Below are 56,986 nucleotides of genomic sequence, written 5' to 3' on the forward strand. Positions count from 1 at the left end.
GACAAACCGCCTTCGCTGGCAAGCCAGCTCCTACAAGGTGATCACCGCCAGACGCAATTCCCGGCAACACCCAACAAACCTGTAGGAGCTGGCTTGCCAGCGAAGAGGCCGGCACAGCCAACATCTTCCTCGCCTGACAAACCGCCTTCGCTGGCAAGCCAGCTCCTACACACGCCAGCTCCTTGATAATTTTTCGACCGTAGGGGGTTTTTATCGGTGCGGGGGATAGTTCGCCAGGATCCGCGTGACCGTTTCGTGTATCGCAGTGCTGCGGTCCGTCGGGTTGGGGGTGCGGCTGAGGATTTGCTCGTCACTGCCGCGCCACACCAGCTTGCCGTCCTTGCCGTCGAGCAGGTCGATCTGGATGGTCGCGACCTTGTAGGACACCAGGCGGGTTTCGTTGTACATCGGCGCGCCATAGTAGCCGTACCAGGGGTTACCCCAACCGCCGCCGTAGTTGGTCGTCACCTGTTGCTGGCGTTCCTCGACTACCAGGTAGGTCTGCACACTCAAGTCGCCCTTGGCGCCAGCGCCTGCCTGGCGCAGGCCACGTTGGTCGAGCTGGTCGACTACCGATTCGCGCACGCGCTGTTCGGTCAGGTCGCTCTTGATCCTGGGGTCATCGGGACGGTATTGCAGCGCGGGTTCTTTCCAGCTCCAGCTGTGATACGCGGCAAAATCGCGGCTGGCGTCGAAGTCATGATTGACCTGATTGGCAGCGCAGGCACTGAGCAGCAAGGCCACTGCCAGTAAAGCGAGACGGCGGAACATGATGATTCTCCGGTAGAAGACATGAACCTGCGAAATGCTTCTTGACCACAGGAAGCTAACTGGGAGGATACGCCGACATTGCCTTTTCTACAGCCTCCCGTATGGCGTCGACCCGCTCGCCCTGGCTCCCCCGGTTGCTGGTTTCCGCACTGGAACTCCAGACCGATTGACCGTCTTGCGCGTCGAACAGGTCGACATGAACCACCACGACCTGTTCCTCGTAAGTGCGCACAATTGGCATGCTGCCGTACATGCCGTAACCCGGCCCATAACCATATCGATTGTAGCCGCCGTAACCGCCGTAGTAGCCGTAATCGTCCTGGACCTGACGCAAGCGGGTTTCCAGGCGCAGGTCAGCGCTGACGAACAGGTCCGCCGGCCGATTGTCATGCAGGGGCCGCAGGCCGCGTTGGTCCAGGGCGTTGCTGACCGCTTCGGCGACCTGCGCCGAATCCGCCCAGGTAGTGCCCGGCGGCAGCTGCCCATTGAGCCAGGCCCAGCTGCGATACCGCCCGTAGTCTCGCGGTGGCGCCGGGTAGGCGCTGCGATCGAAGGTAGTGGCCGCTTGAGGCGGGGCAGGCGGCAAGGGCCTGGAACTTGCCACGTACGGATTGCTGCCCTGGCAGGCAGCCAGGCCCAGGCAGATCAACAGCAACCCTGAACGACTTTTCATTTCGAGCTCCGATCAGACCGGCCGACAGATCCAGTGCAAGTAACGTCCAAGCCCGGCAAAGCTTGGATGGCGACGGTGGGCCAACTCCATTTCGAGCAGATCCACCAGTTCGGCGCGGGCCTGGAACTCCACCGGCATGTAATCGTGAAAAACCCGCACGCCACTCTGGCTTTCGACCTGCCACAGGCCGTCAAGTTGCGCCGCCAACTCCCGTGGGTCCAGCGGCTGTTGCGGGGTCAGGCTCTGCTTTTCACCGGCCATGTCGTTCTTGCGCATCTTGCGGAAATGGCCCTTGAGCAAGTTGCGGTAAATCAGCGCGTCGCGGTTGTAGAAGGCCAGGGACAGCCAGCCGTCGGCCTTGGTCAGCTGATGCAGCACCGGCAGGATGGCGTGCGGTTCGGCCAGCCATTCCAGCACGGCATGACACAGCACCAGGTCGTAGGGTTCGGTGAGCTGACCGAGCAGTTCCTGCCAGGGCGCCTGGATGAAGGTGGCAGTCTGTCCCGCGTCGGCAAAGCGCTGGCGGGCGCCTTCGAGCATGGGTTCGGCGGGTTCGGCCAGGGTCACCTGGTGGCCACGCTCGGCCAGCCACAACGACATGTGGCCAAGGCCGGCGCCGATATCCAGCACCCGCAGCGGCCGATCCGGCAGGGCCTCCGCCAAGTCGGCCTGCAGCACCGCCAGGCGAATCGCGCCTTTGGCGCCGCCGTATATTTTTTCGGCGAAGCGCGTCGCCAGTTGATCGAAATGACGGTCGCTCATCAGCTGAACCTCCGCTCGCTGTCCGCCAGCTTGCTGCGCACGACGTCATTCATGTCCAGGCCCAATTCGCTGCACAGCAACAACAGATAGAGCACGATATCGCCGATTTCCTGCCCGGCATGGGCCAGCTTGTCGGCCGGCAGCTGCCGTGACTGGTCTTCGCTCAGCCACTGGAAAATCTCCACCAGCTCGGACATTTCGACACTGGCGGCCATGGCCAGGTTTTTCGGGCTGTGAAATTGCCGCCAGTCATTGCGATCACGGATGGCGTGCAGGCGTTCGGTCAGTTCAACAAGGTTCATCGGGCTCTCCTGAAGGCGTATAGCTTCAAGGGGATGACGGGGGAAGGCAAGTGCCTGGCAGCGGTGACAGTCTTTGCACCATAATCAGTCGATGGCGTGTTTCGGCGGCGCCTGTAAAAATTCGCTGGCAAGCCAGCTCCTACAGAAGACAGGACGTTCATTCCATGCAGGTAGAAGGTTTCTTTGAGTGGCTTGGCCAGATACTGGGCACAGCCATCCGTTTCATCGTTGACGCCCTCAGCGGTCTGTTCCAACTGGTGAGTCGCGCCAGCAGCCATTTTGTCGAAGGCTTGTCCGAGGCGCTGGGCATGGACACCTCGATCATCAGCATCGTCACCCTGATCCTCGGGTTGGTGCTGTTGTGGTCGGCGATCCGCGCGTTCATGAACGCCTCGATCATCATGGGGATCATCTGGTTGATGCTGGGGTTGTGGTTGCTTAGCTGGATCATGCACTGACCCCGGCAATGGATCGCTGCAGATTCTGCAGGGGTCGCTACAATGCCCGCTCCCCAAGGAGCCTGCATGTCCAACCTGATCGCCGACTGGCGCGACCGCCCAACCCATCGTAGGGTCTGGGCGCTGGCTGCGCCGATGATTCTCTCGAACATTTCCGTACCGCTGGTGGCACTGGTCGACAGCACCGTTATTGGCCACCTGCCCCATGCCCATCAGCTCGGAGCCGTGGCGGTCGGGGCCAGCCTCTATACCTTCCTCGCCTGGGCCATGGGTTTTCTGCGCATGGGCTCCACCGGTTTTGCCGCCCAGGCCGCAGGGCGCGGGGATGGCGCGGCGCTACGGCAGATTCTGTTGCAGGGTCTGTTGCTGGCCATGGGGCTGGCAGTGGTTTTGGGCGCGCTGGGCGTGCCATTGAGCGGGGTGGCGCTGCACTTCATGCAACCGTCGGCGGAACTGGACCAGATGACCCGCGAGTTTTTCCACACGCGGCTGTTCGGCCTGCCGGCGGCACTGGCCAGTTATGCGCTGGTCGGCTGGTTTCTCGGCACGCAGAACGCCCGCGCGCCGCTGGTGATTCTGCTGACGACCAACCTGGTCAACATTGCCCTGAACCTGTGGTTTGTCCTTGGCCTGGAATGGGGGGTGGTGGGTGCGGCCCGGGCTTCGGTGATCGCCGAGTGGACCGGTGCGCTGATCGGCCTGTTGCTGACCCGCCACGCCCTGCGCGCCTATCCCGGGCATATCGTCTGGGCCGCCTTGGCGCTTTGGCAGAGTTGGCGACCGCTGCTGGCGGTCAATCGCGACATTTTCATCCGCAGCCTGGCGCTGCAATCGGTGTTTTTCCTGATCACCGTGCAAGGCGCCCGGCTGGGTGATGCAACTGTCGCCGCCAATGCCCTGCTGCTCAACGGCCTGCTGCTGACCGCCCACGCGCTCGACGGCCTGGCCCATGCCGTGGAAGCCCTGTGCGGACACGCCATCGGCGCGCGCGACCGCGATGCCTTGCGCCGCTCCCTGGTGGTTGCCTGTGGCTGGTCGTTGTTGGCAAGCCTGGGCTTTGCCGGCTTGTTCATGTTTGCCGGACACCTGTTCATCGAAATGCAGACCGACATCACCAGCGTGCGCGACACCGCGTTCCTGTACCTGCCCTACCTTGCCGTGCTGCCGCTGATCGCGGTCTGGAGCTACCTGCTCGACGGGCTGTTCATCGGCGCCACCCGCGCCAGGGAAATGCGCAACGGCATGCTGTTGACGGTGGCCTTGCTGGTGCCGTTCGCCTGGGCGCTGCAGGGCTATGGCAACCACGGCTTGTGGATAACCTTTTTGCTGTTCATGTTGCTGCGCAGCCTGACGCTCGGCTTGATTGCCTGGCGCCTGCGCCAGAACGATGGCTGGTTCGCCCGCACTCACTGAAGCGGAGTCGTCAACCGTGCCAACTCAGGGTGAATCGTTCTGCCATCGCTTACGCAGGCTTTCGAGGCGCTCTTGCTGGGTAGCCCCCGATAATGGCTGCACCGGCAAGGCATCGGGGTACTGCAAGCGCAGCCACATCCAGCCATCGAGCACCGGACGTTCGCTGAAACCCAATGCCAGGCCCTCTTCCAGATAGCCCCACAACCGCATGAAATCAGTCCCCGTGGATTGACTCCAGCGCCAGGCATGCTGCTCCAGCAGGCAGGTCTGCAGTTTTTCCCGCTGCCATGGGCTCAGATCCTCCTCGACCGCCAGAGGGCGCACGGCCAGCCCCGGGTTGAGCAACTGCTGCCAGCCCTGACAGCCAAGCGCGCGATCCGCCCAGGTGCCGCCGAACCAGCGCAATTGGCTGATCGGCCCCAACCAGCGACTGAGTTCCTCGGCATCGCAGGCATCAAAAAAATAACTGGCGGTGTTCGGGTTGTAATAACTCAGCAAGGCCCGGTGATGCAGGTCGAACGAGACCGTGAGCATGCGCCTTAAATGCGCCAGCAATGTCGACGCCGGCGCTTCGCTGGATATCAGCAAGCCGCGCCAGCGCTGCCCGTCGACGCGGTACAGGTCGGCCAGGGCCGGGCAGGTCCGCAGATCGATGAGTAGCGGCCCCTGCTCCTGCAATGCCTGCCACTCCGTGTCTTCGAACAAGCGCAATCGCCTGGCATCGGCAAACGTCTCTTGCAGTGCCACACCGGCCTGCGGCGCGCCGGGCATGTCCAGCAATAGCCATTGCGGGCTCGCATCGGGCGCCTGGACCACCGTCATGCCGCACCGCTCTGGCCAAGGCGTGTCGCCGTGCGGCAGATGCACAGCGCCTGCGCGCAATGATTGAAACTGCCACCACCGGGCAGCAGGCACAGCAGCATCAGCGGCTCGCCCGAACCCAGCCACTGCTGCACGCCGTCGAGCGAACAATCTTCGACAACCGTGGTGGCGGCTACCGTATCCTGTTCCTCGACTGCCTCGACACTGGCGGGACCTTGCAGGAACCCGGTAATCAACGGTTGGTCCGGATCACCTTCCGTGAAGCTCACCACCACCTCCGTGCCTTGCGCCAACCGGGCGCCACTCGCAGCAGCCAATGGCAACCAGCAATGGCTGGGCGCCGCGCCCTCCCCTTGATAAAGCCAGTCGAACTGCACCGCCACTGGCCTGGATGGATCAGGGGGCGGCATGTCGACTTCCACGACCCATGCCCGTTGCAGGCTGTGCATCCCTGGTTTCACCGCACTGAGGGGCGATTCAAAGGGCAATACCCGATGCTGCGCCCGTACCTGGTTGCTGTAGGTCTGGCTCGCGCCCTGGGCGCCATGATGCTCGATATGGGTCACCAGCCACGGCCGGTTCCATTCGGCAACCGGATGCCCGGACAGCGGCATGTACTGGCCGCTGCGCAGCGTTGACAGGTCAGTGCCACACGCCACGCGCTGCACCGCGGCATCGGTGCAGCGCTTGAGCTCAAAACGACGCACTGCCGGTTCCCCACCCTCCACACTGAAAAGCGCCGCTTCAGCGAACTGAAAATCCCCCGAACCCTCGCCAAACACCACGCAATGCCTGTCAGCCCGGTGTTCGAAGTGATAGTGCAATCGCTCCTGGGCGCACAAGCGCTGAACAAACTGCAGGTCCGATTCCCGGTACTGCGTGCAGAAATCCCGCGGCGGGTAATCGCCAACCAGTTCAAAGCGCCGATCCTGATCGACGATGCCGTGCTCCCTGAGTACCTGATCAAGAATCTGCGGCACCGAGCAGTCGCTGAAAATACGCTGGCTGAAGCGCTGGGCAAGGCAGGCGAGTTTCGGCCCCAGCCGCACCTGACAGAGCCTGATCCCCGGGCCGTGATCGCGCTGGACCAGCTCATGCAACTGTCCATGGATGGCGTTTCCCGCCGGACCGAAAAGCAAGGAGGCCGGGCGGTACAGCAAGCCGGCGAGGTCGAGCGTCGGGTCTTCGATCAGCAGGTCCACGTCGAACACGAAAGGTTCGCTGATGGATTCTCTACCGGCAAAGGACAGAACTTCGAAGGCATTGGACAGACCTGCTACGTCCAGACGAAATGACGGCTCGTTGACTGGATCGACCATGGGCGTTTCTCTACAGGAGGGACAGCCGGGGATTCTCGCCGAGAGACATGGCCGAGTAGAGAGGCGAAATACAACTTAGGAAAAGGCCTACGCGAAAAGAGGACGAAATAGCTTGGATAGCCGAGACGCGGTCCTTTTCGCTGGAAAAAAGAGAAATGTCGCACCAGGCCATCTGAAATTTCCGACGCAAACGGTAAATTTTCAGACAGCCTGATGAGAGCAGTGCTTACCTCAGGAAGACAGGTAAGACGAACGGGTCAGGCCCAGGCGCAGCGCATCGAGGAACTGGGTGCGCTCGCTGGCACTGATGCGGGCACTGGCGCACTTGTCGCGGTAGTGGGTCATCAGTTCTTCCGGCGACAAGTGCACGTAACGCAGCATGTCTTCGATGGTGTCGTGGGTCTCGATACCGGCGTGATAGATGCTGCCGTCGGCATTCTGGTAGATGTTCACCGAGTCGGTGTCACCGAACAGGTTGTGCATGTCGCCGAGAATTTCCTGGTAGGCGCCGACCAGGAACACGCCCAGCAGGTAGTCCTCGCCCTCGTTCAACGAGTGCACCGGCAGGCTGGTCTCGATGCTCTGCTCGTCGACGTACTGGTTGATCTTGCCGTCGGAGTCGCAGGTCAGGTCCTGCAGCACCGCGCGACGCAGTGGCTCTTCGTCGAGGCGGTGCAGCGGGATGATCGGCAATACCTGGTCGATAGCCCAGGTGTCCGGCAAGCTCTGGAACACCGAGAAGTTGCAGATGTACTTGTCGGCCAGCTTGTCGTTGAGTTCGTCCAGCACCTGGCGGTGGGAACGCTGGCGCGCCTTCAACGAGTTGTGCAGGCGACGGCACACGGCGAAGTAGCATTGCTCTGCCAGGGCTTTTTCGGCCAGGGTCAGTTTGCCGTCGGCGTACTGGGCAGCCACGTCGCTCATGTAGTGCGTGGCGCGCCAGTAGGTTTCGGTGACCATCTCGATGTCGGTCGGACCCAGCAGGTCCACCAGCCACTGCACGGTTTCCGGCAGCGCTTCCTTGTTCTCGATCTGTGGCACGTCGTCGTTGTGCTTCTCGACGTCGGTCACCTGGATCACCAGCATGGCGTGGTGGGCGGTCAGGGAGCGGCCGCTTTCGGAGAAGATGTTCGGGTGCGGCAGGCTCTGCGCGTCGCAGAACTCCTTGAGCATCCCGACCACGACACCGGCGTAATCGTCCATGTCGTAGTTGATCGAGCTGGCGTTACGCGAGTGCGTACCGTCGTAGTCCACGCCCAGGCCACCGCCGACGTCGATGTGATCCACCGGCAGGCCGAGGTTGCGCAGTTCGCCGTAGTAACGGATCGCTTCCTTGAAACCGTGCTGGTAGTCGGCCAGGTTGGCGATCTGCGAACCCATGTGGAAGTGCAGCAGGCGAATGCCCTGGTCCAGGCCGGCGGCGCGGAAACGCTCGACCACCGACAGCAGTTGCGCCGCCGACAGGCCGAACTTGGATTTCTCGCCACCGGTGTCGGCCCACTTGCTCGACGCCAGGGACGACAGGCGCACCCGCAGGCCGACCTGTGGCTTGACCTTGAGCGAGGCGGCTTCTTCGATCACCAGGCCGACTTCGGATTCTTTCTCGATCACGATGAACACGTTGTGGCCAAGCTTCTGGCCCATCAGTGCCAGACGGATGAACTCGCGGTCCTTGTAGCCGTTGCAGACGATGGTGCCGCCCTTCGGCGCCAGCGCCAGCACCGCCAGCAGCTCAGGCTTGGATCCGGCTTCCAGGCCGATGGAGACGTTCTGGGTGGCGATGATGTTCTCGATCACCGCTTCCTGCTGGTTCACCTTGATCGGGTACAGCGCGGTGTACTTGCTCTGGTATTCCAGGCGCTCGATGTTGGCGTCGAACGCACCGGTCAGCTGACGCACGCGGTCTTGCAGGATGTCCGGGAAACGGACCAGCAATGGCAAGGACAGGCCGCTCTTGCGCAACTGGTCCACTTGCTCGAACAGATCGATGGGTGAACTGCTCGGACCGTTGGGACGAACTTCGACGCGACCGGCGTCATTGATCGCGAAATACCCGGCCCCCCAATGGCGAATCCCGTAAACACTGCGGCTGTCCGCAACTGTCCATTGGCTGCCATCGTCTTTGCGTGTGCGTCGTACGGACATTGAAGTCCCCTATAAAGAAGTCATAGTGCGTCGCCTGGATTCAGGCCGGCGCAGTCTAAAGAATGAAAATGACGGTTCGTCAACGAAGGGATAGACCTCGCCGACCGCAGTGAGTTTAGAAACCGGTCATGAACAGGCTCTGTGAAAACCATGGTGACGACGCCAGGCCTGCAGGTGGGCAGGTCTGGATCAAGCCGCGGGTGGTTTTCACAGAGGCTGCTAGCCGCCGGACTTCTTCGCCTTGAAACCGTGCTTGATCAGTTCAGCCAAGAGTAGCTCGACATGATCGCCCTGGATTTCAATGATCCCGTCTTTCAACGCTCCACCGGTACCACAGCGCTTTTTCAACGTCGTGGCCAGTTCCTTGAGCGCGTCTTCCGCCAACGGCACGCCGGTGATGGTGGTCACCGTCTTGCCGCCACGGCCCTTGCTTTCGCGACGCACGCGAGCGATGCCGTCGCCGGCCGGGATAACGGTCTGTTTGCAGATGCAGGCGTCCACCGGTTTACTGCAGTCCGGGCAATGACGACCTGCGTCGGTGGAAAATACCAGGCCACCAAGGGCGGCGAAGGATGCGGCTTTTTTGGCCACCGGCAATCCTCTTGGGAGGACAAAGACTGGTCGCGGCAACCTGGGCAGGTGCCATCGACCGCGAAGCCCCACTCAGGCAGGGGCAGCGCTACTGAAACGGTACAACATTGCTGAAACGCAATTGCTCACGAACGATGACGCCATCTGTAGGAGCGAGCTTGCTCGCGATGGACGTCAACGATAATGCGGGTAATCGGGTTATACGCGTCGTCCTTGCGTTCTTCGCGAGCAAGCTCGCTCCTACAACAACAACCAGCAATACCGGTTCAGTTTGAAAAGGTCGCGCAGTGTAACGGCAAAAACGCCGATTGCTAAGAGCCAATCGGCGCCAATTTATGCCTCTTTTGCGACGTCTTCGCCACGGGCACGAAGATAGCGCTTCAAGGCGGCTAAAGAGTCCGGGCAGTAAGGCTTTTGCTCGATATCGCGCAGCACTTGCTCAACGGGCATGAAGCACGCTTCCAGCACCTCTTCCGGTTGCAGGACCAGCGGGCCGTCCCACACTGCCGAAAACGCCGAACACCAGAGTCGATTGCCGGTGTCCTCGAAGAAAAAGTGGTCATGCACGGTCAACTCCACCCCGCTCACGCCCAGCTCTTCTTCAAGCTCCCGAGCGGCCGACTCCGCGTAGGTTTCGCTGGCGAGCACCATGCCGCCCGCCGCCACGTCCCAGTAACCCGGGTAGATCGCCTTGCTCAGGGTGCGCCGGTGCACGCAGAGCTCACCGGCGGAGTTGAACAACATGATGTAGGTGCCGCGCCCGATCAGCCCGCGCTCGCGCAGGTCGGAACGCACCAGTGCGCCGAGCAGGTTGTCCTGCTCGTCGACCCAGGCGATCTGCTCGGCATCCGAGGCCGCCCGATGGGCGGCCTCGAGCGCGTTATCGATGGAGCTATCGGCCATGGCTCAGCCCTGATTCAGCAATTGACGCAAATCGATCACGGCGGCGTTGGCCCGGGAAATGTAGTTGGCCATTACCAGCGAGTGGTTTGCCAGCACGCCGAAGCCGCTGCCATTGAGGATCATCGGGCTCCAGACCGCTTCCTGCGACGCTTCCAGCTCACGAATGATCTGGCGCACGCTGACCGTGGCGTTCTTCTTGGCCAGCACATCGGCGAAGTCGACTTCGATGGCGCGCAGCAGGTGGGACAAGGCCCAGGCCTGGCCGCGGGCTTCGTAGAACACGTTGTCGATCTGCAGCCATGGGGTTTCGACGATTTCTTCGTCGACCTGCGGCACCTGCCCCGGCGTAATGACCTCGGTTTTCAGCGCGGTGTTGAGCTTGACCCGACCAACGCTGGCCGACAGCCGTTGCGACAACGAACCCAGGCGGGTACCGACGTCACCCAGCCAGTTGTTCAGGTTGTCGGCGCGGGCAAAGAACAGCGCGCTCTTCTGGTTCGGATCGGACAGGCGGGTCTGGTAGCGGGTCAGGGAGTTGATCCCTTCCTGGAACTCGGACTCACTGGAAGGCAGCACCCAGCTTTTATTGTCGAAGTTGAAACGCGGCTCGGCCTTGGCCAGGTCGGCGTCCTCGGTGGACTGCGACTGCGAGCGGGCGAAGTCTTTACGCAGCGCACGGCTCAGGTCGCGCACCTGCACCAGCACGCCATATTCCCAGCTCGGCATGTTGTCCATCCACAGGCCCGGCGGCAGGCGGTCGTTGGAAATGTAGCCGCCTGGCTTGTTCAGCAGGGTACCGGCGACGCTCTTGAGGGTTTCCACCGTGGTGTAGCCGACCACCATCTGCTTGCCGTCCCGTTCGGCAGCAAGTTGCGCATTCTGCTGTACCGGAAACAGATCAGGTTCCGCGCTCCAGTACCAACCCAGAGCAATCGTCACCAGCAGGTAGATACCAATCAGTGTGGCCAGCGCCCGGCTGAAAAACAGGCCGCCCAGATAACTGCGGGTAGCCGACTTCGGTTCAGCGGCACGTTCAGGCGCGCTACCGGCGCGGTTTTTCCAGTCCAGCATGGCGATATCCTTTCAATTACTTGAGTTCATCGTTTCGACCACAACCATACAACAACGTGCCTTTGCCCGGCACCCGCGGATGGCTTTACAGCGAAATTTATCCAATGCCTTCTAAGGGAATCCCTTAGTCCATAAAAGACGAAAAACTGCCTGGCTTCCAGCAACAGATACGCGACCCGCGCAGCCCGGTGCCAACAACCTCAGGACTCAACTCGAAGCCGGCCAAACCCGTGGCTGACGGGACCTTTGCAAGTATCAGCAGCCAATTGGCGACCGACCAGTCAGAAACTAAATAGATGGATGCCCAAGATTATTAACGTACGACACTCATGTAACAGAAAAGAGATGCTAGCATAGAGCCACCAGTCGACCTCAGCTTGCCCCCTAACTAGTAGTCAGGATATGACCGAGCCAGAAGAGCCCAGCCGCGAGCGCCTCAAGCACCACTTTGCCCAGCGGGTAATTCATCAAGCACGTCAGGTTCTTGAGATATGGCAGCGCCTGCAGCGCGCTGAATGGTCGACCCAGGAACTGGCGGAACTGAGCGAGGCCAACCTGCGCCTGCTGCGTTTCGCCGAACGCTTCGAACAACCGGAACACTCACAGCTGGCGCGCCACATCGGCCAGTCCCTGGAGGCTGTCGACGCCAATCGCGGACGCCTCAGCAGCGGCCTGATCAGCGACCTCAACCGGTTGATGCAACGCCTGTCGCGCACCGGCCTGCGCCATGGCGACCAGCTCGACCAGACGTTCCTGCCGCCGTTACGCAAACCGATCTACGTGATGCTGCAGGATCATGACCGTGCCGAGCGACTGGCCAAGCAGCTGGAATTTTTCGGGCTCAGCGCCCAGTCCCTGGAGAGCGTGGCGGCCTTCCGCTCCTCGATGGTCGAGCGCCTGCCAGCGGCCATCGTCATGGACGTCGACTTCAGCGGCCCCGGCGTCGGCCTGAAACTGGCGGCCGAAGCCCAGGAAGGTCTCGACCAGCGTTTGCCGCTGCTGTTTTTCAGCCTGCATGAAACCGACACCCCGACCCGCCTCGCCGCCGTGCGCGCCGGCGGCCAGGAGTTCCTCACCGGCACCCTTGAAGCGTCGAGCCTGCTGGAAAAAATCGAAGTCCTGACCTGCGTCGCCCAGTACGAGCCCTATAAAGTGCTGATCATCGACGACTCGCGCGCCCAGGCCTTGCACACCGAACGCCTGCTCAACAGCGCGGGGATCATTACCCGGACCCTGATCGAGCCGATCCAGGCCATGGCCGAGCTGGCGGACTTTCAACCAGACCTGATCATCCTCGACATGTACATGCCGGCCTGCACCGGTACCGAACTGGCCAAGGTGATTCGCCATAACGACCGTTATGTCAGCGTGCCGATCATTTACCTGTCGGCCGAGGACGACCTCGACAAGCAGCTCGACGCCATGAGCGAGGGCGGCGACGACTTCCTCACCAAACCGATCAAGCCGCGGCACCTGATCACCACCGTGCGCAACCGGGCGGCACGGGCTCGCAACCTCAAGGCGCGAATGGTACGCGACAGCCTCACCGGCCTGTACAACCACACGCATATCCTGCAATTGCTTGAAGACTGCAGCTTTCGCGCGCGCCGCGAGGGCAAGCCGCTGAGCTTTGCGATGCTCGACATCGACCACTTCAAGCGCGTCAACGACAGCCACGGCCACCCCATGGGCGACCGGGTGATCAAGAGCCTGGCGCTGTTCCTCAAGCAACGCTTGCGCAAGACCGACTTCATCGGCCGCTACGGTGGTGAAGAGTTCGCTATTGTCATGCCCGACACCGACCTCGAAGCGGCCTGCAAAGTGCTCGACGAAATCCGTCAGCGTTTTGCCGAAATTCATTATCCCGCGCAACCCCAGGATCTCTGGTGCACGTTCAGCGCCGGGGTGGTGGATATGAGCGAAGACTCTGACAGCCTGCTGATGGCCAGCCAGGCGGACGAGGCGCTGTACCGTGCCAAAGGCGCGGGACGCAACCGGGTGCAGGCCACCCGGCCTTCAAGGCAAAGTGCCACTTTTTTATCGGAAGAGACCGATACGGTCACAACCCTGTAACAGAAACGCAATAACTTCAGGCACTTACCATTCCGCCTTTGGTAGTCCTTGATGCGCCTGAAACTGTTGACCAATCTCAACACCCTTCTTTTGGTGGCCGTGTGCGTGGCCCTTGGAGCGACACTCTGGTGGTCGCAAAAGGCCCTCGAACGCCCCTATCTGTTGATGGAGCGCTACCTGGGGTTGTCCCAACAGTTCCAGAGTGACGTGGCGCGCAACATTGTCGATTACCTCGCCAGCGGCGATGCGCTGCGCTTGAGCAGCGCCAGCCAGGCCATCGACACACTGCACAAGGAACTCGACGAGTTGCCACCGGCCCTGGCGGACACCTTGCGCCCGAGCCTGACCAACCTGGACGAATTCGGCAAAACCGATCTGCTGGCCGCCGGCAAGCTCGCGGGCGATCCGCAGGCCCTGCTCCTGCAGGCTGAACGAGAGCTGGGCGCCAGCCTTGATCAACTCAGCCAGTACGCCAGTGGCAACGCGAGCTACCTGACCCCACTGCTCATGGCTTCCCAGCACCTGGGCAAGCTGTCGCTGGCCCGGGACAAACTGGTCAGCAGCGGTCGCAGCGAACTGGCCGCCGATGTCGAGCGCGAAGTCGCCAACATCCGCAGCCAGGCCGAACAACTGGACGCCCTGCCGTTGTTGGGCGTGGCGGCCAGCGGTGAATCGAACACCGATGACTTCGCTGCGATGATGGGCCTGGAAAACACCGAGAAAGCCGCGGCCGAAGATGCCGGCGTCGGCTTCAAGCGTGAGCTGAACAACCTGCTCAGCCGTTACCCGGCGGAACTGGCGCGCACTCGCGAGCAAATCCACAAACGTGCCGAACTCAGCGCCGCGACACACTTGAAAATCGCCGCCGTGCAACAGGCCATCGCCGGGCTGGAACCGGTGGTGCGCGCCCAGCACGGGCAGATCCAGAGTGAAGTGCGGCTGATGCAGGGGGTGATGATCGGCCTGATTCTGCTGATCGCCCTGCTGATCGACACCCTGCAACGCAAACTGGCGCGAACCCTGACCAGACTCTCCCCGGCCCTGTCGACCTGGGCCGAAGGCGACTTCAGCCGCGACATTCAGCTGGGCAATACCAACCGCGAACTGCATGACATCGAAGCCTCGCTCAATCGCCTGCGCGCCTATCTGGTGGACCTGGTGGGGACCATTCGTCTCAACGCCGAACAGGTCGCTGGCAGCAGCCGAACCCTGGCCGAGCTGAGCAATGACCTGCACAGCGGCGCCGAACACCAGGCCGGTGACACAGCGATGATCCGCGACTCCTTGGGCGAACTGGAAGCGACCATCCAGCAAGTGGCCGGCGACGCCAGCCAGGCCGCCGATGCCAGTCGCCATGCCGGCCAGGCGGTCGAACACGGCCAGCGAGTCATTGGCCTGAGCCTCTCCGGCCTGCATGCGCTGGTGGGAGAGGTGCAAGGCAATGCGCAGATGATCGAGCACCTGGCCGAAGAGTCCGCGACCATCGGTGGCGTGCTGACGGTGATCCGCTCGATTGCCGACCAGACCAACCTGCTGGCCCTGAACGCCGCCATCGAGGCGGCCCGGGCCGGGGAAATGGGCCGCGGCTTTGCCGTCGTGGCCGAAGAGGTGCGCTCGCTGGCACAACGCACCGCCGGGGCCACGGCCGAGATCCAGACCCTGATCGCCGGCCTGCAGAGCGCAGCGCGTCAATCGGTCGAAGGCATGCGCGCCCAGGTCGAACACGCCGAGGCCACCGCCAACCAGGCCCAGGCGGCGGACGGTGCACTGGATAAGATCGTCGGGGCGATCCAGACCATCTCCGACACCGCGGTGCGCATCGCCGATGTCACCGCCCAGCAGAGCGGTGCTGTCAGCGAGATTCGCGATCACAGTGAGCGTATTCACCAGCTGGGTGGGGATAACCTGCTGCGTATCGGCCAGGGGCGCGAGCAAGGGGAGAATCTGTTGGTATTGGGTGGGCGATTGCATACAGCCGTCCAGGCTTTCCGCGTCTGACAGATCGTCTTCGCGAGCAAGCCCGCTCCCACAGGAGTACGCATTTCAATGTGGGAGCGGGCTTGCTCGCGAAGGCGTCAGAACCATCAATACAGAAGTCTGCGCCCTGCACACCCCGCGACTGTCCGCTATCATCCCCCCAATTCCGATACGCGAGATCGTCATGCGCCGTTTGCTTTGCCTGCTGCTTCTAGTGCTCGCCCTGCCGGCCACCGCCGCCGGGCTGCTGGAGAGTCGCCCCAGTTCGACCCTGGGCTCGATCAACAACAGCGCCGACTTCCTGCCGGTGCGCGAAGCCTTTCAGTTGAGCCTGGTGGACAGCACACCGCAATCGATCAAATTGCGCTTCGTCGCCACCGAGGGTTATTACCTTTACCGGCATCGCTTCCAGTTCCGCGCCGACCCGGCCGATGTCAGCCTCGGCCCGGCACAGTTGCCCAAGGGCGAACAGAAACACGATGAGTACTTCGGCGACGTCGAGGTCTACCACGGCGTGCTCGATGTGGAACTGCCGCGCACCGACCAACGCGCCTTCACGCTGGTAGTGACCTACCAGGGCTGCGCCGACAAAGGCCTGTGTTATCCCCCCGAAACCGAACGCCTGAGCATCGACGGCAGCGGCCCGAGCACCAACCAGGCCTGGAGCTGGCGCGAACTGGCGCTGTTTTTCCTGGCCGGCCTGGGCCTGACCTTCACCCCCTGCGTGCTGCCCATGCTGCCGATCCTTTCCGGCGTGGTGTTGCGTGGCCAGGTCGGCGGCTGGCGTGGTTTCAATCTGTCGTTGGCCTATGTGTTGCCGATGGCCGCCTGTTTTGCCTTGCTGGGCGCGCTCATGGGCCTGTTCGGCGCCCAGCTCAACCTGCAGGCGCGCCTGCAATCGGCCTGGGTGCTGGTGCCGTTCGCGATGTTTTTTGCGCTGTTCGCCCTGGCCATGTTCGGCGTCTTCGAACTGAAATTGCCCCACGCCATCAGCAGTCGGCTGGACCGCATTGCCGGCCGCACCGAAGGCGGTTCGCTGTGGGGCGCCGCAGTATTGGGCGTGGTCTCCAGCCTGCTGGTTTCGCCTTGCGTCTCGGCACCGCTGGCCGGTGCCCTGCTTTACATCAGCGCCAGTGGCGATGCGCTGGGGGGCGGCCTGAAGCTGTTCATGCTCGGCCTGGGCATGGGCGCCCCGCTGTTGCTGGTAGCCACCGGCGGCGCCGCCTGGCTGCCGAAAAGCGGGCCCTGGCTGATCTACGTGAAAAATGCGATAGGCGTGCTGTTGCTGGGGCTGGCGATCGGCTTGCTCAGCCGGGTCTTGCCGGGGCAGATCACCTTGCTGCTCATCGGCCTGCTGGCCGCTGGCGTCGGCTTGTTCCTGGGCGCACTGGAGTTCGTCTATAAACCGCCGCGAAAGCGCCTGGGGCAGTTGCTCGGGATGTTCCTGCTGTTTTATGCGCTGTCCTGTTGGTACGGTGCCTTCAGCGGTCAGACCGACCCGTTCAACCCGATCGCCCAGCCGTCCATGGTGGTTGGCAACGAGCCCACGCAACAGCCCAGCGCCTGGCAAACCATCACTACCCCGGCAGAACTCGACCGCGTGCTCGCACAAGCCCAGGCGTCCGGGACCCCGCTGCTGCTCGACTGGTACGCCGACTGGTGCATCAGCTGCAAAGTCATCGAACGCCAGGTGCTTGACGACGCGATCGTCGTCGAACGCCTCAAGGGCTATCGCCTGGTGCGCTTCGACATCACCGCCAGCAACACCGAACAACGCGCCCTGCTGGATCGCTACAAGCTGTTCGGCCCTCCGGCATTGATGTTTTTCGGCAAGGACGGTGTCGAACGCGCCGATGTGCGAGTGATCGGCGAAATCAATGCGGCGGACTTCGCCGAACGTGTCGCCAGGGCGAATGACCGGATTTAATCAAGCGGTCATATATTTCGCGCAAACATCGGTCATCGTGCTGGCTATTGCAGAGAACTGGACAGTCATAAAGGCTTTGCGGCATAGTCGCCGGGTTCTGACAAATGCACACGGATAACCAAGGAACAGTCGATGGCCACGCTACTCGTATTGCACGGACCCAACCTGAACCTGCTCGGCACCCGCGAACCGGGCACCTATGGCGCCACGACGCTGGCGCAGATCAACCAGGACCTGGAACGCCGCGCCCGCGAAGCCGGACACCATTTGCTGCACCTGCAAAGCAATGCCGAGTACGAATTGATCGACCGCATCCATGCCGCCCGCAGCGAAGGCGTGGACTTCATTCTGATCAACCCAGCAGCTTTTACGCATACAAGTGTCGCATTACGTGACGCGCTGCTGGCGGTGAGCATCCCATTCATCGAAGTGCATTTGTCTAACGTGCACAAACGCGAACCTTTCCGCCATCACTCCTACTTCTCCGACGTAGCGGTGGGAGTGATCTGCGGCCTTGGCGCCAGCGGTTACCGACTGGCCCTGGAGGCTGCACTAGAGCAGCTTGAAAAACAGGCTACAGCTTGAAATACAAGCGTTAAACGCCCCTGACCGACCCTTGGGAGTTGATGATTCATGGATATCCGTAAAGTTAAGAAACTGATCGAATTGCTGGAAGAGTCCGGCATCGACGAGCTCGAGATCAAGGAAGGCGAAGAGTCCGTACGCATCAGCCGTCATAGCAAGACCCCGGCTCAGCAGTACTACGCACCGGCTCCAATGCCTGCTCCAGCTGCCGCGCCTGTCGCTGCCGCCGCTCCGGCTGCCGCTGCCGCCCCTGCTGCCCCGGCCGCGCCAGTGCTGAACGGCACCGTTGCCCGTTCGCCAATGGTCGGTACGTTCTATCGCAAGTCTTCGCCAACCTCGCCGTCCTTCGTGGAAGTCGGCCAGACCGTGAAGAAAGGCGACACCCTGTGCATCGTTGAAGCCATGAAGATGATGAACCACATCGAAGCTGAAACCAGCGGTGTGATCGAATCCATCCTCGTCGAAGACGGCCAGCCGGTTGAGTACGACCAACCGCTGTTCACCATCGTTTGAACCGCGGAGAGCCTTTGATGACTGCGAAGTTGGAAAAAGTTCTGATCGCCAACCGCGGTGAGATCGCACTGCGGATTCTGCGCGCCTGCAAAGAGATGGGCATCAAGACCGTCGCCGTTTATTCCAAGGCTGACAAGGAACTGATGCACCTGGGCCTGGCAGACGAGTCCGTCTGCATCGGTCCGGCATCGGCCGCCCACTCCTACCTGCACATCCCGGCCATCATCGCCGCGGCGGAAGTGACTGGCGCTACCGCCATTCACCCAGGCTACGGTTTCCTCGCGGAAAACGCCGACTTCGCCGAACAGGTCGAGAACTCCGGCTTCGCCTTCATCGGCCCGAAAGCTGAAACCATCCGCCTGATGGGCGACAAGGTTTCGGCCAAGCACGCGATGATCGCCGCTGGCGTTCCAACCGTTCCGGGTTCCGACGGCCCGCTGCCGGAAGACGAGGAAACCGCTCTGCGCATCGGTCGCGAAGTGGGTTATCCGGTGATCATCAAGGCCGCTGGCGGCGGTGGTGGTCGCGGCATGCGCGTCGTGCACAAGGAAGAAGACCTGATTTCCTCGGCGAAACTGACCCGCTCCGAAGCGGGCGCAGCGTTCGGCAACCCGATGGTCTATCTGGAAAAATTCCTGACCAACCCGCGCCACGTGGAAGTCCAGGTCCTGTCCGATGGCCAGGGCCACGCCATCCACCTGGGCGACCGCGACTGCTCGTTGCAACGCCGTCACCAGAAAGTTCTCGAAGAAGCGCCGGCACCGGGCATCGACGAGAAGGCTCGCCAGGAAGTCTTCGCCCGCTGCGTCAAGGCGTGCATCGACATCGGTTACCGTGGCGCAGGTACTTTCGAGTTCCTGTACGAGAACGGTCGCTTCTACTTCATCGAGATGAACACTCGTGTCCAGGTAGAGCACCCGGTTTCGGAAATGGTCACCGGTATCGACATCGTCAAGGAGATGCTCAGCATCGCCGCCGGCAACAAGCTGTCGTTCACCCAGGATGACGTGGTCATCCGCGGTCACGCGCTGGAATGCCGGATCAACGCCGAAGACCCGAAAACCTTCATGCCGAGCCCAGGCACGGTCAAGCACTTCCACGCTCCAGGCGGCAACGGCGTTCGCGTCGATTCGCACCTGTACAGTGGTTATGCCGTTCCGCCGAACTACGACTCGTTGATCGGCAAGCTGATCACCTACGGCGCAACCCGTGACGAAGCCATGGCGCGCATGCGCAATGCGCTGGACGAGATCGTGGTCGACGGGATCAAGACCAACATCCCGCTGCACCGCGACCTGACCCGCGACGAAGGCTTCTGCAAAGGGGGCGTGAACATTCACTACCTCGAGCACAAGCTGGCTGGCGAGAAGCACTAAGCTTCGACCCGATCAACAAGGCCGCCTTCGGGCGGCTTTGTTGTTTCTGAACGTTTCATCAAGCAACACACATCCCCTGTGGGAGCGGGCTTGCTCGCGAATGCGGTAGCACATCCAACATGGATGCCGACTGACCCACCGCTTTCGCGAGCAAGCCCGCTCCCACAGGGTATGTGTTGATGCTTGGGACCAAGCCACTCCCACAAAAGCCCCGCGCTCGCGTAAACTTGCGCGCTTCTCGCAGCCCGCTAGGCTGCAATCAATATTTTTCAAAGGTGCCCGCCATGCCTTGGCTGCAAGTACGCCTCGCCATCAGCCCAGAACAAGCCGAAACCTACGAAGACGCTTTCCTTGAAGTGGGCGCCGTGTCGGTGACCTTCATGGACGCCGAAGACCAGCCGATCTTCGAGCCTGAACTCAACACCACGCCGCTGTGGTCCCACACCCACCTGCTGGCGCTGTTCGAAGGTGGTACCGAGCCTGGCCCGGTACTGGCCCACCTTGAGTTGCTAACTGGCGGCCCGCTGCCCGAGCATCACAGTGAAGTGATCGAAGACCAGGACTGGGAACGCAGCTGGATGGACGGTTTCCAGCCGATGCGTTTCGGTCAGCGCCTGTGGATCGTGCCGAGCTGGCACGCCGCCCCCGAGCCAGACGCGGTAAACCTGCTGCTGGATCCGGGCCTGGCCTTCGGCACCGGCACCCACCCGACCACCGCACTGTGCCTGGAATGGCTCGACGGCCAGGACCTCAAAGGCTGCAACGTGCTGGATTTCGGCTGCGGCTCGGGGATCCTGGCCATTGCCGCCCTGCTGCTGGGTGCCAAAGAGGCCGTGGGTACCGACATCGACGTCCAGGCACTGGAAGCCTCCCGCGACAACGCCGGGCGCAATAACATCGCCGATGAATTGTTCCCTCTGTATCTGCCGCAAGATTTGCCGCAGGTCCAGGCCGATGTGCTGGTGGCCAACATTCTCGCCGGCCCGCTGGTTTCCCTGGCGCCGCAGCTGTCGGGACTGGTCAAGCCGGGTGGTCGACTGGCGCTGTCGGGCATCCTCGCCGAGCAAGGCGACGAAGTGGCCGCCGCCTACGCCAAGGACTTCGATCTGGACCCGATCGCCAATCGCGATGGCTGGGTGCGCATCACTGGCCGTCGGCGCTAGAATGGGCGTCTGCATCTACCGGATTGCCGCATGACCGACAGCTTCGTCACCCAGTGTCCGCATTGCCAAACCAGCTTCCGCGTCAACCATGCCCAATTGAGCGTGGCGCGCGGGGTTGTTCGCTGTGGCTCATGCCTGCAGGTGTTCAACGCCGCCAAGCAACTGCTGGAGCAGGCCGGCAAGGAAGCCCCCGTGCCGACGCCGGCACCCCGGGAGACTGTCGAACCGCCACAGCCGCGCGCCATCAGTCAAAAACAATGGAGCGCCGCCGAGCTGGACCTGGACAGCCTCGACCTGGACGAGGAACTCGCCCGGCTTGAACAGCGGGAAATCCAGCCGACCACCGAGTTCGGCCGGCACCGCGAAGACACGCTCAGCGCTCGCCGCGACAGCGCCGAGCACGACGAAGCCCCCTGGCCCGACAGCCTGTTCAGCGAATCGGCTGCCGATCGCGCCCAAGCGGCCGACACACTTGATACCCTCGAGACGCTCGACGCACTGGATACCCCGGAGCCACCGAGCGAGCCGAGCAAAACCGAGCGCACCGAGCCGTCGCTGTCACTGGAACCAGTGGATCTGGACGATGAACCGCAGCCCCCGCAGCTGCGCCTGAACGATCCGCTCGACACCCCAGCGCATCACCCACGCCTGACAGCAACCGAAGCGATCGACGACGACCTGCCGTCGATCGAGCCGCCACGCAAGCGCCGCGAGCGCAGCGAACCCGGGGTTCGTGCAGAAGTGCTGCAGGACCTGACCGACGACCCATTGCAACTGGACTGGCAAAAACGTCGCTCACCCTGGGGTCGCCGGCTGCTCTGGCTGTTGTTGGTACTGCTGGGCGCCGGCGCACTCTTCGGCCAGTATGTCGCCTATCATTTCGACGAACTGGCGCGCCAGGACCAGTACCGCCCCTGGTTCCAGCAAATGTGCCCGCAAATCGGCTGCACGGTGCCCTCCAAGGTCGACATCGCGAAAATCAAGAGCAGTAACCTGGTGGTCCGAAGCCACCCGGAGTTCAGTGGCGCCCTGGTGGTCGATGCGATCATCTACAACCGTGCCACCTTCTCGCAGCCCTTCCCGTTGCTGGAGCTGCGTTTTGCCGACCTCAATGGCCACCTGATCGCCAGCCGCCGCTTCAAACCCGGCGAGTACCTCAATGGCGACCTCGAAGGCCGGGTGGAAATGCCTCCGCAAACGCCCATTCACATCGCTCTGGACATCCTCGACCCAGGCGCCAAGGCGGTGAATTACAGCCTGAGCTTCCATTCGCCCGAGTGAATCGATTCACTGGCCGGCGATTGACGACGGCTTTCTGACTTTGCCCGCGTGGACCAAACCGCTGGCGATAACAGAATAACTGTTCAGATTTTGTTCAATTCAGCCTTTATCCAGTCATCGAGAGCGGGTATCATGCCAACCCTTTTTCGAACTCTCATGATCCGGCCCCACAACAGGGAAGTCCTATGTCGGCGGTACGCATCGGTCCATACACATTACACAACGGCTTGATTCTCGCCCCGATGGCGGGCGTCACCGACCAACCCTTTCGTCAGCTGTGCAAGCGATTGGGCGCGGGGCTAGTAGTCTCGGAAATGGTCACCAGCGACATGAGTCTGTGGAACACCCGCAAGTCTCGCATGCGCATGATCCACGAAGGTGATCCCGAGCCACGCTCGGTACAGATCGCCGGTGGTGACGCACAGATGCTGGCGGATGCGGCCCGGGCCAACGTCGAGCTGGGCGCGCAGATCATTGATATCAACATGGGCTGCCCGGCCAAGAAGGTCTGCAACAAGGCCGCCGGGTCCGCACTGTTGAAGGATGAAGCATTGGTCACCGAGATCCTGCAGGCCGTCGTGGCTGCAGTCGATGTGCCGGTTACCCTGAAGATCCGTACCGGCTGGGACCGGGACAACAAGAACGGCCTGACGGTGGCGAAGATCGCCGAGCAGGCCGGTATTACGGCGCTGGCGGTGCATGGCCGCACCCGTGCCGACCTGTACACCGGCGAGGCCGAGTACGACACCATTGCCGCGATCAAGCAGGCGGTGTCGATGCCGGTCTTCGCCAACGGCGATATCGATTCGCCAGAGAAGGCCCGGTACGTGCTCGACGCGACCGGTGCCGACGGCCTGCTGGTGGGCCGGGCCGCCCAGGGGCGGCCATGGATTTTTCGCGAGATCGACCATTTCCTGCGCACCGGCGAGAAGCTCCCGGCGCTGGACCTGATCGAGGTGGAACGCATTCTGCTAGAGCATCTGGCTGCGCTGCACGCCTTCTATGGAGACGTGATGGGCGTACGCATTGCTCGAAAGCATGTGGGCTGGTATCTCGCAACCTTGCCGGGCGCCAGGGAGTTTCGCGCCCACTTCAATCGTTTGGAAGATACGGAAGCACAATGCGCCAACGTCCAGGGCTTCTTTGCCGGACGGTTCAAGAGCCTGACAGGGGACGCAAAAGGGGTGGCCGCATGACGATGATGACCGAGACTTTAGTGAGTGGAACTGCACCCGTGAGCGACAACGTGAATTTGAAACAGCACCTCAATACGCCAAGCGAAGAAGGCCAGACCCTTCGCGGGAGTGTCGAGAAGGCGCTGCACAATTATTTCGCCCACCTTGAGGGCGCTGCCGTCACGGACGTGTACAACCTGGTGCTCTCCGAAGTCGAGGCTCCCCTGCTCGAGTGCGTGATGAACTACGTCAAGGGCAACCAGACCAAGGCCAGCGAGATGCTCGGACTGAACCGGGGCACGCTGCGCAAGAAACTCAAGCAGTACGATTTGCTGTAAGCATTCAATCAAACCAGAAAGGCGCCCGCGTAAGACCGGTCGCCTTTTTTGCTGACTTCCTTTGCTTTTGATGGAAATTGAGATGACCGACCAGACTACCCGCCTGCCGATCCGCCGCGCCTTGATCAGCGTTTCCGACAAGACCGGGATCCTCGAATTCGCCAAGGAGCTTGAAGCCCTGGGTGTCGAGATCCTCTCCACCGGCGGGACGTTCAAGCTGCTGCAGGACAACGGCGTTGCTGCAGTGGAAGTCGCGGATTACACCGGCTTCGCCGAAATGATGGACGGTCGGGTGAAAACCCTGCACCCGAAAATCCACGGCGGGATCCTCGGTCGTCGCGGTATCGACGACGCCATCATGAACGAACACGGCATCAAGCCGATCGACCTGGTAGCGGTCAACCTGTACCCGTTTGAAGCCACCATCAACAAGCCTGGCTGCGACCTGCCGACCGCCATCGAGAACATCGACATCGGCGGCCCGACCATGGTTCGTTCGGCAGCCAAGAACCACAAGGACGTGGCCATCGTGGTCAACGCCAGCGACTACGCCAGCGTCCTGGAAAACCTCAAAGCCGGCGGCCTGACCTACGCCCAGCGTTTCGACCTGATGCTCAAGGCCTTCGAACACACTGCCGCCTATGACGGCATGATCGCCAACTACATGGGCACCGTGAACCAGGCCGCTGACACCCTCAGCACGGAAGGTCGCAGCGAGTTCCCGCGCACCTTCAACAGCCAGTTCATCAAGGCCCAGGAAATGCGCTACGGCGAGAACCCGCACCAGAGCGCGGCGTTCTACGTGGAAGCCAAGCCTGCCGAAGTTGGCATTGCCACCGCGACCCAGCTGCAAGGCAAGGAACTGTCGTACAACAACGTGGCCGACACCGATGCCGCGCTGGAATGCGTGAAGAGCTTCGTCAAGCCGGCCTGCGTGATCGTCAAGCACGCCAACCCGTGCGGCGTTGCCGTCAGCCCGGATGCCGAAGGCGGCATCCGCAAGGCCTACGACCTGGCCTATGCCACTGACACCGAATCCGCGTTCGGCGGCATCATTGCCTTCAACCGCGAACTGGACGCCGAGACCGCCAAGGCCATCGTCGAGCGTCAGTTCGTCGAAGTGATCATCGCCCCGAGCGTCAGCGAAGAAGCCCGCGCCATCGTCGCTGCCAAGGCCAACGTACGCCTGTTGGCCTGTGGCGAGTGGTCGGCCGATCGCGCCGCTGCCTGGGACTACAAGCGCGTCAATGGTGGCCTGCTGGTACAGAGCCGCGATATCGGCATGATTGGCGCCGATGACCTCAAGGTCGTCACCAAGCGCGCACCGACCGAGCAGGAAATCAACGACCTGATCTTCGCCTGGAAAGTCGCCAAGTACGTGAAGTCCAACGCCATCGTCTACGCCAAGAACCGTCAGACCATCGGTGTCGGCGCAGGCCAGATGAGCCGCGTGAACTCCGCGCGTATTGCTGCGATCAAGGCTGAACATGCTGGTTTGCAGGTAGCCGGTTCGGTGATGGCTTCCGATGCATTCTTCCCGTTCCGCGACGGCCTGGACAATGCGGCCAAGGTTGGCATCACCGCGGTGATCCAGCCAGGTGGCTCGATGCGTGATGCTGAAGTGATTGCGGCAGCAGACGAAGCCGGCATCGCCATGGTCTTTACTGGCATGCGCCACTTCCGTCACTAAACACGACGATCAAATGTGGGAGCGGGCTTGCTCGCGAATGCAATCTGTCAGCGACATTGATGTTGGCTGACACACCGCTTTCGCGAGCAAGCCCGCTCCCACAAAAGAGCATCCCAGCGGTGCTATCAAGAATTAGCGTCATCCGAGGTTTTTGAAATGAATGTCTTGATCATTGGCAGCGGTGGCCGTGAACACGCCCTGGCCTGGAAAGTAGCCCAGGATCCACGGGTGCAGAAAGTGTTCGTGGCACCGGGCAACGCCGGCACCGCCATCGAAGCCAAGTGCGAGAACGTCGCCATCGACGTACTGGCCCTTGAGCAACTGGCGGATTTTGCCGAGAAAAACGTTTCCCTGACCATCGTCGGCCCGGAAGTGCCGCTGGTCGCCGGTGTAGTCGATCTGTTCCGCTCCCGTGGCCTGGACTGCTTCGGTCCGACCGCCGGTGCTGCCCAGCTTGAAGGCTCGAAAGCCTTCACCAAGGACTTCCTGGCTCGCCACAAGATCCCGACCGCCGACTACCAGAACTTCACCGAGATCGAGCCGGCCCTGGCTTACCTGCGTGAAAAAGGCGCGCCGATCGTGATCAAGGCCGACGGCCTGGCCGCCGGTAAAGGCGTGATCGTTGCCATGACCCTGGCCGAAGCCGAAGACGCGGTGCGTGACATGCTCGCGGGCAATGCGTTCGGCGATGCCGGTTCGCGCGTAGTGATCGAAGAGTTCCTCGACGGCGAAGAAGCCAGCTTCATCGTCATGGTCGACGGCAAGAACGTCTTGCCGATGGCCACCAGTCAGGACCACAAGCGCGTCGGCGACGGCGACACCGGCCCGAACACTGGCGGCATGGGCGCCTACTCCCCTGCCCCGGTGGTGACCAGCGAAGTGCACCAGCGCGTCATGGACCTGGTGATCTGGCCGACCGTGCGCGGCATGGCCGAGGAAGGCAATGTCTACACCGGTTTCCTGTATGCCGGCCTGATGATCGACAAGGCGGGCAACCCGAAAGTCATCGAGTTCAACTGCCGTTTCGGTGACCCGGAGACCCAACCGGTCATGCTGCGTTTGCAGTCGAGCCTGGTTTTGCTGGTCGAGGCCGCCCTGGCGCAGGCACTGGACAAGGTCGAAGCGCAATGGGATCCACGTCCGAGCGTCGGCATCGTCCTGGCGGCAGGCGGCTATCCTGGTGACTACGCCAAGGGTGTGGCCATCAATGGCCTGGATGCAGCCGCGGCACTGGAAGGCAAAGTCTTCCACGCCGGTACCGCGCTCAAGGACGGTCAAGTCGTGACCGCCGGTGGCCGCGTGCTTTGCGCCACGGCCATGGGCGCCAGCGTCGATGCCGCCCAGCAGCAGGCTTACAAACTGGCGGCCAAGATCGATTGGGAAGGCTGTTTCTATCGCAAGGACATTGGCTACCGCGCCATTGCCCGCGAGCGTGGCGAACAGGAATAAGCAACATAACGACAGGCAGGGGCTTGCAGCCCTTGCCTGGCTATTGCGGCGCCGCGCATAGTTATATTCTGGCATTAACCTACGAAAGGATTTCGCCGTGCGCTGGCTCAGGATTGCCATAACTCTAACCGTCACAATGCTGACCTTGCTCTGCATGCTCCCGGCCCAGGCCGCGCAAGGCAGTGGCTGGGCGGTATTGCTCGACGAACAGGGTGACCTGCAGCTGAGCGACATACGCTCCGCCCGCTACACCAATCAATTCAGCCCCATCGAACTCGACCACCTCACGGCGGCCGAGCCCGAGGGTGCGCTATGGCTGCGTTTCAAGCTTGCGCCGGGCAAGCATGAACAATTGCTGCGGGTGTTCGCACCCGATCTGCTGCACTTCAACCTGTATGTGTTTGACGGCGACAAGCTGATCGAGCAATCCCATACAGGCAACGAGCAACCGCTGGCAGACCGCCCATTGCCCAGCAGCGACTTCATGCTGCCGTTGCCGCAAAGCGAAAAGACCCTGGACGTTTACCTGCGACTGGTTTCCGAACACCAGTTGAGGCCCTACATCACCTTGCAATCGGCGGTCATCACCGCGGCCAATCAGAACCAGACGCTGGTCTACGGGCTGCTGTTGGGTTGCATTGCCATGCTGATCCTGCACAACCTCATCCGCTATGCCTATACCCGCTCGACCAGCAGTGTCTGGCTGGCGGTGTGCGAAGCCTTGTTGATGCTCAGCCTGGTGCTGTTGTTGAACCTGGCGGGCCCCTGGATCCCGGACTGGCAGGCCGTGCAAACCCCCGGTGCCTACCTCGCCTTGCTGCTGACGGCCCCCAGCGGCCTGATATTTGCCTATCGTTTCTTCAAGCCCCTCGGCCCGCATCCGCTGAACAAGCTGCTGGTGGGCGACATCCTGTTCATCATGATCTGCAGCCTGCTGCTGTTGTTCGTCAACACGCTGCCGCTGAACATCATCACCTACGCACTGGTCGCACTGGCCGGCCTGAGCATGTTGTTCGTCAGCGCCTATCACTGGCAAAAAGGCTATCGCCCTGCGCGGCTGTTCGTGGCGGCCATGGTGGTATTCAACCTTGGCACCCTGATCATCCTGCCCGCCTTGCTGGGGCTGACCCTGATCGAACCCCATGACCTGATCACCACCCTGCTGGTGTTCATCTGCATCAGTGGCCTGTTGATGAGCATTGCCCTGAGCGAACGCCAGCGCAGTATTACCGAAGCTCGTTTCAGTATCAGTCGCGACCTGGCGGCCAGCAACGCCGAGGTCAATGCCAAGGCCGAGTTCCTGGCAAAGATCAGCCATGAGATCCGCACGCCGATGAATGGCGTGCTGGGCATGACCGAGTTACTGCTGGGCACGCCGCTGTCGGTCAAGCAGCGCGATTATGTGCAGACCATCCACAGTGCCGGCAACGAACTGCTGACATTGATCAACGAAATTCTCGACATTTCCAAACTCGAGTCCGGACAGATCGAACTGGATGATGTGCAGTTCGATCTCAACGCCCTGATCGAAGACTGCCTGAGCATCTTCCGCGCCAAGGCCGAGCAGCAGAACGTCGAGCTGATCAGCTTCATTCAGCCACAAGTACCGCGCGTGATCAGTGGCGACCCGACGCGCTTGCGCCAGACGTTGCTGAGCCTTTTGGAAAACGCCCTGAAGAAAACCGACGAAGGCGAGATCCTGATCGTCGTCGCCCTCGACGAACGCAGCAGCCATCCACGCCTGCGCATCGCCGTACAAGACAGCGGCGAACCGATGGACGCCGAAGAGCGCGACGCGCTGATGCACGCCGAACTGCACAGCAAGCATTTCCTCTCGACCAACCACCTGGGCGGTAATCTGGGGCTGGTGATCGCCCGTCAACTGATTCGCCTGATGCAAGGCGAATTCGGCATCAAGAGTGGTAACAACCAGGGCAGTACCTTGTGGCTGACCTTGCCGCTGGACCCTGACCGCCTGGAGCATCCGACCTCGGACCTCGATGGCCCGCTGCAGGGTGCACGGGTACTGGTGGTGGATGACAACGACACCTGCCGCAAGGTGCTGGTGCAGCAGTGCACCGCCTGGGGCTTGAACGTGAGCGCCGTACCCTCGGGCAAGGAAGCGTTGGCGTTGTTGCGCACCAAGGCGCACCTGCGTGACTACTTCGATGTGGTCCTGCTGGACCAGAACATGCCCGGCATGACCGGCATGCAACTGGCTGCCAAGATCAAGGAAGATCCGAGCCTGAACCACGACATCCTGCTCATCATGCTGACCGGCATCAGCAATGCGCCGAGCAAGATCATCGCGCGCAACTCGGGGATCAAACGCATCCTGGCCAAACCCGTGGCCGGCTATACCCTCAAGACCACCCTGGCCGACGAACTGAACCAGCGCAACAAAGGGCTCGCGGTCCCGCAACACTCGCCATCCGGCCCGCCGTTGCCGATCAAGGTGCCCAGCGATTTCCGCATTCTGGTGGCCGAAGACAACAGCATTTCGACCAAGGTCATCCGCGGCATGCTGGGCAAGCTCAACCTGCAACCGGACACCGCCAGCAATGGCGAAGAAGCCTTGGTGGCGATGAAGGCGCAGCGTTACGACCTGGTGCTGATGGACTGCGAAATGCCGATCCTCGACGGCTTTTCAGCGACCCAGCAGCTGCGTGCCTGGGAAGTCGGCAATCAGCGGACCCGCACCCCGGTGGTCGCGTTGACCGCACACATCCTCGCCGAGCATAAGGAGCGGGCACGCCAGGCCGGAATGGACGGACACATGGCCAAGCCGGTCGAGCTCTCGCAGTTGCGCGAATTGATCGAACACTGGGTTGCCCAGCGCGATCAGAACCGCACGACGACGCCAACGTCCTGAGCCGACAGACTCCACGGCGCCTGTTAGACTCTCCCTCGACTTCCCTCGCCAGTGAGCCTGCCCCATGCTCCACGTGTTGTTCAGCGTTTACCTGAAGATGCTGGTGCTCTACAGCCCGTTCTTCGTGTTGTCCTGCTTCATCAGCCTGACCCGCGGTTATTCGCGCAAGGAACAACGTCGACTGGCCTGGAAAGTGGCCATTGCCACCTTGGTCTCCAGCGTCTTGCTGTACCTGTTCGGGCGGGTAATTTTCAGCGTGTTCGGCATCACCGTGGACGCCTTCCGCATCGGTGCCGGCAGTGTGCTGTTCATCTCGGCGTTGGGCATGGCCCAGGGCAAATCGGCGGTGCAGACCGACAACGTGCAACAGGACGTGACCATCGTCCCCCTGACCATCCAGCTGACCGTCGGCCCCGGCACCATTGGCGCCTTGCTGGTGATGGGCGTGAGTCAGCCGCACTGGGACGACAAACTCACGGCCATCGTCAGTATTGCCCTGGCCAGCTTTACCGTGGGGGTGGTGCTGTATCTGTCCAACCGTATCGAACGCATTCTCGGCGACCAGGGCTTGCAGATAGTCAGCCGATTGATGGGGCTGTTTGTGTGTGCGTTGGCGGCGCAGATTATATTCACGGGCGTGAAGGGTTACCTGGTGCCCTGAATGCTCCAGCCCCCCCAGAAGTCAGTAACCTCTGGGCCTGCTGATTATTGTGTGCGTTTACGGCGTTGAAACCTTTTTACCAACTGCGTGCTCTGGTGCAGACCGAGCACTGCTTCAATTTCTTGTTTGACGTGAGAATAACGAAGCGGGTTGAAAGTGACAAAAGAGGCGGCGCGAAAAGTATTCAGGTCCGATGTCTTCCAGTCTAAAAAAACCACCTTGCCATCGTCTTTGTCGGCATTGCTGTCGATGGACGACAACATGATCAGGACCAGACCATTCTTCAGTTGCTCGCAGGGCAATATCGCCAGTTTGACACCTTTGGTCTTCGTGACTTCATAGTTGAAAACCTTGATGGTTTCGGGCTCCTTCTTCAGCGCATCCAGGGTGGAATCCGCGACCGCGCCCAATACCGTCGCACCAGGAATGGCCGCTTTTGCCGCATCGATACCCGACTTGATAATGTCTGTGACGATGTTGGCCATCGTCAGCTGCACAGCACTGCGACTGTGCTCGACATAACCGCTGTCGGGAACGTAGCAGCCCAGATCTTCCATGCAATTTAGAAATGCACGATGCCACTCCTTAGGCTTTTTATCACCCGGGACTTCCAGGGTCGCCTCCATCTTCGAAAATTTGATGATGTTTTCGATAATCTCCATGTTCTCGAGTGACACATTGTCGCCGTAACCGACAAGTGTATTCCCAAGGACAACAGCATCGAGCTCCTTGGTAGGACTCGAAACTTCCACGGTGGCCAGCTTTTGCATTCGGGCAACATTCGGCATCAGGGACTGGCGCCGCGCAATACGCCAGCCGACCAAGTCATTACTTTCTTCTACACTCAGAGAACCTTCATTATTTAACATATCAAACAATCCTTATTAGTTTCGTTTAGCGCCCTCCTGGGCAAAACGAATCTAACCCACCGCACCGCCGCCTACAAACTGCACTAATGACCATATGTGTATAACTTGAAGCCAGACAAAAAATCGCCCGAGCCAACGACTCGGGCGATCCAATGTAATTCAATTTGAAAACAGAAATGCCTATTTGATGTCGATCAACTTGTCACCATAACTTCGTGGCGTGTACACCCATGACAACCCATGCAAGCGTGGAAACACCCGGGTCGTGGATGAACCGATCAACACCATGGTTCGCATGTCGACCTGATCCGGCGTCAATTGACCGAGGGTCGTTACCCGCAAAGTCTGTCCCGGACGGGCGATATCGCGCCCCAGCACCACCGGTGTATCGGCTGCACGGTGCCGGGCGACGACCTCCAGTGCGCGCCCCAACTGCCACGGCCGTGACCGTGAGATCGGGTTATAGAACGCCATCGCCAGATCAGCCTGCGCCGCCAGGTCCAGGCGTTTCTCGATGATCTCCCATGGCTTGAGGTTGTCCGACAGCGACAGCACACAGAAGTCATGCCCCAGCGGTGCTCCCGCCTGGGCGGCTGTCGCCAGTGAAGCCGAGACACCCGGCAGGATCTCCAGGTCGACCTGATGCCAGGCCGGGTCGCCGGATTCATGCAGTGCTTCGAGCACCGCCGCCGCCATGGCAAATACGCCGGGATCCCCGGAAGACACAACCACCACGCTGCGGCCTTGCACAGCGAGCTCAAAGGCATGCCGGGCGCGCTGCATTTCTTCACGGTTGTCGGTGCAGTGCAACACCTGGTCTGGCCGATAAGGGCCCGCCATGCGCACATAGGTTTCATAACCGAGCACGTCGTTGGCACGCGCCAGTTCAGCCTTGACCGCCGGCACCATCAACTCGACAGCACCCGGACCGATGCCGATGACGGCAAGGCGCCCGCGGGGACGACCGATCAGCGTGACGTCCAGCGGCTGTTCGGCGACCGCCAGGGTAATTCCGTTATCGGTGTGCAGAACCACGGGGAGCCCGATCACCTCCTCGACGCTGCCCGCTGCCGTAAACCGCAGCGCGACACCCAATTCCAGCGCGACATCATGCAGCGTCGGATTACCCATCATCTGATCGCTGGCCAACAGGCACGCCAGGGATTGCTGCGCAATTTTCGCCCGGCGCAAAGCCTGGCGAATGGCCTCGGGCAGGTCTGCAACGTCGTCGCTCACCAGCGCTACGACGCTTTTTGGATAGATGAGCAACTCATTGGCCGCAGGTTCGCGCTCGGCGGTGCTGACATGAATCGACAGATTCGCCTGCTGATCCTGGGGCAACTGTGCTTGCGCGAGCCAAGGTGCCTCACCTTCGATCCGTACAGGTTCGCCGCCGAGCAGGTCGGACACAAAACGTTTGCCGAGCTCCAGGTCAGCCAATGCATAGCCGCTTGGCGGGTTGAGCAAACAGGTGCCGAAGCGCAGCTCGCCACTGGTGGTGATCGCCGCCGCCACGCCCAGCCCTTGGGCAATTTCCCGGGCCAGCAGATTGACGCCGCCCAGGCCGCCCAACAGCGGCACCACCGCGCTGCCATCTTCGGCAACCGCCAGGACCGGCGGCTCCGCGCCCTTTTCCAGTAGCAGCGGCGCCAGGGTGCGAATCACGATGCCGGCCGCGCACAGTGCGATGATCGGCGTGTCCTGTTGATAGAGCTCACGCAGGGTTGCGCCGAACTCCTGGTAGAGGCGGTCAGCACCGTCGACCCGTTCGGCCAGGCCGTGGATCAAGGCGCCCGGGTACAACTGCTGGATCTTGCGTGCGGTAGCGAGGCTGCCATTGCCGAGAATGACAATCGCCGGGACGTGACGAGTCATCAGCCTTGCCACCTTTCACCGGGAACGATGATCAGCGAAAAATACGGCGAAGACAGCGGATCGACCTGATCCAGCGGCACGATCTTCTGGTTGGCCATGGTCGCGCGCTCGACGTACAGCGCTCGCCCGGCCAGGCCCAGTTCTTCCAGCACCTGGCGGACCTTGGGGAAATTGCGCCCCAGCTTCATGACCACCGCGGCATCGGCATCGGCCAGGCGGCGCTTGAGCTCTTCGTGCGGCAGCACGCCGGACAACACCGACAGACTCTGGTTGCGGTACACCAGTGGCGCACCGAGCACCGAGGCGCCGCCCAGCATCGAGCAGACACCCGGCACGACTTCGGCCTCATAGCGCTCGGCCAGACGGTCGTGCAGGTACATGTAGGAGCCGTAGAAGAACGGATCGCCTTCGCAGATCACGGCCACGTCACGACCGGCATCGAGATGCGCGGCCAGTTGTTCGCCAGCGGTATCGTAGAAATCGCTGATCACCTGCTCGTAGGACAGCGGCGCTGGCAAGGCCTCGGTGGTGACCGGGTAGACCAGTGGCAGCAGTGTCTGCGCATCCTGCAGATGCGCTTCGATGATGCCGAAGGCATTGCCTTTTTTGCCTTTGGCAACGAAATACGCCACCACCGGCGATTCGCGCAGCAGGCGCAGGGCCTTGACGGTAATCAGTTCCGGATCACCGGGGCCGACGCCAAGGCCGATCAAACGTCCTGGTTGCTGCATCATTCAATCTCCGTGGCGAGGGCATTGACGGCGGCGGCAGCCATGGCGCTACCACCCAGGCGGCCTTGCATGATCACAAAGGGCACGCCACGACTGTTCGCCGCGAGCATCGCCTTGGACTCGGCGGCGCCAACAAATCCCACCGGGAATCCGAGGATCAGGGCAGGCTTGGGGGCACCGGCGTCGAGCATTTCCAGCAGGTAGAACAAGGCGGTCGGCGCATTGCCAATCACTACCACGCTGCCTTCCAGGTAGGGACGCCACAGCTCCAGCGCCACGGCCGAGCGCGTATTGCCCAGCTCACGGGCCAGGTCCGGCACGCTGTCATCGCGCAGGGTGCAGATCACTTCGTTGTTCGCCGGCAAGCGCGCGCGGGTCACGCCCTCGGAGACCATCCGCGCATCGCACAGAATCGGCGCCCCCGCGGCCAACGCATCGCGCCCGGCCTTGCCCGCGCCTGCGGAAAACTGCAGGCCATCGATCGCCTCGACCATACCGCAGGCGTGGATCACCCGGACCGCGAGTTTTTCCAGATCAGCCGGGATTCGCTCCAGGTTGGCCTCGGCGCGAATGATCGCGAAAGAATTGCGATAGATCTCCTGACCGTCGCGGATGTAATCAAGCATCAAGGGGACTCCGTGGGCGGGCATCAAGCCATGCGCCAGCCGCTTCAATTGTGAGATTGCGTGCTTGCAGCGCGCCGAAACCCGGCAACGCTGCATCGCGAAAATAAAGATCGTAGTGACCGTTACCGGTCGCCAGCAGTGTGACGGGCGCCGTATGGGCGCATGCACAGGAGCGCGGGCAACCCGACAAGTGCACCTGCTGCCGCTCCGGCTGATCGTGCAGCCGTGCCGCCAGTTGCCGCGCATCGCCCTTGGTATCCGCCAACCCTTTGCCACAACCGGCCGAGCCGGTGCAGGCCACCACAGAGCACAGGGGCTGACGGGGGTCGACCAGGAAACCCAGCGCCTGCAACTGTTGGATGACGAGCGCGGCATCCTGGTGACGGATATTGGGCAGCAACAGGCTTTGCCACGGCGTCAGGCGCAGGCTGGCGTCACCCAGAGTTGCGCAGAGCTCGGCCGCCCCCTTGAGCATCGTCGGGTCGAGCCGCCCCAGCGGTGGCATGGCTCCGACGTACATCAGGCCTTCCTGACGTTGTGGAAAACTACCGATGGGTTGACCGGAACGGCGAGCCGGGGCTTGCCATTGTCCGATGTCGAGCAAGGGTACGCGCCCGGCCAGCGTTTGCAGCAACGAAGGGCGCGAATGTTCGGCCAGCAGATGGCGCATTCGGGTCTGGTCCGGCCGCGCGAGTTCCAGAAACAACTCCAGCACGGCCACCACCAGGCGATGTCCATCGCCCAGCAATACCGCGCCGACGGGTGTGTCTACAGGACACCCGGCAAGACCGAAGACCAGCAGTGCCTCGCCGTTGCGCTCAATCGCGCTCAACCACAGGTCATGTGGATGCTCGAGCATCGCCAGGTTTTCACCGCCATCGAGCAGCACAGCGAACTTGGCCGATAACTCATGGAAGCGCGGATGGGTTTGCAAGCTGTTTAGAATTTGCCGGGCCAGCGGCCGAGTGTCGATCAGCATGTCCTGATCGATGCCGGCACTGGGGCTCAGCATCAGATTGCGCACGTCGTCGCCAAGGGCGGTGGTGGGGCCAAGTCCCGCGGCCAACAGGCTATCGATCAACGCCGGCGTCTGCTGACCAATCCCGCGAATTTGCAGGTTCGCCCGGTTGGTCGCTTCGATGACGCCACCGGCATACAGCCGGGCAGCGTCAGCGACAGCCACGGCCTGGTCCGCGCGCAGGGAGCCACCGTCGAGTTTGATCCGGCAAATTCCGCCATCCAGCGCCTGAACGACACGCAACAACCCGGGACAGGCCGAAGGGCGCAAAGGACTGGAGGCTTGAGGTGAATTCACGGGATGACCGGTAACGGGACGAAGAGCGGCATTATGCCTGCTTTATCCAGCCGGATGAAAAGACCGAGTGGATTGACGACGAAACGCAAGTACTTACAGAAAGAATCAAATTAACACGCCGAGAAATTTTCAACTGCCCGGGGGCTCTTGTACTTTGCAGTGACCAACAAGGATGTTTGTCAGGAGTTGCATATGGATAATAAAACCCCAGCGGGCCTGTTAACCGGCCCCAATTTGATTTCGTGCATTGGAGAACTCTCGCTGCAAGACTTTGACGACATGACCCATTGCACACAGATCGCCACTCGATCCGCCGATATGCTCTGCAGTCGTTTTACCGACTCGACACAATGGCTCGATGAATATGTCAACACGCTGAATTTCCTCGGCTGGTGGGTCTTCGAGGACAGCATTTCCACCCGCATTCGTCACGACGTCTCCAATAGTGTCGCGGACTTCCTGGTACAAAGCGCCCAGGCCATGCCGGACAGGCGCCAGGGCAACGCCATGATCGACACGCTCGACGCATTGAAACCGGATAAACCGGCACTCTACTCCCTGGATACGGAAAGCCTGATGGGAAAGCGATTTCAGGTCATGCCTGCACGTTACGACGCCAAGGGTTTCCTGGAAATTGCCGTGTTCAATCTGGAATTGGTGAGTTATGCAAAAAAAAGCGCTTTTCTGTTCTTCGATTGGGAGGGGCAGGCTTCAAAAATCATTCAACAACGGGCTTACCTGAAACTGGACAGAAACAAACTCGACGCTAAAAGAGCACTCATCGACAAGAAACGTCGCGAAATCCTCATGAGCAAGTTCGACTTGCGAAGGAATAGAGGATGACGCCCCGCGCAGCGATTTCACCGACTGACCGCAGGCCACGGCAATCAACACCGCGCTATGATGCGCACCCGTGCAGGTCGACACAGGCCTGAGCGCGGTGATGACAGCTTCGCTTTGCAAATGAGGAACAGCATGACCCCCTGGCTGACAGTGGTAGGTATCGGTGAAGACGGCTTCAAGGGCCTGGGTAAAAACGCCCGACATGCTCTATTGGGCGCTTCGCGGATCATTGGCGGTCAACGGCAGCTGGATCTGTTGCCGGCTTGCATCCGGGGTGAACGGCAGCCATGGCCCAGCCCGTTTTCCCTCGACCCGGTACTGACCAGACGCGGCGAGCCTGTCTGCGTCCTCGCCAGTGGCGATCCGATGTTCTTTGGCGTCGGCGCCAGCCTCGCCCGACAACTGCCTGTCGATGAGATGCTGATCCTGCCGGCCCCCTCGTCCTGCTCGCTGGCCGCCGCGCGGATGGGCTGGGCCCTGCAGGACGTGGTCACGCTTTCTGTCGTCGCCCGCCCTGTCGCCGCGCTTAACGCGCACTGGGCTAGCGGTGTTCGCCTGCTGGTACTGAGCAACGATGGCCGCAGCCCGGGTGAAATCTGCCGGTTGTTGTGTGAACGCGGTTTCGGCGCGAGTCGTATCACCGTCCTCGAGCATCTGGGCGGCGAAGCCGAACGCCGCATTGACGGCGTCGCCAACGACTGGCTCGACCCGGTGATCGCCGACTTGAACCTGATCGCCATCGACTGCGTTGCCGATCCCGCCACTGCGCGCCTGTCCCGCCTGGCCGGCTTGCCCGACTCGGCATTCAAGCATGACGGTCAACTGACCAAACGCGACGTGCGTGCCATCACCCTCGCCCGCCTGGCACCGGTCCCCGGTGAATTGTTGTGGGATGTCGGCGCCGGCAGCGGTTCGATCGGCATCGAATGGATGCGCGCCCATCCGGGTTGCCGTGCGCTGGCGATCGAAGCCGACGCAGGGCGCCAGCAATTGATCGAGCACAACCGTGACACCCTCGGCGTTCCTGGGCTGCAACTGATTCGCGGCAGTGCGCCGCAAGCACTCGCGGGCCTCGAACGCCCGGATGCGATTTTCATCGGTGGCGGGGTCACCCGTGAAGGCGTGCTCGACACTTGCTGGGCAGCGCTCAAACCCGGCGGCCGGCTGATCGCCAACGCGGTCACGCTGCAAAGTGAAATGACCCTGATGGCGTGGCGCGAACAACACGGTGGCGAACTGACGCGTATCCATATCGCCCAGGCTCAACCACTGGGAGACTTCGATACCTGGCGCCAGGCGTTGCCGATTACCTTGCTGGATGTGACGAAGCCTTTCGATGCGTGACGAAACCGCCGAACAACCTGCCCCGCTGCGCAGCGGACTGACCACCGGCAGCTGCGCCACCGCGACCAGCCTGGCGGCGGCTCGCCTGTTGCTCGGTGGTGGAAGCTCGGACGCCGTGCAAATCGTCCTGCCCAAAGGCAAGCAGGTGCAGATGCGCCTGGAGTTCTGCCGCTTGATCGATGACGGCGCAGAGGCCGGGACGATCAAGGATGCCGGGGACGATCCAGACGTGACCCACGGTGCGATGCTTTTTAGCCAGGTGCGTCTACTGGACGAGCCAGGTGTTCGCTTCAGTGCCGGGCGAGGTGTTGGCACGGTCACCCGGCCAGGACTGGTGTTGGGCGTCGGTGAGCCGGCGATCAATCCGGTCCCGCGCAAGATGATCAGCGATCACCTGACCCTGCTCGCCAACGAACTTGGCTACAGCGGCGGTTTCGAGGTGACGGTGAACGTCGAGGACGGCGAGGCCCTGGCGTTGAAAACCATGAACCCGCGCCTGGGCATTCTCGGCGGCCTGTCGATCCTCGGCACCAGCGGCATCGTCCGGCCGTTTTCCTGCGCGGCCTACATCGCCTCGATCCACCAGGGCATCGATGTCGCCAAGACCAACGGCTATCTGCACATCGCCGCCTGTACCGGCAACGCCAGCGAAGACACCATGCGCCGGGTCTACCACCTGCCGGAAATCGCCCTGATCGAAATGGGCGATTTCGTCGGTGCAGTGCTCAAGCATCTGCGCAAGGTGCCCGTGGATAAACTGAGCATTTGCGGCGGCTTCGGCAAGATCAGCAAACTGGCGGCGGGGCATATGGACCTGCACAGTCGGCATTCGAGCATCGATCTGCCACAACTGGCCAAATGGGCCGCCGCAATCGGCGCCGATGCCGCCTTGCAGCAAGGCATCCGCGAAGCCAACACCAGTCAACAGGCCCTGGCCATGGCCAGCTGCGCAGGTATCGCCCTCGGCGATGCCGTGTGCCAACACGCCCTGGACTTTGCCCGCAGCGTGGTGCCGGCGCAGGTTCAGGTCGAAGTGTTTGCCATCGATCGCCAAGGCGGGATCGTCGGCCATGCGGGAGCTTTTCAATGAAACGCATTCTGTTGCTCGGCGGCGTGACCGAGGCCCTGGCGATTGCCCGAACCCTGGGGCCGCAACACATCTATAGCCTGGCCGGTATCGGTCGGGTGCCGACGGATTTGCACTGCCAGGTGCGCGTGGGTGGCTATGGCGGCGCCGAAGGCCTGGCTCAGTTCGTCCGCGATGAACGGATTGATCTGTTGCTCGATGCTACTCATCCCTACGCCGCCCAAATCAGTCAAAACGCCGCGACGGCCGCGCGTTTGAGCGGTATCGCCTGCTGGGCGTTGCGCCGTCCGGCCTGGCAACCACAGGCGGGCGATGACTGGCGTGAGGTCAGCGATTGGGCCGGACTGATCGAAGCGCTGAAGCCCTTCCGGCGACCGCTGTTCACATTGGGCCGCGAGCCGTTGCAACATCTGGACGAGATTCCACCGGAGCAATTCTGGACCCTGCGCGCGCTGGACGTTTATCCCGGCAATGAACGCTGCGAAGTGATCGGCGCACGCGGACCGTTCCTGATCGACGATGAACGCGAGCTGTTCGAGCGTCGCAACATCGACGTGCTGATCAGCAAAAACAGCGGCAGTAGCGCTACTGAACCGAAACTGGATGTGGCCCGCGAGCGTGGCTTGCCGGTACTGATATTGAAGCGGCCGGAGTTGCCGGTGGTAGAGCGGGAGTTTGGGTCGTTGCCAGATATGCTGGTTGCCCTGTCGACGTCAGACAATTCCTGAGCGCTACTGAACCCTGCGATTTTGCCGGCAAAACTCTCGGACAGATCTGACTTTCCACATCAGGGCTCTAACCCTATAGTCCTTTTCCTCCTGATCCCATCAAGCGCACCCACCATTTACAGGGATGAATGGCTTCGCCTCGAGAAAAGAGTTGCTTGCCACAATGTATCCCAAGGAATACGATCCACTATGTTCGAGTTTGAACGATCCCGAATATTTGCCGATTGGCTCAACTCACTGAGGGACACCATCGGCAAAGCTCGGATAATCGCCAGACTTCGAGCCTCCGAGCATGGAAATTTTGGTGATTGTGAATCCGTAGGCGCTGGCGTTCATGAAATGCGTGTTCATTACGGCCCTGGCTACAGGCTGTACTTCACTCGCAAAGATGAAGTGATTTACTTACTGTTGATCGGGGGCGACAAATCGACTCAAAAACGAGATATCAAACGTGCTATTCAAATGGCACAAAACATCGGTAGTGAGGAGTAAATCATGGCCGAACGATTCACCCGTTTTGACGCCGCCGAGTTTCTCAAAACACCGGAAGAAATGGCGGCTTATCTGGACGCCTGCTTTGAAGAGGATGCTGGCGACGGTGTGTTGATACGTGCAGCGCTGAACGATATAGCCCGAGCGAAGGGTATGACACAAATTGCCCGTGATGCCGGCCTTGGACGCGAGAGCCTTTACAAAGCGCTGAGCAGCAGTGGCAATCCCGAATTCGCGACTATCATGAAGGTTATGAAAGCCTTGGGCCTGCGTTTGCATGCCATCGCTGTCTGATTGGGCTGCGACACCACACCGCACGCAGTCTTTTTACTTATCGGCCCTGATCAGGCTAAATAGCCGCGCCTGATCGCCCACCCACCGGATTTGTCCCATGTCCCGACAACGGCTTGCAATTGCCTGGATCGCCTGCTTTGCAGTGCTGTTCAACATGCTCGCCATGCCGATGACCGGAGCGATGGCGCAGGCGGCGAAGTCGCCAGCCGAACAATTGTTGTGGGGCAGTTTCTGCTCGTCCAGCGGCACCAGGATGGTGGCGATTTCCCTGGGCGACATCGAGCAGAAAACTACGCAAAGCGACGACCATTCCAACATGCAGCATTGCTGGTGCTGCTCTGGCTCCGCGCCACTGGTGGCGTTGCCCGGGCATGAGCCGCAGCTGTATTTCGCGCACTTCGAGTCAAATCGGAGCCTGCCGCCCCCATCGCTCAACACCCCGACACCCCGCCAGCAATGGCCCAGCCTCAACCCCCGCGCCTCCCCTCTGGTGTGATGACTTCTCGCAATTGACCTGCGTTTTGAATCACCTGGAGAACTGCCATGTTGAACAGACTCATCGTTCTGGCCGCGTTGCTGCTGCCTGCCTGCTTTGCCAATGCCCACGAATACAAGGTCGGCGCACTGGAAATCGCTCACCCGTGGTCGCAGGAGCTGCCGCCCAATGCACCCACCGTCGCCGCGTATTTCGTGATCCACAACGCGGGCAATACAGCCGACCGCCTGCTCAGTGTCGACTCACCGATCTCGGGCGAAGCGCAACTGCATGAGCACTTGATGCAAAACGACCTGATGAAAATGCAGCAGGTGCCCAGCGTGGAGATCCCCGCCGGCGGCGACGTCACCTTTGCACCGATGGCCTACCACGTCATGTTGCTGGGGTTGAAAGACCGCAGCCTGCTCAGCGATGGCAAGCGCTTCCCTCTGACCCTGCATTTCGAGAAGTCCGGTGACGTGACTGTCGAAGTGGCGGTGCAGAAGCAGGCGCCCGAGGCCACGCAAAAGCACGCACACGTTCAGTAACCCACTGAGCTCAGGCCGCCCATGCGCCCGCCAGGCACCAGGACATCCGCCCACCGTCGTCAGCCATTGAGCCTGACGCGCGGCAGCTGGATCAGCCTGTTCGCCATGTTGATGATCTTTATCGGTCCGCTGATTTCTCAGTCGATGCCGATGGATCAGCACGCCTCGACCTCCATGAACATGTCGATGGACATGAGCATGGACATGTCGGCGATGGAGCACGCCGATCACGGCGCACCAGCGGCTGCCGAGCATTGCCCGCCTGCGTCCGGGCACCATGCACTCTGGGAAAAATGCGGCTATTGCAGCCTGCTGTTCAACTGCCCGGCGCTCACCGGTGGCGGCTCGTTCACCGCGTTCGACACCCCGCCCGCCAACACTTTCACCACCCCGTCCCCGCGCCTGGGCCATGCCCGGCAAACCTTCTTCCCCGGCGCCCGCACCCGCGCCCCGCCCGTCGTCGCGTAAACAATCACCTCTGATTTCACACGGTTTAGCGAACAGCTTCAGGTTGTCGGCCGTGTCGTTTACGACTGTTCGATGGAAATTGTCATGTCCAGGTTTTCTGCTGTCCCATGCCTGAGCGTTGCCCAGGCCTCCCGTGCCCTGAACGAATCCAGCATTCGATTCAGGCACGCCACCGCCCTCCTGTGCGGTGCCTTGCTGGCGCCCTCCGCGCTGGCCGATGAACACGCAGGTCATAGTGAAGAACTGAGCCCGACGGTCATTACCGCCATTGCCCCGAGCTCGCCTCTGACCATCGTCACCAACCCCAAGGACCCGCGCCAGCCTGTGCCGGCCAGCGACGGTTCCGATTACCTGAAAACCATTCCGGGCTTCGCCCAGGTGCGCAATGGCGGCACCAACGGCGACCCGGTGTTGCGCGGCATGTTTGGCTCGCGCCTGAACATCCTCACCAACGGCGGCATGATGCTCGGCGCCTGTCCTGGGCGGATGGATGCACCGACTTCATATATCTCCCCGGAAACCTACGACAAGCTGACCGTCATCAAAGGCCCGCAAACCGTGCTCTGGGGACCGGGGGCTTCGGCCGGTACCATCCTCTTCGATCGCGAACCGGAAAGTTTCGGCGAACTCGGCACGCGGGTGAACGCCAGTGTGCTGGCCGGCTCCAACGGTCGATTCGACAAACTGGTGGACGCCGCTGCCGGCGGCCCATTGGGCTACGTGCGGGTGATCGGCAACACCGCCCAGGCCGACGACTACAAGGACGGCAACAACGACACCGTGGCATCGCGTTATGACAAATGGAACGGCGACGTCGCGCTCGGCTGGACCCCGGACGCCGATACCCTGCTGGAGCTGACCGCTGGCAAGGGTGACGGCGAGGCGCGTTACGCTGGACGCGGCATGGACGGTTCGCAGTTCAAGCGCGAGAGCCTCGGGCTGCGCTTCGAAAAGTCCAACATCAGCGACGTGCTGGAAAAGCTCGAGGCGCAGGTCTATTACAACTACGCCGACCATGTGATGGACAACTACACCCTGCGCACGCCGTCTGGCACCGGGATGATGGCCGGCCCCATGGCGTCCAACGTCGACCGTCGTACCCTCGGCGCGCGAATCAAGGCCACCTGGCGCTGGGCCGATGTACAGTTGATCAGCGGCATCGATGCGCAGACCAACGAACACCGCCAACGCAGGGCCATGGGTATCGACACCTACAAGGACCAGCCGTACACCAAGGACGCCGACTTCCACAACTACGGGGTGTTCAGCGAACTGACCTGGTACGCCGCCGATCGCGACCGACTCATCACCGGCGCACGACTGGACCGCGCTTCGGCCAAGGATTATCGGCAAACCCTCGGTTCGGGGATGATGACCCGCCCGAATCCAACCGCTGACGACACACGTGCCGACACGCTGCCCAGCGGTTTCATTCGCTACGAACACGACCTCGCCGACAGCCCGACTACTTTGTACGCGGGCCTCGGTCACACCCAACGCTTCCCGGATTACTGGGAGCTGTTTTCGCCCAACTCAGGCCCCGCCGGATCGGTGAATGCCTTCGATTCGATCAAGCCGGAGAAAACCACCCAGCTCGACTTCGGCCTGCAGTACAAGACCGAAGACCTCGATGCCTGGGCCTCGGCTTACATCGGCCAGGTGAGCGATTACATCCTGTTCAACTACACGCCCGGGATGATGGGGATGACTTCGCAAGCCGAGAACATCGACGCGCGAATCATGGGTGGCGAACTGGGAGCTGCTTACAAACTTACCGAACACTGGAAAGCCGACGCGACCCTGGCCTACGCCTGGGGCAAGAACAGCAGCGATGGCAGTGCATTGCCGCAAATGCCGCCGCTGGATGCCCGTTTCGGCCTGACCTACAGCGAAGACAACTGGAGCGCCGGCGCACTGTGGAGAGTGGTTGCCGCGCAAAACCGCATCGACCAGAACAAAGGCAACGTGGTCGGCAAGGACTTCGACAAGACCCCGGGTTTTGGCGTGTTCTCGCTCAACGGTGCCTATCGGATCAACCAGCACTGGAAGGTCAGCAGCGGCATCGACAACCTGTTCGGCAAGGCCTACGCCGAACACTTGAACCTGGCCGGCAACGCCGGGTTCGGCTACCCGGCCAATGACCCGCAAGCCATCAAGGAACCGGGGCGCACGCTCTGGACGAAGGTGGATATGAGCTTTTAAGAGCCCCGCAGGCAAGCCCGCTCCCCTGTAGGAGCGAGCTTGCTCGCGATCGGTTGCGCAGCAACCGCAAACAAACAACTAAAAGATCCAAGCCAAGCGGAGCACACGTGATGAAACAGCCCAAAGTGAATTTCTACAACCTGGCCTGGCGCTGGCATTTCTATGCCGGATTGTTCGTTGCGCCATTCATGGTGATGCTGGCCCTGACCGGCACCATCTACCTGTTCAAACCGCAGCTCGATTCATTGATGTACAGCAGCCTGCTCAACGTCCCGGCCGGTCATCACACCGTTCCAGCCGACGACCTGCTCAAGCGGGTGAAAGACGCGTATCCACAAGGCACGATCAAACAGTACCTGCCGCCGATCAACGCCGAGCGCAGTGCCCAGTTTGTCGTGCTCAACGAAGGTACCGAGCTGAACGTGTTCGTCGACCCTTACCACGGCGACATCCTCGGCGAACAAGACGCCAAGAAGAACCTGCAGGCAGTCGCGCGGGCGATTCATGGCGAGCTGATGATCGGCACCGTCGGTGACCGACTGGTGGAACTGGCCGCGGGTTGGGGGGTGGTGCTGGTGGTGTCCGGGGTGTTCCTGTGGTGGCCACGTGGTCAGGCCGCGGGCATTCTCTGGCCACGCCTGAGCAGTCGAGGCCGGGTGCTGTGGCGTGACCTGCACGCCGTCACCGGTTTCTGGGGCGCCTCATTGCTGCTGGTAATGCTGCTAAGCGGCATGACCTGGACCGGCTTCTGGGGCCAACAGTACGCCGCCGTCTGGAACGTCTTTCCGGCGGCGATGTGGGATAACGTGCCCAAGTCCGACGTCGAAGCGCGCAGTCTAAACAGCGCCACCCGCCAGACCGTGCCGTGGGCCATGGAAAATACACCGATGCCCATGTCCGGCGACCACGCCGAACACATGGCCCACGGTGCAGCGCCATCCGGTCCGGCCGCGCCGACCATCAGCCTGCAGGACGTGCAGAACATCGCCGTGCAACGCAAAGTCGAGCCCGGCTACAGCATCACATTCCCGACCACGGCCACCGGCGTGTTCACCATCGCCGTGTTCGCCGATGACCCGCGCAACGACGCCACCCTGCATGTCGATCAATACACCGGCGACGTCCTCGCCGATGTTCGCTACGAGCACTACGGCGCCGTCGCCCGCGCCACGGAAATCGGCGTGATGCTGCACGAAGGCAAGATGTTCGGCACGCTCAACCAGATCATTGTCCTGCTGATCTGCCTGATGATCTTGCTCAGTGCGGTCAGCGGCGTGGTGATCTGGTGGAAGCGTCGTCCGCAAGGCAAGTTCGGTGTGCCGCCGCTGCGTCACGACCTGCCGAAATGGAAAACCGCGATGGTGATCATGTTCGCCTTGGCGGTGGCATTCCCATTGGTGGGAGCTTCACTGGTGGTGGTGTGGGTGCTGGACAAGCTCCTGTTGGGACGCCTCAACCGGCAAGCTGAACCCGATTCGGCAGCCTGAGCGATACCTGGGCAAGCAACGTACCGTGCTTGCCCGACCTCCCTCCTCATCACGCCCCAATCTGGCGCACCTCAACGCACCAGCACGTCCGCCGCGTGCCTTGATGGTGCGCAAAATATCCGCACAACCGCTCTAACACGACATTTCCCTGCCTTTTTCCGACCGGGCACAGCCTTTGCTAAAGCCTCTTCAGTAGTCCGCATCTGCCAACCAGAAAAATTCATAAGTTCATGGAGATCGCACAATGAAGCGTCGCAGCTTGATCAAGGCTTTCACACTCACGGCAAGCATTGCCGCGATGGGCATGACCTGGACAGTCCAGGCCGCCGAGACCATCAAGGTCGGTATCCTGCATTCGTTGTCCGGCACCATGGCGATCTCCGAGACGTCGCTCAAGGACATGGCGCTGATGACCATCGACGAGATCAACGCCAAGGGCGGTGTGAACGGCAAGATGCTCGAAGCGGTGGTGGTGGACCCGGCGTCGAACTGGCCGTTGTTCGCCGAGAAAGGCCGGCAGCTGCTGACCCAGGACAAGGTCGCCGTGGTGTTCGGATGCTGGACCTCGGTGTCGCGTAAATCGGTGTTGCCGGTGTTCGAAGAACTCAATGGCCTGCTGTTCTACCCGGTGCAGTACGAAGGCGAAGAGATGTCGCCGAACGTGTTCTATACCGGTGCCGCGCCAAACCAGCAGGCGATCCCGGCGGTTGAATACCTGATGAGCGAAGAAGGTGGCGGCGCCAAGCGCTACTTCCTGCTGGGCACCGACTACGTCTACCCGCGCACCACCAACAAGATCCTGCGTTCGTTCCTGCACTCCAAAGGCGTGGCCGACAAGGACATCGAAGAGGTCTACACACCGTTCGGCCACAGCGATTACCAGACCATCGTCGCCAACATCAAGAAGTTCTCGGCCGGCGGCAAGACCGCGGTCATCTCGACCGTCAACGGCGACTCCAACGTGCCGTTCTACAAGGAACTGGCGAACCAGGGCCTGAAAGCCACCGACGTGCCGGTCGTGGCGTTCTCGGTGGGCGAAGAAGAACTGCGCGGCATCGACACCAAACCGCTGGTGGGCAACCTGGCGGCCTGGAACTACTTCGAGTCGGTGGAGAACCCGGCGAACAAGAAATTCGTCGCCGACTGGAAAGCCTACGCGAAGAAACACAACCTGCCGGGTGCCGACAAAGCCGTGACCAACGACCCGATGGAAGCCACTTACGTCGGCATCCACATGTGGGCGCAGGCGGCTGAAAAAGCCAAGTCCACCGACGTCGACAAGGTCCGCGAAGCCCTGGGCGGCCAGACCTTCGCCGCACCATCCGGCTACACCCTGACCATGGACAAGACCAACCACCACTTGCACAAGCCGGTGATGATCGGCGAGATCCAGGCCGACGGTCAGTTCAACGTGGTGTGGCAGACCGAAGGGCCGATCCGCGCCCAGCCGTGGAGCCCGTTCATTCCGGGCAACGACAAGAAGCCGGAGTATGCGGTGAAGAGCAACTGATCGCTGGATGCTGGCTTCCGTACCTGAGGCCAGCACAAATCCCTGTGGGAGCGGGCTTGCTCGCGAAGACGGTGGCACATCCAACATCAATGTGACTGACACACCGTTTTCGCGAGCAAGCCCGCTCCCACATTTAGTCCGCGCAAGGCCATACATATGCCCACCGCCCTTTACCGCTTCATCCTTGCCATTGCACTTTTGCTGCCGATGGCCTCCCACGCCGGTGACGCCGAAGTCTTCGTCGCCGCCAATCCCGTGCAGCAAGCCAAACTATTGGAAAACTGGGCCGCGCAGCCCGATCCGGCCCGAATCGAGCTGATCAACGCCCTGCAACAAGGCGAATTGACCGTCGACGGCCAACCGAAAACCTTGCGCCTGAACAACCGCCTGCGAGGTCTGATCGATACCGCATTGGCCAGCCACCAATTGCTCGCCGCCGACGCCAAAATCCGTCTGGCCGCCGCGCAGCAATTGCAGAAAAGCGCCAAACCCGCGCAGCTGAAATTCCTTGACCAGCAATTGGCGGGCGAGAAGGACGAGAGCGTTCACGCCGCCCTCAGCCTGGCCCTGGCCAATCTGCAACTGGTAGACGCCGATCCGGCCGTGCGACTCGCCGCCATCCGTTTGCTCGGCGAAACCGGCGATCCGCTGGCCCGTACCCGCCTCGAAAATCTACTGGAGCCGGGCGTTGAAGCCGACGCGAATGTGCGCACCGCCGCCGAAACCAGCCTCGCCCAAGTCAAACGCAAATTGCTCGTTGGCGAACTCCTTGGCCAGGCCTTCAGTGGCATGTCCCTGGGCTCGATCCTGCTGCTCGCCGCCTTGGGACTGGCGATCACCTTCGGCCTGCTCGGCGTGATCAACATGGCCCATGGCGAGATGCTGATGCTCGGCGCCTACTCGACCTACGTGGTGCAGTTGATGTTCCAGCGCTTCGCCCCGCAGGCCATCGAGTTCTATCCGCTGATTGCGTTGCCGGTGGCGTTTTTCGTCACCGCAGCGATCGGCATGGCGTTGGAGCGTACGGTGATTCGCCACCTCTACGGTCGCCCGCTGGAAACCCTGCTCGCCACCTGGGGCATCAGCCTGATGCTGATCCAGCTGGTGCGCCTGGTGTTCGGCGCGCAGAACGTCGAGGTGGCCAACCCGGCGTGGTTGTCAGGCGGGATCCAGGTGCTGCCCAACCTGGTGCTGCCGTACAACCGCATCGTGATCATCGCATTCGCGCTGTTCGTGGTGGTGCTGACCTGGCTGCTGCTCAACAGGACGCGCCTGGGCCTGAACGTGCGCGCCGTCACCCAGAATCGCAACATGGCGGCCTGCTGCGGCGTGCCCACCGGGCGCGTCGACATGCTCGCCTTCGGCCTCGGCTCGGGCATTGCCGGCCTCGGCGGCGTGGCGCTCAGCCAGATCGGCAACGTCGGGCCGGACCTCGGTCAGAGCTACATCATCGACTCGTTCCTGGTGGTGGTGCTCGGCGGTGTCGGGCAACTGGCCGGTAGCGTTCTGGCCGCGTTCGGCCTTGGGATCGCCAACAAGATTCTCGAACCGCAAATCGGTGCCGTGCTCGGCAAGATCCTCATCCTCGCGCTGATCATTCTGTTCATCCAGAAACGTCCGCAAGGCCTCTTCGCACTGAAAGGACGGGTGATCGACTGATGAACCAGCCCCTGCTCGTTACCGCGGCACAAACAGCCGGCCCGAAAGTCACGATGGCCGTTGGCGCGGTAATCCTCGTTCTACTGCTGGCGTTACCGCTGCTCTCGCTGTTGCCGGCCGACAGTGCGCTGCACGTCTCCGCCTACACGCTGACCCTGGTGGGCAAGATCCTGTGCTACGCCATCGTGGCCCTGGCGCTGGACCTGGTCTGGGGTTATGCCGGCCTGCTGTCCCTGGGTCACGGCCTGTTTTTCGCCCTCGGCGGTTATGCCATGGGCATGTACCTGATGCGCCAGGCCTCCGGCGATGGCTTGCCGGCCTTCATGACGTTCCTGTCGTGGAGCGAATTGCCCTGGTACTGGACCGGCACCAGCAGCTTTCTCTGGGCCATGTGTCTGGTGGTATTGGCGCCAGGATTGCTCGCGCTGGTGTTCGGCTTCTTCGCCTTCCGTTCGCGGATCAAGGGCGTGTATTTCTCGATCATGACCCAGGCCCTGACCTTCGCCGGCATGCTCCTGTTCTTCCGCAACGAAACCGGGTTTGGCGGCAACAACGGATTCACCAACTTCCGCACCATCCTCGGCTTTGGCATCACTGAACCTGGCACCCGCGCGGTGCTGTTTTTCGCCACGGTGCTGCTGCTGGTGGCCAGCCTGTACATCGGTTGGCGCCTGGCGCAGAGCAAGTTCGGCCGAGTGCTGACCGCCCTGCGCGACGCGGAGAACCGCCTGATGTTCTGCGGCTACGACCCGCGTGGATTCAAGCTGTTCGTGTGGGTGTTGAGCGCGGTGCTGTGCGGCCTGGCCGGTGCGTTGTACGTGCCGCAGGTGGGCATCATCAACCCGAGTGAAATGTCGCCGACCAACTCTATTGAAGCAGCTGTATGGGTCGCCCTCGGCGGTCGCGGCACCTTGATTGGTCCGTTGCTTGGCGCGGGCGTGGTCAATGGCATGAAGAGCTGGTTCACCGTGGCCTTCCCGGAATACTGGCTGTTCTTCCTCGGCGCGCTGTTCATCGTCGTGACCCTGTACCTGCCCAAGGGCGTGATCGGCTTGCTGAAGAAAAGAGGTGAACAATGAGAGTCACTGCGACCGCTGAATTCATGCTCGAACCGGCGTTTTTCCCCGTGGAGCCGAACAAGGACGCCGGCACCAGCCGCGATGTCATCGGCCTCGGCCAACGCGCCGGTCCGGGCCTGAACACCCGCCACGGCACCATCCTGACCCTCGAAGACATCAGCGTCAGCTTCGATGGTTTCAAGGCACTGAACGACTTGAACCTGTACATCGGCGTCGGTGAATTGCGCTGCATCATCGGGCCCAACGGCGCGGGCAAGACCACGCTGATGGACGTGATCACCGGCAAGACCCGCCCCAGTCATGGTAAGGCTTGGTTCGGCGAGACCCTGGACCTGACGCAAATGAGCGAAGTGCAGATTGCCCAGGCCGGCATTGGTCGCAAGTTCCAGAAACCGACCGTGTTCGAGGCCTTGAGTGTGTTCGAGAACCTGGAGCTGGCGCAGAAAACCGACAAGTCGGTGTGGGCCAGTCTGCGGGCGCGCTTGAGTGGCGAACAGAAGGACCGTATCGCCGAGGTGCTCGACACCATTCGCCTGACCGCTTCGGTCAATCGTCCCGCCGGCTTGCTGTCCCACGGCCAGAAGCAGTTCCTGGAAATCGGCATGCTGTTGATGCAAGACCCGCAACTGCTGCTGCTCGATGAACCGGTGGCCGGCATGACCGACGCCGAAACCGAATTCACCGCCGAACTGTTCAAGACCCTGGCCGGCAAGCATTCGCTGATGGTGGTGGAACACGACATGGGCTTCGTCGGTTCGATCGCCGACCACGTCACCGTATTGCACCAGGGCAGCGTGTTGGCGGAAGGGTCGCTGGAACAGGTGCAGGAAAACGAACGGGTGATCGACGTGTATCTCGGTCGCTGAGTTTTGCGAACACCGAACCTGTAGGAGCTGGCTTGCCAGCGAAGGCGTACTGAATGACGCCAAAAGCTTCGCTGGCAAGCCAGCTCCTACAAGGGATTGAGGAGGATTTGAGAATGCTGCAAGTCGACAAGCTGCACCAGTACTACGGCGGTAGCCATATCCTGCGCGGCCTGACGTTTGACGTGAAGGTCGGTGAAGTCACCTGCCTGCTGGGCCGTAACGGCGTGGGCAAGACCACCTTGCTCAAGTGCCTGATGGGCCTGCTGCCGGCCAAGGACGGCGCTGTGAGTTGGGAGGGCAAGCCGATCACCACGTTCAAGCCACACCAGCGGGTGCATGCCGGCATCGCCTATGTGCCGCAAGGCCGGGAAATTTTCGGCCGGTTGACCGTGGAGGAAAACCTGCTGATGGGCCTGTCGCGTTTTCCCGGCAGTGAAGCCAAGGAAGTCCCTGCGTTCATCTATGAGCTGTTTCCAGTGCTGTTGCAGATGAAGCAACGGCGCGGCGGCGACTTGTCCGGCGGCCAGCAGCAACAACTGGCGATTGGCCGGGCGCTGGCCAGCCGTCCACGCCTGCTGATCCTCGACGAGCCCACCGAAGGCATCCAGCCGTCGGTGATCAAGGAAATCGGCGCCGTGATCAAAAAACTCGCCGCCCGTGGTGACATGGCAATTCTGTTGGTAGAGCAGTTCTACGACTTCGCCGCCGAACTGGCCGATCAGTACCTGGTGATGTCCCGCGGTGAGATCGTGCAGCAGGGCCGCGGCGAAAACATGGAAGCCGAAGGTGTACGCGGCCTGGTTACGATCTAATCTGTAGCGTCCTAACGATAATTAGAAGCCATGAATCTACCACTTCCCACTGCCCTGTTTACCCCGAGCTGGCATGCCGAACTGGAGCTGGGCTACGCCCGCTTCGGCGACAGCACGCGCCCGGTTCAGCGACGGCACAAAGGCCCGCTGCGGGTGCAGAAGCACTTGTATGCCGAAGGGCCCGAGGTGTGCCACCACATCATTGTGCATCCGCCAGGCGGAATTGCCGGTGGTGACCGGCTGGACATCAGCGCCAGCGTCGGCCGCGCGGCGTGGGCGCAAATCACCAGCCCCGGCGCGGCCAAGTGGTATCGCGCGACAGGGCCGGCTTATCAGAAACTCGACCTGAAAGTGGCCCACGGTGCGACGCTGGAATGGTTGCCGCAAGAGACGATCATCTTCAGCGATGCCCGGGCCGAGCTCAGCACCTCCATTGACCTGCAAGGTGATGCGCGGCTGTTCTATTGGGATGTAGTGGCGTTGGGGCGCCCGGCCAGCGGCGAGCGTTTCGATCTCGGGCATTTCCAGGCGCAACTGGACATCCGCCGCGACGGCCAGTTGCTCTGGCACGAACGCCAGCGCATTGTGGGCGGTGATGGTTTGCTCGATTCGCCGATCGGGCTGGATGGGCAACCGGTGTTTGCCACCCTGCTGGTGACCGGGGAAATCGATAGTGATTTGCTGGAGCGTTGCCGTTCTTTGACCAATGATGTGCGCGGGGATTTGACCCAGTTGCCGGGTTTGCTCGTAGCCCGTTGCCTGGCCAATGAAGCCCTGCTGGCACGAGGCTGGCTGATTGATCTGTGGCGGTTATTGCGCCCTGCACTGCTCGGCCGAGAAGCCATGCCACCCAGAATATGGAGCACCTGAACACCGCTCCCCCTGTAGGAGCTGGCTTGCCAGCGAAGGCGTACTCAATGACGCCAAAAAGCTTCGCTGGCAAGCCAGCTCCTACAGGTGATGTATTTACAGATCCGATTTTTTATCTGCCCAGATGGATTCCAACGATGGACCTGACCCCACGCGAAAAAGACAAGCTGCTGATCTTCACCGCCGGCCTCGTCGCCGAGCGGCGTTTGGCCCGCGGCGTGAAACTCAATTATCCGGAGGCCATGGCCTACATTTCCGCGGCGCTGCTCGAAGGCGCCCGTGACGGCCAGACCGTGGCCGAGCTGATGCACTTTGGCACCACCCTGCTCAGCCGCGAACAAGTGATGGAAGGCATCCCGGAAATGATCCCGGAGATCCAGGTGGAAGCCACCTTCCCCGACGGCACCAAACTGGTCACCGTCCACCAACCCATCGCCTGAGGACGCGCCATGACTTATCACATCCGCGATGCGGTGCATGCCGATCTGCCGGCGATCCGCGATATCTACAACGATGCAGTGCTCAATACCACGGCGATCTGGAACGAACAGGCCGTGGACCTCGGCAACCGCCAGGCCTGGTTCAGCGCCCGGCAATCCCAGGCTTATCCGATCCTGGTGATCGTCGACGGCGAGAACAGCGTGCTGGGCTACGCTTCGTTTGGTGACTGGCGGCCGTTCGATGGTTTCCGCCACACGGTCGAGCACTCTGTCTACGTGCGCAGCGACCAGCGCGGCAATGGCCTGGGCCCACAATTGATGGACGTGCTGATCGAGCGCGCCAGGCTTTGCGACAAACATGTGATGGTCGCCGCCATCGAAAGCGGCAACGCCGCTTCCATTCGCCTGCATGAACGCGTCGGGTTCAAAACCACAGGTCAAATGCCGCAGGTCGGTACCAAGTTCGGTCGCTGGCTGGACCTGACCTTCATGCAACTGATGCTCAATCCTGGCGCCGAACCGCCGCCCGCCAACAAGGAGTAACGCGATGAACGCCGCCCAATTGCGACGCGTCAACATTGAAAGCTTTGCGCACTATCGTCAGGGTTTGATCGATTTGCTGCTCGACGCCGTCGGCTATGGCGCCAGTGTCGGTTTCATGGCGAATCTGGACGCGACGCAAGCCCGCGCCTATTTCGATGAAGTCCAGGAGAACCTGAACAAGGGCAACGTCCTGCTGTGGGTGGTGGTCAAGGACGAGCAGGTGCAGGCCAGCGTACAGCTGACCCTGTGCCAGAAAGCCAATGGCCTCAACCGCGCCGAAGTGCAGAAACTGCTGGTGCGCGAGCACGCCAGGCGCCGTGGCCTGGGCCAGCAATTGATGAGTGCGCTGGAGCAGGCGGCCCTGCAGCACAAGCGCGGCATGCTCTACCTCGATACCGAGGCCGGCTCCCCTGCCGAGGATTTCTACAAGGCCCTGGGTTACACCCGCGCCGGCGAAATTCCCGACTACGCCTGCGATCCGAGCGGCCTCTACAAGCCAACCGCCCTCTACTACAAGATTCTCCAGGGAGCCCATTGATGATTCCCGGTGAATACCAGATCCAGCCCGGCGACATCGAACTCAACGTCGGCCGCCGCACGGTCAGTTTGAAGGTCGCCAACAGCGGCGACCGACCGATCCAGGTCGGCTCGCACTACCACTTCTTCGAAACCAACGACGCCCTGACCTTCGACCGCGCCGCCAGCCGCGGCATGCGCCTGAACATTCCCGCCGGCACCGCCGTGCGCTTCGAGCCGGGGCAAAGCCGCGAAGTCGAGCTGGTCGACCTGGCCGGGCATCGGCGGGTGTTCGGCTTTGCCGGGCGGATCATGGGCGACCTCTGAATTATGTAGTGCACGCACCGGCCCCTTCGCTGGCAAGCCAGCTCCTACAAGGGATCGCATTTCATCGGTATTTCCGGTTGGAATGCCAATTGTAGGAGCTGGCTTGCCAGCGATAGCGAGCAACGCGAGCGGTCTCGAAATCAATTGAATCCCAAGGCAAGCGCATGAAAATCTCCAGACAAGCCTACGCCGACATGTTCGGCCCCACCGTCGGTGACAAGGTCCGCCTGGCCGACACCGAACTGTGGATCGAAGTCGAAAAAGACTTCACCACCTACGGCGAAGAAGTGAAGTTCGGTGGCGGCAAGGTTATCCGTGACGGCCAGGGCCAAAGCCAGCTATTGGCCGCCGACGTGGTCGACACCCTGATCACCAACGCGCTGATCATCGACCACTGGGGCATCGTCAAGGCGGACGTCGGCCTCAAGGACGGGCGTATCGCCGCCATCGGCAAAGCCGGCAACCCGGACATCCAGCCCAACGTCGACATCGCCATCGGCGCCAGCACCGAAGTGATCGCCGGCGAAGGCATGATCCTCACCGCCGGCGGCATCGACACACACATCCACTTCATCTGCCCGCAGCAGATCGAAGAAGCGCTGATGAGCGGCGTCACCACCATGATCGGCGGCGGCACCGGGCCTGCCACCGGGACCAACGCCACCACCTGCACCTCGGGGCCGTGGCACCTGGCGCGCATGCTCCAGGCCGCCGACGCCTTCCCGATGAACATCGGCCTGACCGGCAAGGGCAACGCCAGCCTGCCCGAGCCGCTGATCGAACAGGTCAAGGCCGGCGCCATTGGCCTCAAGCTCCACGAAGACTGGGGCACCACCCCGGCCAGTATCGACAACTGCCTGAGCGTCGCCGATCAGTACGACGTGCAGGTGGCGATCCACACCGACACCCTCAACGAATCGGGCTTCGTCGAAACCACCCTCGGCGCCTTCAAGGGCCGTACCATCCACACCTACCACACCGAAGGTGCGGGCGGCGGCCACGCGCCGGACATCATCAAGGCCTGCGGTTTTGCCAACGTGCTGCCGAGTTCGACCAACCCGACCCGGCCGTTCACCCGCAACACCATCGACGAACACCTCGACATGCTGATGGTCTGCCACCACCTGGACCCGAGCATTGCCGAGGACGTGGCCTTCGCCGAAAGCCGCATCCGCCGCGAAACCATCGCCGCCGAAGACATCCTCCACGACCTCGGCGCGTTCTCGATGATCAGCTCCGACAGCCAGGCCATGGGCCGCGTCGGTGAAGTGATCACGCGCACCTGGCAAACCGCCGACAAGATGAAAAAGCAGCGCGGCCCGTTGCCCCAGGACGGTGAAGGCAACGACAACTTCCGCGCCAAACGTTACATCGCCAAGTACACGATCAACCCGGCGATCACCCATGGCATCAGCCATGAAGTGGGCTCGATCGAGGTGGGTAAATGGGCTGACCTGGTGCTCTGGCGCCCGGCGTTCTTCGGGGTCAAGCCAACGCTGATCCTCAAGGGCGGCGCCATCGCGGCCAGCCTGATGGGGGATGCCAACGCCTCGATTCCAACGCCGCAACCTGTGCACTACCGTCCGATGTTCGCCAGTTATGGCGGCTCGCTGCACGCCACCAGCCTGACCTTTATCAGCCAGGCGGCGCAGGAGGCCGGGCTTGCCGAAGCCCTGAGTTTGAAGAAGAAAATCGCCGTGGTCAAAGGTTGCCGCGAGGTGCAGAAGACCGACCTGATCCACAACGATTACCTGCCAGAGATCGAGGTCGATCCGCAGACTTATCAGGTCAAGGCGGACGGCATTTTGCTGTGGTGCGAACCGGCGGATGTGTTGCCGATGGCCCAGCGTTATTTCCTGTTCTGATCGGTTGAGCGGGCCAAGAAAAAGGCCTGGATGCTTGCGCAGATCCAGGCCTTTGTTCGTCGGTTGGCTACGGCTGCAACATCAGAGCGGGTGCCTCGTCAGCTCCTCGCGAGTGAGCTTCTCGATCAGCGCCGCCTCTTCGATCTGGAGCTGAGCGTCCAGTTCGTCGGATTGCGCCTTGTACTGCGCCTCTGACAATTCCCCAGCCTGCTGGCTTTCTCGCAAATTGGCCAGGCGATCCTGATAAGGTTCGCGCTGAGCTTCGAATGGCGGCCGGTATTTGTTCGTCACGAAGTCCTTCCAGAAGTCTTTTGCCACCAGCGACTGAAACTCTTCAGCAGAACCGTCCAGCGCCACGACCTTGGCGTATGCCTCATCCAGCATCCTGGCTGTGACGTTACCCATGTGGGTGAATCTGACCTGCCGTGCCCCGGCAAGGCGAGCCGATCCTTGAGGCCGTAACGGTAGGCCAGTTTGATCTCGACTTCTTCCAGACGACCGATTTGTGCTGTCCTTTCAGCCGCCGACAAATCCGGCGTGGCATTGATCGCCGCCGTTCGCCGGGTGATATCCGCCAGGGCGATTTTCTCGACCTCGTCGAGTCGGAACAAGCCTCGGGACAACTTCAACAAGGCAGCGCCCTGCTCCCCATCCAATGCCAGCGTCCGGGCCCGGTACACCATTGCCATGATTTCCAGATTACTGAACGACAACGCCGCACGATCGCAGCAGGCCGGTCGTCCAGCCCACTCGAACATCTGCGCGCGCAATGCCTCGGACCCGGGGTTGGCTTCGGTGATGCTGT

55 protein-coding genes (1 of these 55 cut by a window edge) are annotated in these 56,986 nt (G+C 61.6%); 38 read left to right on the forward strand and 17 right to left on the reverse strand.

Translation table 11 applies throughout. The features are described from left to right. Window positions 1-210 precede the first annotated feature (210 nt). Genes SOP85_RS11465 through SOP85_RS11480 form a run of 4 tightly spaced genes read right to left on the reverse strand, consistent with a single transcriptional unit; the run spans window position 211 to window position 2,508 of the window. Complete coding sequence (locus SOP85_RS11465; RefSeq protein ID WP_274077472.1) at window positions 211-771, reverse strand: DUF4136 domain-containing protein; 561 nt, start codon at window positions 769-771, stop codon at window positions 211-213. A gap of 55 nt (window positions 772-826) precedes the next feature. Then, window positions 827-1,444 (reverse strand): DUF4136 domain-containing protein, encoded by a 618-nt coding sequence (locus SOP85_RS11470; protein ID WP_274077473.1) that lies wholly within the window; start codon window positions 1,442-1,444, stop codon window positions 827-829. A 12-nt stretch (window positions 1,445-1,456) separates the two neighbouring features. Next, window positions 1,457-2,206, reverse strand: a complete 750-nt coding sequence (locus SOP85_RS11475; RefSeq protein ID WP_274077474.1) for a methyltransferase domain-containing protein — start codon at window positions 2,204-2,206, stop codon at window positions 1,457-1,459. After that, window positions 2,206-2,508: a MazG-like family protein gene (locus tag SOP85_RS11480; protein ID WP_030128233.1), complete on the reverse strand. Its 303-nt coding sequence runs from the start codon at window positions 2,506-2,508 to the stop codon at window positions 2,206-2,208. The genes SOP85_RS11475 and SOP85_RS11480 overlap by 1 nt, the downstream gene beginning before the upstream one ends. Window positions 2,509-2,672: 164 nt before the next feature. Here SOP85_RS11480 and SOP85_RS11485 point away from each other — a divergent pair, with 164 nt between their 5' ends. After that, complete coding sequence (locus SOP85_RS11485; RefSeq protein ID WP_274077475.1) at window positions 2,673-2,966, forward strand: hypothetical protein; 294 nt, start codon at window positions 2,673-2,675, stop codon at window positions 2,964-2,966. Window positions 2,967-3,032: 66 nt separating this feature from the next. Next, the gene (locus tag SOP85_RS11490; protein WP_323627001.1) at window positions 3,033-4,379 is read left to right on the forward strand and encodes an MATE family efflux transporter; all 1,347 of its coding nucleotides are present in this window, start codon (window positions 3,033-3,035) and stop codon (window positions 4,377-4,379) included. 24 nt (window positions 4,380-4,403) lie between these two features. Here the strand turns inward: SOP85_RS11490 and SOP85_RS11495 are convergent, their stop codons facing one another. The 6 genes from SOP85_RS11495 to SOP85_RS11520 all read right to left on the reverse strand — a co-directional run bounded on the left by SOP85_RS11495 (window position 4,404) and on the right by SOP85_RS11520 (window position 11,230). Continuing rightward, window positions 4,404-5,201, reverse strand: coding sequence for a DUF4123 domain-containing protein (locus tag SOP85_RS11495; RefSeq protein ID WP_323627002.1), 798 nt, complete (start codon window positions 5,199-5,201; stop codon window positions 4,404-4,406). Next, on the reverse strand, window positions 5,198-6,520 hold the full coding sequence (locus tag SOP85_RS11500; RefSeq protein WP_323627003.1) for a contractile injection system protein, VgrG/Pvc8 family: 1,323 nt from the start codon (window positions 6,518-6,520) through the stop codon (window positions 5,198-5,200). The genes SOP85_RS11495 and SOP85_RS11500 overlap by 4 nt, the downstream gene beginning before the upstream one ends. A gap of 231 nt (window positions 6,521-6,751) precedes the next feature. Beyond that, window positions 6,752-8,665: an arginine decarboxylase gene (gene speA, locus SOP85_RS11505; RefSeq protein ID WP_274077479.1), complete on the reverse strand. Its 1,914-nt coding sequence runs from the start codon at window positions 8,663-8,665 to the stop codon at window positions 6,752-6,754. A 219-nt stretch (window positions 8,666-8,884) separates the two neighbouring features. Further along, complete coding sequence (locus SOP85_RS11510; RefSeq protein WP_063341676.1) at window positions 8,885-9,256, reverse strand: translation initiation factor Sui1; 372 nt, start codon at window positions 9,254-9,256, stop codon at window positions 8,885-8,887. 333 nt (window positions 9,257-9,589) lie between these two features. Then, on the reverse strand, window positions 9,590-10,159 hold the full coding sequence (locus SOP85_RS11515; RefSeq protein WP_323607417.1) for an NUDIX hydrolase: 570 nt from the start codon (window positions 10,157-10,159) through the stop codon (window positions 9,590-9,592). A gap of 3 nt (window positions 10,160-10,162) precedes the next feature. After that, a complete protein-coding gene (locus SOP85_RS11520) occupies window positions 10,163-11,230 on the reverse strand; it encodes a DUF2333 family protein (protein WP_274077481.1) in 1,068 nt (355 codons plus the stop codon). 402 nt (window positions 11,231-11,632) lie between these two features. On the opposite strand from SOP85_RS11520, the gene SOP85_RS11525 reads away from it, so the two are divergent. The 14 genes from SOP85_RS11525 (at window position 11,633) to SOP85_RS11590 (ending at window position 30,310) form a co-directional block, all read left to right on the forward strand. Beyond that, the gene (locus SOP85_RS11525) at window positions 11,633-13,303 is read left to right on the forward strand and encodes a PleD family two-component system response regulator (RefSeq protein WP_323627004.1); all 1,671 of its coding nucleotides are present in this window, start codon (window positions 11,633-11,635) and stop codon (window positions 13,301-13,303) included. A 1,269-nt stretch (window positions 13,304-14,572) separates the two neighbouring features. Then, complete coding sequence (locus SOP85_RS31365; RefSeq protein ID WP_442967903.1) at window positions 14,573-15,301, forward strand: methyl-accepting chemotaxis protein; 729 nt, start codon at window positions 14,573-14,575, stop codon at window positions 15,299-15,301. Between the two features lie 163 nt (window positions 15,302-15,464). Then, window positions 15,465-17,207, forward strand: a complete 1,743-nt coding sequence (locus SOP85_RS11535) for a protein-disulfide reductase DsbD (RefSeq protein ID WP_323607420.1) — start codon at window positions 15,465-15,467, stop codon at window positions 17,205-17,207. A 132-nt stretch (window positions 17,208-17,339) separates the two neighbouring features. Beyond that, window positions 17,340-17,792, forward strand: a complete 453-nt coding sequence (gene aroQ / locus SOP85_RS11540) for a type II 3-dehydroquinate dehydratase (protein ID WP_274077485.1) — start codon at window positions 17,340-17,342, stop codon at window positions 17,790-17,792. A gap of 48 nt (window positions 17,793-17,840) precedes the next feature. Further along, window positions 17,841-18,305 (forward strand): acetyl-CoA carboxylase biotin carboxyl carrier protein, encoded by a 465-nt coding sequence (gene accB / locus SOP85_RS11545; RefSeq protein ID WP_034149717.1) that lies wholly within the window; start codon window positions 17,841-17,843, stop codon window positions 18,303-18,305. Window positions 18,306-18,322: 17 nt separating this feature from the next. Further along, window positions 18,323-19,681 (forward strand): acetyl-CoA carboxylase biotin carboxylase subunit, encoded by a 1,359-nt coding sequence (gene accC, locus SOP85_RS11550; RefSeq protein WP_034149716.1) that lies wholly within the window; start codon window positions 18,323-18,325, stop codon window positions 19,679-19,681. A 284-nt stretch (window positions 19,682-19,965) separates the two neighbouring features. Beyond that, window positions 19,966-20,844 carry a 50S ribosomal protein L11 methyltransferase gene (gene prmA, locus SOP85_RS11555; protein WP_274077486.1) on the forward strand — a complete coding sequence of 293 codons (879 nt, stop codon included), beginning with the start codon at window positions 19,966-19,968 and terminating at the stop codon, window positions 20,842-20,844. A 30-nt stretch (window positions 20,845-20,874) separates the two neighbouring features. Next, complete coding sequence (locus SOP85_RS11560) at window positions 20,875-22,125, forward strand: DUF3426 domain-containing protein (RefSeq protein WP_323627007.1); 1,251 nt, start codon at window positions 20,875-20,877, stop codon at window positions 22,123-22,125. 185 nt (window positions 22,126-22,310) lie between these two features. Then, a complete protein-coding gene (gene dusB / locus SOP85_RS11565; RefSeq protein WP_046819700.1) occupies window positions 22,311-23,321 on the forward strand; it encodes a tRNA dihydrouridine synthase DusB in 1,011 nt (336 codons plus the stop codon). Then, on the forward strand, window positions 23,318-23,638 hold the full coding sequence (gene fis, locus SOP85_RS11570) for a DNA-binding transcriptional regulator Fis (protein ID WP_046819701.1): 321 nt from the start codon (window positions 23,318-23,320) through the stop codon (window positions 23,636-23,638). Before dusB ends, fis begins: the two co-directional genes overlap by 4 nt. Window positions 23,639-23,720: 82 nt before the next feature. Further along, window positions 23,721-25,328, forward strand: a complete 1,608-nt coding sequence (gene purH, locus SOP85_RS11575) for a bifunctional phosphoribosylaminoimidazolecarboxamide formyltransferase/IMP cyclohydrolase (RefSeq protein WP_034149712.1) — start codon at window positions 23,721-23,723, stop codon at window positions 25,326-25,328. Window positions 25,329-25,484: 156 nt separating this feature from the next. Further along, window positions 25,485-26,777 carry a phosphoribosylamine--glycine ligase gene (gene purD, locus SOP85_RS11580; RefSeq protein ID WP_274077489.1) on the forward strand — a complete coding sequence of 431 codons (1,293 nt, stop codon included), beginning with the start codon at window positions 25,485-25,487 and terminating at the stop codon, window positions 26,775-26,777. 97 nt (window positions 26,778-26,874) lie between these two features. Continuing rightward, window positions 26,875-29,649: a hybrid sensor histidine kinase/response regulator gene (locus SOP85_RS11585; RefSeq protein WP_274077490.1), complete on the forward strand. Its 2,775-nt coding sequence runs from the start codon at window positions 26,875-26,877 to the stop codon at window positions 29,647-29,649. A gap of 64 nt (window positions 29,650-29,713) precedes the next feature. Continuing rightward, the gene (locus SOP85_RS11590; protein WP_323627008.1) at window positions 29,714-30,310 is read left to right on the forward strand and encodes a MarC family protein; all 597 of its coding nucleotides are present in this window, start codon (window positions 29,714-29,716) and stop codon (window positions 30,308-30,310) included. A 44-nt stretch (window positions 30,311-30,354) separates the two neighbouring features. Here the strand turns inward: SOP85_RS11590 and SOP85_RS11595 are convergent, their stop codons facing one another. From SOP85_RS11595 to cobG, 5 genes are all read right to left on the reverse strand, one after another. Then, window positions 30,355-31,179, reverse strand: coding sequence for a hypothetical protein (locus tag SOP85_RS11595; RefSeq protein ID WP_274077491.1), 825 nt, complete (start codon window positions 31,177-31,179; stop codon window positions 30,355-30,357). A 180-nt stretch (window positions 31,180-31,359) separates the two neighbouring features. Further along, window positions 31,360-33,054 carry a precorrin-3B C(17)-methyltransferase gene (gene cobJ / locus SOP85_RS11600; RefSeq protein ID WP_323627009.1) on the reverse strand — a complete coding sequence of 565 codons (1,695 nt, stop codon included), beginning with the start codon at window positions 33,052-33,054 and terminating at the stop codon, window positions 31,360-31,362. Continuing rightward, the gene (locus SOP85_RS11605; protein ID WP_274077514.1) at window positions 33,054-33,785 is read right to left on the reverse strand and encodes a precorrin-2 C(20)-methyltransferase; all 732 of its coding nucleotides are present in this window, start codon (window positions 33,783-33,785) and stop codon (window positions 33,054-33,056) included. Before SOP85_RS11605 ends, cobJ begins: the two co-directional genes overlap by 1 nt. Continuing rightward, window positions 33,785-34,411, reverse strand: a complete 627-nt coding sequence (locus SOP85_RS11610) for a precorrin-8X methylmutase (protein WP_274077493.1) — start codon at window positions 34,409-34,411, stop codon at window positions 33,785-33,787. Before SOP85_RS11610 ends, SOP85_RS11605 begins: the two co-directional genes overlap by 1 nt. Further along, the gene (gene cobG / locus SOP85_RS11615; protein ID WP_323627010.1) at window positions 34,404-35,726 is read right to left on the reverse strand and encodes a precorrin-3B synthase; all 1,323 of its coding nucleotides are present in this window, start codon (window positions 35,724-35,726) and stop codon (window positions 34,404-34,406) included. The genes SOP85_RS11610 and cobG overlap by 8 nt, the downstream gene beginning before the upstream one ends. Before the next feature lie 192 nt (window positions 35,727-35,918). Between cobG and SOP85_RS11620 the strand changes: the two genes are divergently transcribed. The 22 genes from SOP85_RS11620 (at window position 35,919) to ureC (ending at window position 56,181) form a co-directional block, all read left to right on the forward strand. Next, window positions 35,919-36,569, forward strand: a complete 651-nt coding sequence (locus SOP85_RS11620) for a hypothetical protein (protein WP_323627011.1) — start codon at window positions 35,919-35,921, stop codon at window positions 36,567-36,569. A gap of 132 nt (window positions 36,570-36,701) precedes the next feature. Continuing rightward, on the forward strand, window positions 36,702-37,913 hold the full coding sequence (gene cbiE / locus SOP85_RS11625) for a precorrin-6y C5,15-methyltransferase (decarboxylating) subunit CbiE (protein ID WP_323627012.1): 1,212 nt from the start codon (window positions 36,702-36,704) through the stop codon (window positions 37,911-37,913). Continuing rightward, entirely contained in the window at window positions 37,906-39,003 is a 1,098-nt protein-coding gene (locus tag SOP85_RS11630) for a cobalt-precorrin-5B (C(1))-methyltransferase (RefSeq protein WP_323627014.1), read from the forward strand. Before cbiE ends, SOP85_RS11630 begins: the two co-directional genes overlap by 8 nt. Beyond that, window positions 39,000-39,728: a cobalt-precorrin-6A reductase gene (locus SOP85_RS11635; RefSeq protein WP_323627015.1), complete on the forward strand. Its 729-nt coding sequence runs from the start codon at window positions 39,000-39,002 to the stop codon at window positions 39,726-39,728. The genes SOP85_RS11630 and SOP85_RS11635 overlap by 4 nt, the downstream gene beginning before the upstream one ends. Window positions 39,729-39,917: 189 nt before the next feature. After that, window positions 39,918-40,220 carry a type II toxin-antitoxin system RelE/ParE family toxin gene (locus SOP85_RS11640; protein ID WP_274077499.1) on the forward strand — a complete coding sequence of 101 codons (303 nt, stop codon included), beginning with the start codon at window positions 39,918-39,920 and terminating at the stop codon, window positions 40,218-40,220. Window positions 40,221-40,223: 3 nt separating this feature from the next. After that, window positions 40,224-40,514, forward strand: coding sequence for an addiction module antidote protein (locus tag SOP85_RS11645; RefSeq protein ID WP_274077500.1), 291 nt, complete (start codon window positions 40,224-40,226; stop codon window positions 40,512-40,514). A 97-nt stretch (window positions 40,515-40,611) separates the two neighbouring features. Beyond that, the gene (locus SOP85_RS11650; protein WP_323627017.1) at window positions 40,612-41,010 is read left to right on the forward strand and encodes a DUF2946 domain-containing protein; all 399 of its coding nucleotides are present in this window, start codon (window positions 40,612-40,614) and stop codon (window positions 41,008-41,010) included. Between the two features lie 47 nt (window positions 41,011-41,057). After that, window positions 41,058-41,537, forward strand: coding sequence for a copper chaperone PCu(A)C (locus tag SOP85_RS11655; RefSeq protein ID WP_323627018.1), 480 nt, complete (start codon window positions 41,058-41,060; stop codon window positions 41,535-41,537). A 21-nt stretch (window positions 41,538-41,558) separates the two neighbouring features. After that, a complete protein-coding gene (locus tag SOP85_RS11660; RefSeq protein ID WP_274077503.1) occupies window positions 41,559-42,005 on the forward strand; it encodes a DUF2946 domain-containing protein in 447 nt (148 codons plus the stop codon). An 84-nt stretch (window positions 42,006-42,089) separates the two neighbouring features. Beyond that, window positions 42,090-44,207, forward strand: coding sequence for a TonB-dependent copper receptor (locus SOP85_RS11665; protein WP_323627020.1), 2,118 nt, complete (start codon window positions 42,090-42,092; stop codon window positions 44,205-44,207). Window positions 44,208-44,317: 110 nt separating this feature from the next. Further along, entirely contained in the window at window positions 44,318-45,694 is a 1,377-nt protein-coding gene (locus SOP85_RS11670) for a PepSY-associated TM helix domain-containing protein (protein WP_323627021.1), read from the forward strand. Between the two features lie 244 nt (window positions 45,695-45,938). After that, window positions 45,939-47,204, forward strand: a complete 1,266-nt coding sequence (gene urtA / locus SOP85_RS11675; protein ID WP_046819717.1) for an urea ABC transporter substrate-binding protein — start codon at window positions 45,939-45,941, stop codon at window positions 47,202-47,204. 156 nt (window positions 47,205-47,360) lie between these two features. Next, window positions 47,361-48,863, forward strand: a complete 1,503-nt coding sequence (gene urtB / locus SOP85_RS11680; protein ID WP_323627022.1) for an urea ABC transporter permease subunit UrtB — start codon at window positions 47,361-47,363, stop codon at window positions 48,861-48,863. Next, window positions 48,863-49,942: an urea ABC transporter permease subunit UrtC gene (urtC, locus tag SOP85_RS11685; protein WP_323627023.1), complete on the forward strand. Its 1,080-nt coding sequence runs from the start codon at window positions 48,863-48,865 to the stop codon at window positions 49,940-49,942. The genes urtB and urtC overlap by 1 nt, the downstream gene beginning before the upstream one ends. Beyond that, window positions 49,939-50,808: an urea ABC transporter ATP-binding protein UrtD gene (urtD, locus tag SOP85_RS11690; RefSeq protein WP_274077508.1), complete on the forward strand. Its 870-nt coding sequence runs from the start codon at window positions 49,939-49,941 to the stop codon at window positions 50,806-50,808. The genes urtC and urtD overlap by 4 nt, the downstream gene beginning before the upstream one ends. A 113-nt stretch (window positions 50,809-50,921) precedes the next feature. After that, window positions 50,922-51,620, forward strand: coding sequence for an urea ABC transporter ATP-binding subunit UrtE (gene urtE, locus SOP85_RS11695; RefSeq protein WP_274077509.1), 699 nt, complete (start codon window positions 50,922-50,924; stop codon window positions 51,618-51,620). A gap of 30 nt (window positions 51,621-51,650) precedes the next feature. Further along, window positions 51,651-52,490, forward strand: a complete 840-nt coding sequence (locus SOP85_RS11700; RefSeq protein ID WP_323627024.1) for an urease accessory protein UreD — start codon at window positions 51,651-51,653, stop codon at window positions 52,488-52,490. Between the two features lie 137 nt (window positions 52,491-52,627). Next, the gene (gene ureA / locus SOP85_RS11705; RefSeq protein ID WP_007907366.1) at window positions 52,628-52,930 is read left to right on the forward strand and encodes an urease subunit gamma; all 303 of its coding nucleotides are present in this window, start codon (window positions 52,628-52,630) and stop codon (window positions 52,928-52,930) included. A 9-nt stretch (window positions 52,931-52,939) separates the two neighbouring features. Continuing rightward, window positions 52,940-53,473, forward strand: coding sequence for a GNAT family N-acetyltransferase (locus SOP85_RS11710; RefSeq protein ID WP_274077511.1), 534 nt, complete (start codon window positions 52,940-52,942; stop codon window positions 53,471-53,473). 4 nt (window positions 53,474-53,477) lie between these two features. Further along, on the forward strand, window positions 53,478-54,011 hold the full coding sequence (locus SOP85_RS11715; RefSeq protein ID WP_274077512.1) for a GNAT family N-acetyltransferase: 534 nt from the start codon (window positions 53,478-53,480) through the stop codon (window positions 54,009-54,011). Beyond that, window positions 54,011-54,316, forward strand: coding sequence for an urease subunit beta (locus tag SOP85_RS11720; protein ID WP_008146494.1), 306 nt, complete (start codon window positions 54,011-54,013; stop codon window positions 54,314-54,316). Before SOP85_RS11715 ends, SOP85_RS11720 begins: the two co-directional genes overlap by 1 nt. Window positions 54,317-54,480: 164 nt before the next feature. After that, window positions 54,481-56,181, forward strand: coding sequence for an urease subunit alpha (gene ureC, locus SOP85_RS11725; protein WP_323627025.1), 1,701 nt, complete (start codon window positions 54,481-54,483; stop codon window positions 56,179-56,181). An 81-nt stretch (window positions 56,182-56,262) separates the two neighbouring features. On the opposite strand, the gene SOP85_RS11730 is transcribed toward ureC, so the two are convergent. Then, window positions 56,263-56,499: a hypothetical protein gene (locus SOP85_RS11730; RefSeq protein ID WP_323627026.1), complete on the reverse strand. Its 237-nt coding sequence runs from the start codon at window positions 56,497-56,499 to the stop codon at window positions 56,263-56,265. Beyond that, a protein-coding gene (locus SOP85_RS11735; protein WP_323627027.1) for a dermonecrotic toxin domain-containing protein crosses the window boundary here: on the reverse strand, window positions 56,469-56,986 show its end. 5,323 nt of this gene lie beyond the right edge of the window; the window shows 518 of its 5,841 coding nt (coding positions 5,324-5,841); its start codon lies beyond the right edge, outside the window; its stop codon occupies window positions 56,469-56,471. The genes SOP85_RS11730 and SOP85_RS11735 overlap by 31 nt, the downstream gene beginning before the upstream one ends.

The organism is Pseudomonas sp. YuFO20 (genome assembly GCF_035064975.1).
GTDB lineage: Bacteria > Pseudomonadota > Gammaproteobacteria > Pseudomonadales > Pseudomonadaceae > Aquipseudomonas > Aquipseudomonas putida_AE.

Excerpts from the sequence above, each read along its gene's own strand:
- cobJ (WP_323627009.1), bottom strand. The coding sequence starts at position 33,054 with ATGACTCGTCACGTCCCGGCGATTGTCATTCTCGGCAATGGCAGCCTC.
- SOP85_RS11475 (WP_274077474.1), bottom strand. The coding sequence starts at position 2,206 with ATGAGCGACCGTCATTTCGATCAACTGGCGACGCGCTTCGCCGAAAAA.
- dusB (WP_046819700.1), top strand. The coding sequence starts at position 22,311 with ATGTCGGCGGTACGCATCGGTCCATACACATTACACAACGGCTTGATT.
- SOP85_RS11660 (WP_274077503.1), top strand. The coding sequence starts at position 41,559 with ATGCGCCCGCCAGGCACCAGGACATCCGCCCACCGTCGTCAGCCATTG.
- ureC (WP_323627025.1), top strand. The coding sequence starts at position 54,481 with ATGAAAATCTCCAGACAAGCCTACGCCGACATGTTCGGCCCCACCGTC.
- accB (WP_034149717.1), top strand. The coding sequence starts at position 17,841 with ATGGATATCCGTAAAGTTAAGAAACTGATCGAATTGCTGGAAGAGTCC.
- SOP85_RS11470 (WP_274077473.1), bottom strand. The coding sequence starts at position 1,444 with ATGAAAAGTCGTTCAGGGTTGCTGTTGATCTGCCTGGGCCTGGCTGCC.
- SOP85_RS11520 (WP_274077481.1), bottom strand. The coding sequence starts at position 11,230 with ATGCTGGACTGGAAAAACCGCGCCGGTAGCGCGCCTGAACGTGCCGCT.
- SOP85_RS11515 (WP_323607417.1), bottom strand. The coding sequence starts at position 10,159 with ATGGCCGATAGCTCCATCGATAACGCGCTCGAGGCCGCCCATCGGGCG.
- SOP85_RS11485 (WP_274077475.1), top strand. The coding sequence starts at position 2,673 with ATGCAGGTAGAAGGTTTCTTTGAGTGGCTTGGCCAGATACTGGGCACA.
- SOP85_RS31365 (WP_442967903.1), top strand. The coding sequence starts at position 14,573 with ATGATCCGCGACTCCTTGGGCGAACTGGAAGCGACCATCCAGCAAGTG.
- SOP85_RS11560 (WP_323627007.1), top strand. The coding sequence starts at position 20,875 with ATGACCGACAGCTTCGTCACCCAGTGTCCGCATTGCCAAACCAGCTTC.
- aroQ (WP_274077485.1), top strand. The coding sequence starts at position 17,340 with ATGGCCACGCTACTCGTATTGCACGGACCCAACCTGAACCTGCTCGGC.
- SOP85_RS11635 (WP_323627015.1), top strand. The coding sequence starts at position 39,000 with ATGAAACGCATTCTGTTGCTCGGCGGCGTGACCGAGGCCCTGGCGATT.
- SOP85_RS11490 (WP_323627001.1), top strand. The coding sequence starts at position 3,033 with ATGTCCAACCTGATCGCCGACTGGCGCGACCGCCCAACCCATCGTAGG.
- SOP85_RS11590 (WP_323627008.1), top strand. The coding sequence starts at position 29,714 with ATGCTCCACGTGTTGTTCAGCGTTTACCTGAAGATGCTGGTGCTCTAC.
- SOP85_RS11495 (WP_323627002.1), bottom strand. The coding sequence starts at position 5,201 with ATGACGGTGGTCCAGGCGCCCGATGCGAGCCCGCAATGGCTATTGCTG.
- SOP85_RS11655 (WP_323627018.1), top strand. The coding sequence starts at position 41,058 with ATGTTGAACAGACTCATCGTTCTGGCCGCGTTGCTGCTGCCTGCCTGC.
- SOP85_RS11720 (WP_008146494.1), top strand. The coding sequence starts at position 54,011 with ATGATTCCCGGTGAATACCAGATCCAGCCCGGCGACATCGAACTCAAC.
- SOP85_RS11595 (WP_274077491.1), bottom strand. The coding sequence starts at position 31,179 with ATGTTAAATAATGAAGGTTCTCTGAGTGTAGAAGAAAGTAATGACTTG.
- SOP85_RS11640 (WP_274077499.1), top strand. The coding sequence starts at position 39,918 with ATGTTCGAGTTTGAACGATCCCGAATATTTGCCGATTGGCTCAACTCA.
- accC (WP_034149716.1), top strand. The coding sequence starts at position 18,323 with ATGACTGCGAAGTTGGAAAAAGTTCTGATCGCCAACCGCGGTGAGATC.
- SOP85_RS11700 (WP_323627024.1), top strand. The coding sequence starts at position 51,651 with ATGAATCTACCACTTCCCACTGCCCTGTTTACCCCGAGCTGGCATGCC.
- fis (WP_046819701.1), top strand. The coding sequence starts at position 23,318 with ATGACGATGATGACCGAGACTTTAGTGAGTGGAACTGCACCCGTGAGC.
- SOP85_RS11665 (WP_323627020.1), top strand. The coding sequence starts at position 42,090 with ATGTCCAGGTTTTCTGCTGTCCCATGCCTGAGCGTTGCCCAGGCCTCC.
- SOP85_RS11645 (WP_274077500.1), top strand. The coding sequence starts at position 40,224 with ATGGCCGAACGATTCACCCGTTTTGACGCCGCCGAGTTTCTCAAAACA.
- urtA (WP_046819717.1), top strand. The coding sequence starts at position 45,939 with ATGAAGCGTCGCAGCTTGATCAAGGCTTTCACACTCACGGCAAGCATT.
- urtC (WP_323627023.1), top strand. The coding sequence starts at position 48,863 with ATGAACCAGCCCCTGCTCGTTACCGCGGCACAAACAGCCGGCCCGAAA.
- ureA (WP_007907366.1), top strand. The coding sequence starts at position 52,628 with ATGGACCTGACCCCACGCGAAAAAGACAAGCTGCTGATCTTCACCGCC.
- SOP85_RS11465 (WP_274077472.1), bottom strand. The coding sequence starts at position 771 with ATGTTCCGCCGTCTCGCTTTACTGGCAGTGGCCTTGCTGCTCAGTGCC.
- SOP85_RS11480 (WP_030128233.1), bottom strand. The coding sequence starts at position 2,508 with ATGAACCTTGTTGAACTGACCGAACGCCTGCACGCCATCCGTGATCGC.
- SOP85_RS11670 (WP_323627021.1), top strand. The coding sequence starts at position 44,318 with ATGAAACAGCCCAAAGTGAATTTCTACAACCTGGCCTGGCGCTGGCAT.
- urtB (WP_323627022.1), top strand. The coding sequence starts at position 47,361 with ATGCCCACCGCCCTTTACCGCTTCATCCTTGCCATTGCACTTTTGCTG.
- purH (WP_034149712.1), top strand. The coding sequence starts at position 23,721 with ATGACCGACCAGACTACCCGCCTGCCGATCCGCCGCGCCTTGATCAGC.
- SOP85_RS11525 (WP_323627004.1), top strand. The coding sequence starts at position 11,633 with ATGACCGAGCCAGAAGAGCCCAGCCGCGAGCGCCTCAAGCACCACTTT.
- SOP85_RS11650 (WP_323627017.1), top strand. The coding sequence starts at position 40,612 with ATGTCCCGACAACGGCTTGCAATTGCCTGGATCGCCTGCTTTGCAGTG.
- prmA (WP_274077486.1), top strand. The coding sequence starts at position 19,966 with ATGCCTTGGCTGCAAGTACGCCTCGCCATCAGCCCAGAACAAGCCGAA.
- SOP85_RS11710 (WP_274077511.1), top strand. The coding sequence starts at position 52,940 with ATGACTTATCACATCCGCGATGCGGTGCATGCCGATCTGCCGGCGATC.
- SOP85_RS11620 (WP_323627011.1), top strand. The coding sequence starts at position 35,919 with ATGGATAATAAAACCCCAGCGGGCCTGTTAACCGGCCCCAATTTGATT.
- urtD (WP_274077508.1), top strand. The coding sequence starts at position 49,939 with ATGAGAGTCACTGCGACCGCTGAATTCATGCTCGAACCGGCGTTTTTC.
- SOP85_RS11630 (WP_323627014.1), top strand. The coding sequence starts at position 37,906 with ATGCGTGACGAAACCGCCGAACAACCTGCCCCGCTGCGCAGCGGACTG.
- SOP85_RS11535 (WP_323607420.1), top strand. The coding sequence starts at position 15,465 with ATGCGCCGTTTGCTTTGCCTGCTGCTTCTAGTGCTCGCCCTGCCGGCC.
- speA (WP_274077479.1), bottom strand. The coding sequence starts at position 8,665 with ATGTCCGTACGACGCACACGCAAAGACGATGGCAGCCAATGGACAGTT.
- urtE (WP_274077509.1), top strand. The coding sequence starts at position 50,922 with ATGCTGCAAGTCGACAAGCTGCACCAGTACTACGGCGGTAGCCATATC.
- SOP85_RS11715 (WP_274077512.1), top strand. The coding sequence starts at position 53,478 with ATGAACGCCGCCCAATTGCGACGCGTCAACATTGAAAGCTTTGCGCAC.
- SOP85_RS11605 (WP_274077514.1), bottom strand. The coding sequence starts at position 33,785 with ATGCAGCAACCAGGACGTTTGATCGGCCTTGGCGTCGGCCCCGGTGAT.
- purD (WP_274077489.1), top strand. The coding sequence starts at position 25,485 with ATGAATGTCTTGATCATTGGCAGCGGTGGCCGTGAACACGCCCTGGCC.
- SOP85_RS11500 (WP_323627003.1), bottom strand. The coding sequence starts at position 6,520 with ATGGTCGATCCAGTCAACGAGCCGTCATTTCGTCTGGACGTAGCAGGT.
- cbiE (WP_323627012.1), top strand. The coding sequence starts at position 36,702 with ATGACCCCCTGGCTGACAGTGGTAGGTATCGGTGAAGACGGCTTCAAG.
- SOP85_RS11610 (WP_274077493.1), bottom strand. The coding sequence starts at position 34,411 with ATGCTTGATTACATCCGCGACGGTCAGGAGATCTATCGCAATTCTTTC.